Source organism: Pseudoalteromonas carrageenovora IAM 12662 (genome assembly GCF_900239935.1).
In the GTDB taxonomy this organism is placed as follows: Bacteria; Pseudomonadota; Gammaproteobacteria; order Enterobacterales; family Alteromonadaceae; genus Pseudoalteromonas; species Pseudoalteromonas carrageenovora.
Genome location: NZ_LT965930.1, coordinates 57,672 through 115,342 on the forward strand (window position 1 = coordinate 57,672; position 57,671 = coordinate 115,342).

Genomic DNA, 57,671 nt, shown 5'->3' on the forward strand with positions numbered 1-57,671 from the left:
GTAGGTATTTCCCTTTTGTTTGCAGCTCCGTAATCGTGTCTTCTAATTCATAATGTGAAACTTGATTCCAATGTGCTCTCACACTTGTCGGTGAAGCATAATCAATGGTTGTGTCTAAATTAACGGTATCAGTGTTTCTAAAATCAAAATTTAAACTGTCGTTTCGCTCTGGTGAAATATAATTAGGAACTAATAAGTCGCTACGCGGCGTTGATTTTGATATTGAATGGCTTATATCAAACTCAAGCGTTAATACATCAAATTCTTTTACAGAATTAAATCCAAATGCCTGTGTTTTTGATTTTGATTCAAGCTCTTGGAACAAACCATCAATTCTAAAATCAACATTTTTACCGGTTCCACTCAGTGTTTTACCCGAAAACTTAGTGCCTGATAAAATAGTACCGTTGTCTGATACAACCACATTTCGCCAATTAGGATACTGTAAACCGGCTTGCAAACCTTGAGTTTGCGTTTCTACCGAGAGGTCGGTATACATGTAATCAAATGTATTGGTAAAACTTGAATCTGGCGCCCATTGTAAGCTGGTATTAATGCCTATGCGTTCACGGCTTTCTTGCCCTAATGCGTATTCAATTCGCCCGGCATGGCGCAGCATAGTTGGCGTAACCACATTGCCATCTAAATTATGAATGTCGCCTTCAATAACACCCGGCTCATTATTGAGTAATAACCAACGGGTAGTGCCCATTGAATCGTATCGGTTGTCACTTTTTTGTTGTGAAAGGGCAATATTAAAACCAAATGTTTCATCTGCAAACGTATTGCTAAATAACGCAGAGTATTCAGGACTTGTTTCGCCAGAAAGTTCACTGTATTTGGCATTTATAGAGCCCAATACATGCAATCCGGGGTTATCTAATGGGCGTGCTGTTTTAACGTTGACATACGCGCCAATACTTCCTTCTGGTGTTTTAGCTGTAGGAGACTTTACGACGTCTGCCCCCGATATGAGCTCTGCTGCTAATACCTGAAAATCAAAAGAGCGGCCAATTTCAGACGTTGCCAGTGTGCGTCCGTTTAAAGTAACAACGTTAAATTCGGGACCAAAACCGCGTACTGTTATTTTTGAGCCTTCACCATTAACGCGATTAATTGATACGCCAGGTATACGCTGTAGGGATTCGGCAACATTTTGGTCAGGAAATTTACCAATATCTTCAGCAACAATACTGTCTTGAACACTATCACTGTAGCGCTTTAGTGATGATGCAGCCTCTAGGCTGGAGCGCACGCCAGTCACTACAATTATTTCTGTATCATCATTGTCCTTAGCGGTAGCAGAAACATCGGAAGCCTGCGCGTACGAATAGCTTGATAGTGAAGTTAATATAGCAAGTACTAGTTTCTTTTTAGTGTGCATTGTAACTCTCCTTATTGTTATAGATAGAAGTCAGTGTGTTAATAGTAAAACCGCAGTTATACATTGCACAAATCTAAACATCATATGTTTGTGAGTCAAGGAAAGAATTTACTTTGCTTTTTACTTATCTGCAGCCTCTAGACGGCGAGATACATATTTCAAAATTAACTTTAACACTTTGGTTACAAATTATTGCTAGCCTATTTGTTGTATTTATATAAACATACTACGTATCTATTTTGGGTATAAGGCGAAAGAGTGTGATAGACAATTTGTTAACGTGGAGTATATTTTTGCGTTGCGTTGTGCCGATGTTAGTCGCGACTGTTTTTTTTACTGCGTTTGTGTACTTTTCTTTAGAGCGACACCGTTTTGGTTCATCGTATTACTATTTTGTAGTGTTTTTTGTGACTTTTATTTTTTATCTATGCGGCCCTGCTTTTAATATTCTTCCTATTGAGTATGCCAAACCATACATTCAATTAGGACGAACAATTTTATTTTTTTGGCTGGGTTTACCTTCTTTGTTAATAGCACTTTTTAGATTTTCAAATGTTACATTACCTAAGTCAGTCATGTACTTTAGTTATAGTTTTGGATTAGCATTTTCAGTGTGCTTTTTAGTTTTAACAGAGTTGGCGCATCCTAAAATTAACGTACTTAAAGGGTTTGGGCTAATAATCGCCCCTATTGATTGGCTCAAACTCACTCACATATACTCCTTTCAGATTGTCACCTTTGTAGTTTTACTAATTATTCCCTGTTTCTATTTATTGCAGCATATACCTAAAGCACAAAATAAAGGTTATATATACAGCGCTATTAGTTTAGGTTTTATTGCTGTTTTGGGGAGTATGGCAGAGCATTGGATTACGTATTATTCAGGTACTAGTCTATGTGGGTTAATTTGGTTAGGGGCCATGTTTAAGGATATACAGACAGTATATGATAAAGCTAAAACTAAAAATGATCATATCATTCCTTTGCAAATTAAAAATTCTCAAGATAGTCAAATAATTAGTTTTTTTAAAGCTGACAAAGGGAGTGTGAGCAGGCAAGTACACCCACCTTGGCCTGTGCCTTGTAAAAGTAAACTGCAAGAGCAAGATAGTAGTGAGTCTAAAGAGAGTAAGGCAGAGCAAGTTAAAATTAACAACTGCGTTGTACAGAACGCAATGCTGTACATAGAAAACAATTATTTCAACGATATAAATATAGACACGGTTGCTTTTTCTGTTGGCGTAAGTCGCTCTTATCTCGTTAAACAATTTAAGTTAGCAACGAATAAAACGATTAATAATAGAATCATAGAAGTAAGAATAGAGCAGGCTAAAAAAGTATTACTAAAAAAATCTGTTACAGAAACAGCTTATGAAGTTGGTTTTAATAACTCAAACTACTTCGCGACAGTTTTTAAAAAAAGAACAAACTACACGCCCAAGCAATTTAAACGTACTTTTTCCAGCTAAAACTACAACTAAATAACGATTAAAAGCCATTTTTAGAGAACAGTAAAACCATTTTTTGAGGTTTGGTGTTGTATATAAATATTAAATATCCCCACTCGCTCAGCTTTTTTTGTGCGAGTTGTGAGAATTAGCTTAACAGGTAAGGTTTACGTATCTGTATATCTAAACTCTTCGAATATAACACTGTATCTGTTGCTGAGCTGTGGCTCAGTTCACACTAACAAAGGATGGATAAATAAATGAAACCTATAAGTATTGTGGCATTCCCTATACCAGCTATAAGTATGCTTCTTTTAAGTGCAGTATCACAAGCAGCATCTATGCAACCTCCCATCGCAAAACCTGGTGAAACATGGATTTTACAAGCCAAACGCTCTGACGAATTTAACGTAAAAGATGCGACAAAGTGGAACTTTCAAACAGAAAACTATGGGGTATGGTCTTGGAAAAATGAAAATGCGACAGTATCTAATGGCAAACTAAAATTAACCACTAAGCGAGAATCTCATCAACGTACATTCTGGGATGGCTGTAATCAGCAGCAAGTTGCAAATTACCCACTTTATTATACATCGGGTGTCGCTAAATCCAGAGCTACAGGTAATTATGGCTATTACGAAGCTCGAATCAAAGGAGCGAGTACATTTCCTGGCGTATCGCCTGCTTTTTGGATGTATAGCACCATTGACCGTTCATTAACGAAAGAAGGGGATGTCCAATATAGCGAAATAGACGTAGTGGAACTTACTCAAAAAAGTGCAGTGAGAGAGTCTGATCATGACTTACACAATATTGTAGTAAAAAATGGAAAACCAACATGGATGCGTCCAGGGTCTTTTCCGCAGACAAATCATAACGGATACCATCTACCTTTCGATCCTCGAAATGACTTTCACACCTATGGTGTCAATGTAACTAAAGACAAGATCACTTGGTACGTAGATGGTGAAATTGTGGGCGAAAAGGATAACTTATACTGGCATCGTCAAATGAATCTCACATTATCACAAGGCTTACGCGCGCCGCATACACAATGGAAATGTAATCAATTTTACCCATCAGCGAATAAATCAGCAGAAGGCTTCCCAACATCAATGGAAGTTGATTATGTAAGAACGTGGGTAAAGGTGGGCAATAACAACTCTGCTCCAGGCGAGGGGCAGTCATGTCCTAACACGTTTGTAGCTGTCAATAGTGTTCAACTAAGCGCAGCAAAACAAACACTTCGAAAGGGCCAATCTACAACGCTAGAAAGCACAGTTCTTCCAAACTGTGCAACCAACAAGAAAGTCATTTATTCATCAAGCAATAAAAATGTGGCAACTGTGAACAGTGCTGGCGTTGTAAAAGCTAAAAATAAAGGCACTGCGACGATTACGGTTAAAACTAAAAACAAAGGGAAAATAGATAAATTAACCATTGCGGTGAATTAAGCTAACTCAAACTAGCCTCGAAGGATTGAGGCACTTTATTTATAGGTCTCAGGCTTCGACTTTTTGGAGGGGGTATGAAAAAGGTAAATTTATCCAGCAAGTGGATAATTAGCATTAGTTTACTAATCATTTGTGATTATGTTTATTTAATACGAACAAACGTTAACGAGCAAGCTAACGCAGAAGCTACTGCACATATGCATTACAAAATAAATAATACGAAACACTCAAAAGGAAAGCTTGATCCTAAAGCCTCATATTCAAGAGGTGTTGAAACAGAAAAGCCAACCTATACGGCCATACTTGATAAGGCATTATTAATAAAAGATAAAGAGTTACGTATAAAAACCTTAAGCAACTATTTACTTAATTGGGCAAAAGAAGCGCCATATGAATGTGTCCATTGGCTGGATGAGCAGTATAAAACGCCAGAACAAGCTTTATATATGAGCAAAGTAATACACTTTTTAATTACAGATAACTTACCCGTAGCTGGGAGAATTATTTTAAATTTTGAAAGACTTCATTCAGATCAAAGTATTGTAGATGACTATTTAAGTAGCCAAGTAGCAGTATCCCCCTATGATGCAATCGAATGGCTGAAAAATTTAGATAATGAAAAAATGAAGCAAGAGGTAAAATTAAGACTTTTACAAAACTGGGCTAAATTAGAACCCGCACAACTATTAAATTACCTCGAGGTACACACTGAGATAACAGCTAACAACCGATATCTAATTCAGCAACAACTAGCACAAGTATTGATTAAAAAAAGTTCGCAGCAAATACAGGATGAGTTCTATAGTTACCCTTCATCATTTCAACCTAACCTGGCTTATTCTGTTATTAGCCAATGGCCAGAACATGAACTAAGTGATGCACGGGAGTGGATATTTACCTTGGAAGGCGAACAATCGAAGTATTTCGCTATCAAAAGCTATATTGACTATACAGGCACATCTACCGCAAATATGAATGAATTAATTGAGCAAATCCATAGCCCTAAATTGCGCGCGCATTTACTTGAAAGATTACAATAAACATCAATATATGATAAATGTAAAGGTAGTATGTTTTTTAGTGTGTTCAATGTATTATTAATTTTTCATCACAACACAAGTAGTGTATTACCCGAAGGCAACAAAATGGAAAATTCAGAAAAATTTGAACATATAGCAGCACACTTATTAAGTAAGAGAGAGTACGGTAGTGGCGCCTCAGATCTTCCTAAAGGTTTCACGCTTGGCTCGATTGAAGACGTTTTAGCAATTCAAAAATTGATGATAAAGCATAATGGTGAGACCGTTTACGGTTGGAAATGTATGCTTCCGTCAAACAATGGCATAATTACTCTAGCTCCGCTGCTTCATAAGCCAATTTATGCCACTAAGGCTTGCTTGTTAAAGACAAAAAATAACAAAGCTCTGATAGAGCCTGAGATTGCTTTTATATTAAACAAAGACTTAAGTGCGTTGAAGGTATATACAAATGAACAAATAGATAATGCTGTAGGCAGTGCACATCTAGCATTAGAGCTTATTGAAAACAGGTTTAGCAAGCAATACGAAGCTACACAGTTTGAAAAACTTGCCGACGGTTTATCTAATCAAGGTGTGTATATCGGCCCAGAAATAAGCCAGAAAAAAGCATATGAGAGTAATAATATAACGCTTATAGTGGAGCAGGAAGGCGACAATAGCTTTAATGTTGCAGGGCAGCATCCAGGCAAGTTACCTCAACTTCCACTTTATTGGGCCATCAATTTTTTATCTGCAAATGGCTTTAAGTTAGAAAAAAACCAAGTGTTTATAACCGGCTCATATAATGGCCTTATGGAGATGGAGATAAATAAACAGATACAAATAACGTATGATGGGCTTGGTAAAATACACGTTAAATTTGAAACTTAAATTCTATCCCATAATAGTTATTCGTTAAGTTTAATATGTTTGTTAGTCTAAAGAGAGCTAGTTTAATTAAGCTGGCTCAGTTTACTCTGTTTTAGCTTTAGAGCCTTCAATAGCATGAGCTGTCAGTTTACCCGCCAAATCTCCAGCATTATAAGCGTCCAAATTCTCCTCTGGATAAAAAATATCCTAAATGTAACTAATATAATTTTATTTACTGATAACAATTGTAAAAATTAGCAAATTACAAATTATGTAAAGTAAAAGTTACAAGTGGTATCGTTCTCCCTATTGTGTATATTTATTTTAGAGTGATTATCCTAATTTTAATTATCTTCCTACATGCCAGTAAACAAGGCAGGTTCAAAGATGAATATAATAGTATATGTATTATAAATAGAGGTTTCCTTATGATTTTAGGTTTAATGTACTCAGTAAACCAATGAAAAAGGATTGTTTATGCTGTTTTTTTCCTGAAAATAATAATTGCAGCTAATTTTTGACGTCTTATTTTTAAAAAGCATAAACTCAATATTTAGGAAATAGGTACAATCTAATTCCTCAACACGTTATAAATAACTTAATGTAAGGAATGTTATGAAAATAAAAATTCTATCTGCAATGGTAGCTAGCTCGTTATTAATTGGCTGCGTTATCCCTACCGTTAAAGCTTCTCAATCGGCTATTAAAAGTATTGAAACAAACCGAACAATTACTAAAGTTAGAACAGGAATGTTGAGTGGAGGCTCATCAATCATAACTACAAGCTATGAAGGGACTGTAGCTGCATATAAGTTTAATGGAGAAAAACTGTGGGAAAATGAACTCTCGGGTTTTATGAATCATGATATTTGGGTTCAAGATATTAATGGTGATGGACTTGTAGAGATATTTGCTGCGAATGCCGATGGCAATGTTTACTGTATTAATAGTGATGGTTCTTTAAAGTGGACGTTTGGTCTAAATGAAGTCCCTATGAACTCTGTAACTGTAATCTCTGATGCAGATAAAAAGTATGTTGTGGCAGGTGGTTACGATAAAAACTTGTATTACATATCGACTAATGGTGAACTTTTAAAAACAATTGAATCAGGTACTTACTCAGAAGAAGGGGTGTTTGGGGATGGCGTCAAGCCTGAAGCTCGAACTCATACTGTAAATTTCGTCCGTCCAGTAAAATCTAGTGACGGCACTGAAAAACTAGTAGTTCTAGGGACTAATAATAGCCTTCAGAGTTCTGGTCGGTTCTATATTTTTGAACCATTTGCTGATTTACCCAGTGAAAAGAGTCGAATATCTATTAAAAAGGGGATAGGAGACCTTCGCACTGTAGATTTTGATAATGATGGTAATGACGAACTTACGCTAGGTAATAGTGCACAGATAGGTGATGCTGCAATTTCTGTTATGAATTTGGATGATCTGTCACAGAAGAAAAGCCAAATTAATGACATTGCACGTAGAATAGATCGCTTTGGGTATAGGGTTGCTCAAACAGAAGTTGTTATGAATGAAGGCACTCCTACATACCTGACACTTTTTGGCTCTAGGATACTTCTAACACCAGAGTCATTTGACGTGAACGATTCTGAAATACTTGCAAATAAATACTCTTATTATGACATGTGGAAAGATAAAAGTTCAAATAAGTTGGTTTTAGCTAGTGCACAAAGTGGTGGCAGCCAAGTGCATATTATTGATACTTCTAACCCAAGTTGGAAGTCTGCTTACGAGGAATTAGAGCCTCAAGGTAAATTAGCTGCAATACAAGAAAATACTAGAGCAATTGAAAGGCAACTATCTAACTTTCAAAAGCCTACGCGAGAGCGTGCTCCTTTGCCCGTGTATTTTATTTCAGAAAGTAGAAATGAAATTCCAACAACAATCGAGCGAAGTGAGTTTTTGTATGACTCACCAGTATTTTTAAATTACTCAACTCTACCAAATGTAGAGAACTGGGATAGAAGTGAAGTTCTTGCTGATAATCCTAAATACAGAGATAAGAGAGACCGTCGTAAAAACTATACACTATCATCTGAAGAAATGTTTAATAAGCTTTCGGCTGGATATGATAATAGCGATGGGATATCACAATGGGCAGGGCATGGAAATGATCCGTATATGATTAGTTTAGCTACTATGAAAAGAATTATTAGTAGTGGCGATGGGAAAAAAACGGTCAATATATATCCAGAGATAGAAGGACATGGAGATGCATTTAATAAAGTACTAAGTGATCATTTCTACCCTTTGGCTGAGTTTAGTAGTGAGAATAATGCTAATTTGTTTATGCGCAATAAACATACATTTTGGCAATCAACTATATATGCTCCAGAGTGGTCGGAGTTACGTTCTGGACGTTTAGCTGATGCGTTTGTACCTGCAATGGAAGAAACAACAGATAAATCAATGGAAATGAGTGTGGCCGGGAGAATGGGGTTATGGGCTGCAGGCTCTGTAGATAATTGGGGTGAAAGATACGCAAGAGACAATCCTAGTTTTGACCGTTTACGCCAACACTCTCATCAAATGGTCCCCAACCATGCACTAAGGCAAATAATATATAAGATAGCGTCTGGTGCCAGATATATAAATAACTTCGGCTTCAATCAGGAGTATATGAGCCTTGCTTGGGAGTTAATTGGTAAAGGCGCTCTTTATGTACCAAAGCGTGAAGAATTATTAAGCTTGTCACCAGTTCACATAAGTATGAAAGAACCAGATCCAATCTACAGAGAAACATCAAATAATGTGAAGTGGACTACGTTCTATGATGAAGAAAAAGACTCTATTCCATATGTGTTTAGTCGCTTAAATGGTACTTGGCCAGGTGCAAAAACTTTGCCTTGGGATTACTCTAATTATGCTGCCGATACTAAAGAAAGGAGATTAGATTTTATACCAAAATTTCCTAAAGGATTAGTTTTAATTACGCCTGTTCAGCAAGGTAAATTTAAAGATGAAGGCACCGTTAGAGGCACATTAGCTGATAACATGCACCCTATCTATAAAGATATAATGAAAGAGTATATTACTGACGGTAAAAACTACTATAACCCTAATGGTGAGCAAGTAATGGCTGCTGATAGTGTTAGATACAGACAAATTAAAAATAAGATTGAAGAAAAATCGAATCTTTTACCAATGACTGTATCAGGAGAAGCCGCTTGGGTTGTTGCTCAATCTGCTGAAAAGCATTTGCGACTGACGCTGGTTGATAGTGGTTATTTAAATCCGAGTAACAAAGTTGCTAAGGTTAAATTTAACTCTGTAACACCTGTAGCGATAGTAGATGTATTGTCAGGTGAGACATTTTCGCCAGATTCAAATGGGGTTGTAGAAATACCGGTCTTAGCTGGTGCTTTTAGGTTCATTGATGTGAAAATTACTGAAGACCTTAGAAACATGCAAAGTTCAACATTGTAATTACGGCGTTTAATTTATAGTGCGGGATTGAAGTTTATTAGTCCTGCACTATTTAGTCTAAAGTAAGTTGCTCACAAAAAGCAGAAATTGCAAGGCGGCTACGAGCGAGAAGCAGACGGTCGAGTAAACTCGTTTTTGGACAAAAGCTCGTCAGAGTAAATAACCTAGAACCCCGCTTTCAGATAACTTCTCGTATCTCAAAACGTCAAAGACCACCGTTGTCAGCGGTGGTCGGTTTGCGCGGAACTGGACAGTTTCGAGCATGGTCGATTTTGGGAGTGAATTATTTTTTGCTGCAATACTGTATATTAATCCACGAAACACCATCACGAAACGATTTGTGTCACTTTCTTCCTGAGCAGTTCCCGAAAAGCAATAACAGCGGGGCTAACCTGCTCTCTGCTTGGACAGATTAGATTTAACTCAACAGGTGGTGATTCAAAGCCTGGTAAAAGCCGTACAAGTTGCCCACTCCGAAGTTCTGAATGGACATCTATCTGGGAGCGATACGCTATCCCTTTACCACTAACAGCCCATTTACGAACAATGTCAGTATCATTGCTGACTCGATTGCTATCCACTTTGACTTTGTATGAACCAGAATGACCAGCGTATTCCCAACTGTTCAATAAACGACCAGCTCGACGGTGCAATAAGCAATTATGCTCCTTTAAGCTGTTAGGATGCGTTAGCTCACCATGTTTAGATATATAGGATGGAGAGGCGCAGGTGATCCTGCTCATGGTGGCGATATGAAATGAAACCATCGATGAGTCTTCTAGCTTCCCATAACGAAGTGCCATATCAACTTGGTCGAGAAAAAAATCTGAAATTGAATCGCCAACCGTAAGGTCAATCGACAATAAAGGGTGTTCATCCAGTAACTCTTCTACCCAGTGTAAAAGAGTATTGCGCCCTAAGTCAGATGAAACGGACAACCTTAACTTACCACTCACCTTACCTTGTGTCTGATGTGCAGCTATACGACCTTGCTCCAAACTGGCTAATGCCTGGCGACAATGAAACAGAAATTGTTCGCCTTGAGGTGTGATCCTTAATTGCCTTGTGGTTCTAATAAGTAGCTGTATATCCAACTTTTTTTCCAGTCTTTTAAGCGCAGAGCTGACTGCCGCAGGAGTGACACTCAGTTGTTTTGCGGTTTCCGTTATGCTGCCTGTTTCCACTATTCGTATGAATAGATTGAGATCTGATGTATTCATTATTAAATAATATTTAAAAGTGTTTGAACTATTGCTATCTTTTTAGTTTAGTAAAAATCGGGGACAATGTCTCTACCGTTATTAATTAACACCGTACATAAGTATTGGTGCCCCGAGAGGTAGATATGACCCAGCCATTACACACCGCGAACTTACTTGATCCTCCTTTAGAGCTCCCTTGTGGCGCAGTCATCAAAAACCGTCTAATAAAGTCAGCAATGTCTGACTCACTCGCTGACGGTGAAGGGAACCCTACTGAAGCTCAGTCTCGACTCTATGAACGATGGGCAGAGGGTGTTATTGGGTTATCCGTCATTGGTGAAGTGCAGGTAGATCCCAGGTTCCCTGAGAAACCAGGAAACCTGGTATTAACTAATCAATCCAACCTAAAAGATTTACAAATGTTAACCTCCCGTGCATCGATTAATGATGCCCACATATGGCCTCAGTTAGGTCATGCAGGAGGACTGGCTTACAAACTACTTAGCCAGCCCAAAGGTCCATCACCTCTTAAGATAAGTGAATTTGAATGTGCAGGTATGTCAGAGAAAGAAGTATCTTTATTGCCAGATGTGTATGCCAGAGCTGCGAAGATTGCTAAAAAAACAGGGTTCACAGGTGTTCAGATACATGCAGGTCATGGTTTTCTGCTTAGCCAATTTCTGTCTCCGCTATTCAATCACCGCAAAGACCAATATGGCGGTTCAATACAAGCACGTAGCAGAATCGTTATAGAGATAATAGAGAAAGTCCGAGATGCGGTGGGGGGGACTTTTCCTATTGGCATCAAGATGAACTCTTCTGATCAACTAGAAGGAGGATTATCTCAAGACGACGCTCTAGAAGTTATTCGCATCCTTAATAAAACGTCTATCGACTTGATTGAGATAAGCGGCGGTTCTTATTTTCCTGGAGCAAAATCCAGCTCTGACAGTGCTTCAAGCGGCCCGTACTTCATTGACTTTGCAATAAAGGCTAAAAGCTTAACAAGTATTCCTTTAGTAGTGACTGGCGGTTTTAAAAAACGGGAGCAGGTAATAGATGCCTTATCTATAAATGCAGCGGACTCCATTGGTCTTGGACGAGCATTGATACTCAGACCCGATTTGCCAAATGAATGGATAGATGGAGAAGGTGTTACTCCTCGCTTTCCAAAGTTTAAGTCACCACCTCAGGGGGGAATTACAGCCTGGTACACAATGCTTCTCACGGCGATAGCTAATGACAACGAAAGAGAGTTCAACTTAGAACTATTACCAGCGATTCAGGCCTATGAAAATCGTGACAAAGCGCGTGTTATGAGATGGCAGGCTAAGTATCAATTATAACCCAACACCTACACACCAAAAAACGCATCGTTATGCGTTTTTTGGGATCGCAATATCTGAAGTGCAATTTGCGTATCTATGGGAGATTCCGAGCACAGCCCCTCAATCGCCACCCATGAGGAAAAGTACTTCGATGTCAGTGGCTCGATCTGCCACCGAGTAATCAAACTAACGCAGAAAGGGGCAAGAATGAGTTACATCTTAATGTTCGCAATTGGCACTTTGGTAAGGTTTGTCTTTGCGCTCTATACGTCTACGTAAAGTTATAAATTATCTATTAGAAGCTGTAAATCCGTAAAATTAACCTACGTTATCGTGTGCTAAAACAAGTCTTATCAAAATTAGCGTCAGTACTATCGCTGGTATTATCCAAATGTAATCAGTCATATTGTTCTGCCTCAAGATTAGGAGTTCTTTTCAACCTTAATGATTTTTATTATTTTTGCAAATTTAGCCAACAAAATGCAATTCTTCATTTTTACCCATCGCATGGCCTAGTTAATTTCAGGACAATTAACGAGGACAAATCATGAAAAACACTAAATCTCAATTTATTCGCCAATACGTTCGAGCAAGTAAATCCCCTTGGGATGACAGCTCTACAATTTTATTGCTAGCAGATGTAGTTAACAAACGAGCGATGGAGTTAAATTTCAATAATTACATCTATTTACATAGGGATAGCGTTGGAAAAATACTTGGGATTAGCATTTCAAATAGTATGTTAGAAAAAAATACGAGTTTTGAGAATAGATATTTAGAAGGGCACGACATGACGCTTTTTTTACTTATCTACATAGAGCAAATAACACAGTTTTGTGAGCTCTTCTCTGAAGAGTTTCAGCAAATATTTATGCAAACGCCAACTACATTTTTTGCAGCAGCAGAGAGTGATTGGGTCGATATTATCGACAATGCATAACCCCCTAAGCAGACTTCGGTCTGCTTTTTTTATATTTTTTTCGTAAACCGATTTAAATTCCCATGCATGATTATTACCTAATAATGAGTTATCGACTTTGATAACAAATCATACAAGGAAAGTTAAGCATGGAAAGCACATACGTATCAACATTGGATTTTTTAAATTTATTACAGACATTTAGTCGAGTAATCACCGCGAATGACCACCAGATAAACCTATTAGAATTACGCAGTGATAATTTTAATTTACATGAGCTCTGGGAGGTCATTGGCCCTGAAATTACAGCGAATAAAGAGCTAAATCAGTACGCTATGCGAAAACTCACCTACGAGCTTATGCATGCTCTGATTAGCGCCCCTGTAGAGCGTGTGGAGCTGCCGTGCGACTTTGAAGGTGATGTTATTTCTTGGGGGTGAATTGAAAAAATTAGCGACTGAAACTGAGGTCACAATGGTTATTTTCAAAATCAAAATGACAAGCCTAATCATATCTCCCAAAATATGCCTGAATCATTATTTGCTGATTCGCTGCCCTAACTGCAATAGCGTTTAATAGGGCATTTTACTCAGTTACTGAGTATCAAACCTGGGAGGGGGTCCTGCGCAAATACAGGATTTCGTTACGGTGGCTCAAAAGCGCAGTCATTGTAATAATGTTTGGCAAGGCGCATAGGTCAAACGCAAAAGGGAGGTAGATACGTCTACCTCCCTTTTGCATATTTCAGTAAGTCAGTTCACTCAGTAGTTTCATTACAAATGATAGTGGCGGGAAAAAAAATAAAAAATAAAAAATAATTAATTTATTTTTCAACCGTCAGAAATAAATTAATAAAAAATAAAAAGTGGCAACTTTGCATCTATTTTTATTTTTTCTATTTTAATACTTTTAGAGGGTCTTATCTTATTGAAATTAAATAAAATATTTACTGTTTTGGTGGGCAATTTATATGTTTGTTGTGGCACTTTATACGAAATGAGTAGGCAATTTATACGGTTTAGGGGGGCACTTTACCGTGAATAAATAAAAATTTTATTAACCAAAAAACTTACCGAAATTTCTTTTATTGGTTGAGCCGCGGTTAGCATAACACCATCAACCAGAAATGAGGTAGAGAGATGAGCAGTAAAAATTCTTCAAAAATTGTTTTCGCCAATAAGCTATTACATGCGGGATATTCGCTAGAGATTAATGAGCAGCGATTAATAAATCTCGCGTTGTCTAAAATCAATTCCAAAAAGTCTAACCCAGGACAAATTGTTATTTATCCAACGGAATATGCCCAGTGTTTTGGCCTCAGTAAGCGCAGCGTTTATGAGCAGCTGAGTTCTGCCGCAAAGTCACTCCAAGATAAATCCGTCACTATTTTAGACGATAGCGGTGAAGCGGTATCAATCCCGTGGGTGAGCAATGCTACATACGAAAAGGTGAAAAATCAGGGCTCGTTTATCACACTGGAGTTTTCAGAAGCTATCGAGCCGTATATTTTTAATATAGAGGGTAATTTCACAGAGTTATTTTTTCATAACACAGTAAAATTAAACAGTCTGGCATCACTTCGATTGTATGGACTCCTAAACGAGGTGCGAAATTACCACAATTACAAACGGCAGGGCGCGGTAGTTGTGAATTTTCAATTACCAGAGATGAAACAGAAATTATTTTTATCCGAATCATACGGCGCATGGCGGGATTTTAAGTCGCGTGTATTGTTACCTGCTATTGAAAAAATCAATGCCCACACAGATATATGCGTAAAGTTTAAGCCAAAAAAAATGGGCAATTGTATTACTGCGATTGAGTTTGCGTACAGCACTCAATGCCCTAGTAAAAGTGAACATATAGCTAGGCCGAGGTTAGCTCGTCGGCCGAAGGTAAAAAAGGGCTCGCATGAAGAAGGGGTATGGGCTCGGGTTAACCTCAATCGATTAGGAGGCTATGAGCTATCAAACCAAAACGAAAACCCCGCTTTTAGATTGGCAAAAGCCGATATAAGGCGCTGTATAACGTATGCAAAAATCATTGGTGACGATAAAGCTAAGTCGTATTACTCTAAACAGTTGAATAAAAAACAACCATAACGCCTTAATGTTTATACTACTGCATTACGAGTAAAACATTTTATTAATTTCTTCACACAATTTAGTTCGGTATATTATTGAGTCACGCAGCAGCTCGGCATTGCTCTCACTGAGGAGTGGTGCTCGTGTCTTCTTGTCAAAACGTTGCGGCATTTCCTCAAATAACTGTTCGTGGAGTCGTTTTATATCATCAAAAATTTTGACCGACTGAGAGAATAAAAAAATCTTACTGTAATCGCGATTTCTCAACGAGGCCAAATATTTTAGTAAAATGACCTGTCGTGCAGTTTTATTTTTAAATGAATGCTCAATTTCAATTGCTGCAATAGAGCCATCTAAGAGTCGCACAGCACCATCCACCGTTCGTGTATCAGATAGGTTATTAATACGTTTAAATTCAGGCTCGGTAATGAATCCACTCCACATTGGGGCGTACGTTTCATCACTGTGATAATTATGTACACCGCGCAGCATGACAAATGCGTTAATCAGATTATGCATTATATTATTTTGATTGAACTGCAAAGCGGGGTTTCTATTCGCTCTAAAATGTATGTCGATGCCCATTAACTCCTCGGCAAATTTGGCAGCAGTATAGGTAGGCACATAGACGCGCCCATCAGGGCTGCGATGTGTTTTTACTACACGCAGTAAACCATCTTTTTCTAGCCGGTTTAAATGCTCTAATGCTAACCGATGATTGATGCCATATAACCAACGAATAATCCCTGGTGTAACAATAGAAAACCGAATTGCAATAAGAACCGATAGCTTGGTCCTGTTAACCCCTTTTTGATGGTTATTTGCGCCTGCACAATACCGCATATCAATATCAAAATAGCGGGGGTAGTGAGTATGAAGAGTGTTTTTCGTTTCTAAATTTTTTGATGGTTGCTGAGTCAATTCACAAAATCCTTTTGGTGAGTTAATTATTAAAATTAACTAGTACCGCAACACAAAAATTATCATCATTTTATAATTATATTGCCGTTTTTCATTCCGAGATGCTTTGACAGCATGCACGGAATCATTGTCGCGATAATTATCGCAACAAAGCCGCTTTCAGCGGATGGCCTCGTCGCTGCGCTACTCAACCATAGGGCCTAAAACGCCCGCCAGCTCTGGTGTTGCTCCGCAACGAGCTGGCTCAACGCGCTATCGCGCTAGCGTTGTAGACCCTGCGCGAATGTACCGTGCTCCGCCCTGTACCAACCGCCATACTGCCGCTACAGACAATGCGATGGGTGCCCCATTATCCGCATTTTTCTTCGCTTTTATTTTCTACGAAAATAGATGGTTCGATATCAATTTGTGCCAAATTTTAATCGAATTTCGCTGATGCGAAACACTATCGCGGTTGGTACAGGCCAGCCTGTACATTCGCGCAACTCCATGTGTCTGCGGCTTCGCCTACAACACATTACGCGCTTGTTGGTCTCATTCTGAGACACTTTTATTTGCAGTTTTTCGTGCCGAAAAATGCCGTTTTAAAACCTGTCTTGCAGACAAAAACCGCCTTTAAAATAAACTAATTAATGTGTTTTTTAGAAAAGAATAAAGGGTTCTTACTTAATAAAATTAGGTGGAATAAGGGAAAGGTTAATTACTTAATTCAAACCGTTTGTTGCTGAGCTGCGCAGTCAAACATGTTTGATTTTTATCACGAAATCATTAAATTTGAAAGCAGAAATTAATGATTAAGAGGGTTTAAAAAATGAAAAATAATGACGCTAATGATATTGCTATTAATCCAACAACAGGATTACCTATCACAAATGCGAGCGCTAATATCGTAGATGTTGGTGGCAATGTGATAGGCCAGCCAGACAGAGTAATGACCGTTTATGAAATTGAAGAGTCGATAGGAGATTCTATAGAGCACGATTATTTTGATGCATTTGATGACGGTTTTTAATGTCCAAAATTTTTAAAGCTTTTAGCCAATACCGAATAGAAGCTGCCTATTCGATTATCGCATTGAGTGGCTCAGGGGTACTGTTTTTACAGTACCAATCGACTCAAAACTTTGCCTGGTTTATCGCTCTAAGTTTGTTTTGCACTAAAATGTCTATTGGTATAATTAACTATGAGCAATATCGCCAAAGTAATAAGCATAGTATGAAAGCTATGCTGCTATATTTGTTATTTAAATTTGTATAAACCTGTTTATTTGTCCTTAAAGTAAAGCGCTCCGAGTTAATCAGGGCGCTTTTTTGTTGAAAGCATTAATTAGACTGTCACCATATAAAAAAGATAAAGGTTTATATAAAAATGAGTTTTTAAAACTATTAAATACTCCTGAATAGGAGAGGATAACTTAGAGGGGAGTTGGTTCAATGAGTTGATAGACATGCAAAAATACATACCTACCAACCACAAGGAATATACAAATTAGTTTTCATATACCTCTGCTTACGCAAAGGGTAAAAATTAGTAGTTACAATTGCAAACTAAATTTTCTTTACTACAGTGTTTTGTCGCTCACCCCCGCTAAAGCGGGGAAACCAATTTAGCAGCACGACAGTCTAACTAAACTTTTTTTACTACAGTGTTTTGTCGCTCACCCCCGCTAAAGCGGGGAAACCAATTTAGCAGCACGACAGTCTAACTAAACTTTTTTTACTACAGTGTTTTGTCGCTCACCCCCGCTAAAGCGGGGAAACCAATTTAGCAGCACGACAGTCTAACTAAACTTTTTTTACTACAGTGTTTTGTCGCTCACCCCCGCCAAAGCGGGGAAACCAATTTAGTAGCACGACTGTCTAACTAAATTTTTTTTACTACAGTGTATTGTCGCTCACCCCCGCCAAAGCGGGGAAACCAATTTAGCAGCACGACTGTCTAACTAAATTTTTTACTACGGCATTTGCCGTTCACCCCCGCCAAAGCGGGGAACCCAACTTAGTAGCACAACAGGCTAACTAATTTTTATGAACTAATTGTATTTTTTATTCTTCTCCATTTACCACGGAGACTGCAGAGGAATAACATTGCTAACCTCTTATGTTTCGAACTTTAAATGCTCCTGTTTTATAATGCAAGCCTTTTATTGTTTTTAATTTAAAAATAACTCGAACGGCAATATTTGTAGGTTTTTAATGGTTTTTCGAAGAAGATAGGTGTTTTTTGTTGCAAGATGATAATTTGAGTTAAGACGTTTTATTAACCTAAAAGCAAAATTACACTGTGTTTTTTTAATTGTTTTTAAATAAAGATATGCGAGGAATGCTTGTTAAGTATTTAAAGTTATATGTTAAATGTTGCTTTAAATATTGAGACGAACGTTTTTATATAAAGGGAGCATTTCGCTCCCTGATATCAGTAATACGATTCATGAAACAATAGAGCAAGTAAAGCCTGCAAATTTACGATAGCTACATTTCTAATTCCCAGCTTATCAGGGTAGAGCGAACCATATCTATTACGATATATAGTGAACGTTGTGACTTAATATGTATGAAGTCTGGATCTGCGGTAATTTCGCGCTCACAGTCACTAGATTCATATATTGGACAATTTGATTCGTACCACATTTCATAAGAAGTTTCACCAATTTCGTCTTCATAGATTGTATCTATTAGGTCATACTCAAAAATACGTAAGCTAAACTTATTAAGCATATCGCAGAAGAGGTCTGCATTGCTTTCGGTTGCAGCCAATGGTGACGGCCATAGCTTAGTACCATTTCCATTATCCTGAATGAAAACTTCGTTTGCAGGATAAATAAATGTATCTGCCTGTCCACTATTCTTGTCTACCATTTCCTCAAACTCAATTAGCTGCGAGTTATATATTGTATTAGTGAAATTTACCTCCCCCTTTTCTTCATCTTCATCTAATGACTCATCTTGTTCATCTGACTGTTCACAACTTTCTTCGGTCATTGCTTCAGACGATGCTTGTTCTGCACCTAATGCTGCTTCTGGTAACGCTAGAACGTCCTCGTTTAAGGATGCATTTTGTCCATAATCGTTAGACGACAAAGCCTTTAATGCTTGCTCCCAAGTTAAATTCATTTCACTTTGAGCAATTTCATCGAGTGCTTGATTTAAAGGAATTGCCTTTGCTTTTTTTAGTTTTTTTGCGTCTTTTTTGGCGCGAGAAATAGACAGGCCAGAAGGAAAGTATTGTTCTAACTGATTCATAGAGTAAACCTTAAATATGCTTACGTCCGCCCACTAACATTACGCATGTTAAATGTTTAACTATTTTTATTCGTGAGTATGATTATCCGACAGGACTACGCTTAAAGTGGGCGAAACGAACTCATCAAGGAAGCTCAGGAGGATTATTCAATAAATTAAGTAAGATCGCAACATGTTTTAATTAAATAAAGCCAATTTCGCTGAACTTTGTAATTTTCGAAAAGTTACATACGTTGAGTTAACGATCCATTTTGCAACATTTAAAGCTAGTAAAGGTGCTTCATCAGACTAAAATAACTGAGTCTTTTAAATAAGTTATGACGGGTTTTTATCACTAAAAGCCGAAGTTTTCCCTGATTCTTACATTTACAAAGCATCCCTACTTTTAATACCATGTATTGCTAATTAACACTCAAAAATCCACGACCTTTGCGGTATGATAAACCAATAATTTATATTGATATTTTTGCCTGGGAGAGGTTCCTTGGACTCAGCACCTAAAAAGCACACTACTCAAATAAACAGCCCTAGCACTTCCAATAGTGCATTACTAAGCGATATCAAGTCGGTAATCGTAGAAGCGCGCGCCCTTGTTAGGCAAACAGTCAATAACACAATGGTACATGCGTATTGGCAAATTGGACGTTTAATTGTAGAAGATGAGCAGCTAGGTAATACTCGTGCCCAATACGGTAAAAAAATACTTAAAAGCCTTTCCACTCAATTAACAGCAGAGCTTGGTAAAGGGTTTGATGTAACTAACTTGCGTAATATGAGGCGCTTTTATCTCGCGTTTGAAAAACAAGAGACACTGTCTCTCGAATTAAGTTGGTCGCATTATAATGTGCTTGCACGTATAGAAAATCCAGCTGCACGCTTATGGTATATGGAGGAGTCAGCAGAACAGCATTGGAGTGTCAGGGCACTAGAACGTCAGATTGGTACGCTTTATTACGAGCGATTACTTTCGAGTAAAAATAAACAACCTGTAGAGCAAGAGGCACAAGAAAAAACACAAGTATTGGTTGAGTCAGCAAAAGACTATCTGCGCGATCCTTACATTTTGGACTTTTTAAATCTACAAGATAAAAGCTATCAAGAAAATGAACTAGAGCAGGGCATAATAAATAACTTGCAACAATTTCTACTGGAACTAGGTAAAGGCTTTGCGTTTGTTGAGCGGCAAAAGCGCCTGCGCTTTGACGATGAAGACTTTTATATAGACCTCGTTTTTTACAATTTTAAGCTTAAGTGTTTTTTATTACTCGATCTAAAAATTGGCAAGCTTAAACATCAAGATGTAGGACAAATGGATACATACATTCGTTTGTACGATGAGCGTTACACCAGCGAAGGTGATAACCCTACTATCGGCCTTGTTTTATGCAGTGAAAAAAGTGAAGCAGTAGTAAAATACTCGGTACTGAGTGATCGAAAACAACTTTTTGCAGCAAAATATTTAGCTCACCTTCCCACCGAAGAAGAGCTTCGCATAGAGCTTCAAAAAGAGCGAGAGCGCGTTCAGGCACAGCTACGTAAGCAGCAAGAATAAAACTAAATATAATAATGTAGTAATTCTGATAATTAATGTTTTTAGAGTCCAGGCTAATTTATTAGAGCAGTCCGATAAGTAAAATCATAATTTCCACATTGTGGAAAAACTAAAGTCACAACGCGTAAAGACGATTGATCATATATTCGAGTTTGTTAAGTTTAGTATTTTTTTCGATGAAGTGTTTTAACTTTTTAATTTTTACTAGATGGTCACTAGCGACTATAAAAGGTAGATGCGCGTGGCGTAAAATACTGGGACTGTTATCTATGAACGAAATATTCGCCATAGGTGCTGGTGTTAGGGGCCTTTTTATTTTAATTAGCTCATTTTTTTTACGTTGTTGTACCAGGTGCAGTTCTTGTCCAACAAAGTAACACCACTCACTTTTTGTCACCCCTTTGGGCGGGTGTTTCATACTATTATTTAGATAATCACACATTTTTTCGTGAGTAAAACATTTAACGCTAAATTTATTACACCAACTAAAGCTAATTCTTCTTGTGTTTACTAGTGGAGGTAATATATGTCTGTAAACCTGTAAAGTAATAGCATTAGGGGCTACAGATTGAATAATTTCTCGTTTTTTTTCCGCTGTGATTTTTGATGAAGAAATAGCGTTTTTTATATTATCTTTATGGATATTACAGCTTTTTATAAGTGAAGAGAGTTTAGCTGAGTACTTTTCTTCTACTATTAATACTCCCGGTAATCTAAAAGGGTACTTTGCATTACTTTTTGCTACTGGATTAAATTGTTTATATGAGCTGATTATTTTGGTTTGTGCGGTAAAGCCGCTAATGTGTGATAGCTCTATTGGTTGATTATCTGCGACGGTTGAAGGCGATGAATATACTTGTGGGATAATAGTACAATTAGCACTGAGGGGTTCAATGCTATGCAACTCCTGATAAAGGTTATCAGTTAAATTTGTAAGAGCTGTAAAGTTTAAATCAACTTGAGTAAATAAATCCATTTTTATACCATCATACTTTTATCAATATAACGCATTTATATCTTTACTTATGATGGCTTATATAGAACCAAAGCTTATCATGCTAAAGATTGTTACGGTTTTCAAATAAGTATGATGGTATAAAAAAGTGCTTTATACAAATAATTTATCTAATACCGTTTTATCTATTTCTCGCTGCTCCGTTTTAATGTAGATCTCGGTTGTTTTTATACTGGAATGCCCCATTAGCTTTGAAATATGCTGAATATTAGCGCCATTACGACTCAACCAAGTTGCATACGAACGCCTAAGAGAGTGAGGAGTTATTCCAGCTGATACCAAACCATATGTTTTGCATAGTAGGTAAATAGATTCTGAAGAAAAGTGCGGGATCTCGTCTATATTGTTTGTGCTTACACTTTTATGAAGTTCGCCAGATTTATAGACTCGTGTAAATACAGCACCTTCTTTATAACCACGTATAACCATCCATTCTTTTAGCGCTTTCATAGTTATGGGATGAATAGCAACAGTACGTTCTTTTCCGCCTTTACCATCAAAGGTTATTTTATTACCGGTTAAATCAATTGCGCTTAACTTTAATTTAGCTAATTCAAACCGGCGTAAACCGCAACCGATGAGTAAATGGAATATAGCCTGATCTCTGATTTTTTTTGTATTAGTAAGTGCGAGCGCCTCTATTGTATTTAGCAAATGTGCAAAATCACTTTGCGATAAGGTAGCGTGTAGCTTTTTTTTCCGAGCATAGGTGGCTTAACTGATTTAACTCGCTCCCAATGTAGTGAATTTATTTGACCCAGCAGAAAAGCTTCTCTCAAAACACTTTTTGTAATAGATAGGTAAAGACCTATTGTTTCATAAGATAAACCTTTATCTTTTAACAGAGCGACCAGACTATTTAGTGTATTCCTATCAAAGCGAGCCCAGTTAATACTGTAGTAATTACTCTGGCCTAACTTTTGTGCAATTGAATGAAGTACACGTAATGCAGTACTTTTTGATGAAACAGCCCTTAGAGAATTTATATATGCATATACAGGGCATTCGTCATTTTTAATTACTAAGGGCATTTTTTGCTTAAAGGGTGCTAATACTTGAGATTTTAATAAATGATCAAAACGTGTTTTGATAAATAGCCTCCTTATTTACGCCTACATATATTGGGATAAGTTAAGTGTAATTCATTTTTGAATAAATAACTAACGTAAATGTTTATTTACGTTAGTTATTATTATGTTAAATTGGCCGCCGTTAATTTTTATGCTGTTAGTTAGTGAAAAAAATCCATTTGCTACATCTTTAGCGATTCACCTATAGAAGTGATTTATTAAAGTATAAAGAGTCTGATTAAGCTAATTGAACTAAAGAGAAGGTTGTTAGGCAGCTATCTTTTATAAGCCTAATGAATATTTAAAATCTGAATGTAACGACCGAAATCATCAGTCGTTACATCTAGCGATATTATATATTTTTCAAATAGTCCATCCGAGCTTTAAACCAGCCATCGACAGTTCGTTTATGGAAACTTTCCATTGAAGTACCACGTGTTTCTGTACTATTTTTCAATAATTTATTTAATTCAATATTAAAAGCAATACCCAATGTGTCATGTAATTGAGTAGCGATATTTAATATAGCCAGAGCAGTTAAAGGATCTTTAGCCTGTTTTACTAAATCTTCTAGTTCTAACTGCGGTGAAACCCCATTATTCAAAGCTAAATACTGAATAGCACGACTTCGGTTAATTAGGTTGATGTCAGACTGTCTAATTTTCTCAATAATAGGCAGGAATTCATTTGCTTTATCGCCAAATGCTAATACAGCATTCATCGCCCAATACCGTTCCCATTGTTCATTTGATAACAATACTGCCTTTAACTTATTTTTTACTTGTTCAAACGGTTGTAGGCTCATATCTATTATATTAATAAAGCGGGCGATATCACTCTTGTGTTTTAAACTAAAGATAATGGGGTCATCTTTTGCAATATCGACTAAATAAGATTCAGGATAAAAGGCTAAATCGGGCATTGATTGCAGCTTTTTTTGTAATCCGGCACGCATTTTAATAACTTTTTCAGTATATTGCGGCAATAGTGCTAAATTTTTAGTTTCAAAAGGGTCTTGTTCAAGGTCGTATAATGCCTCTAATGGCTTACGTTTAAAAAAAGCACTTTGTACAGAGTTTAACTTGTTAGCCTTAAATAAGTGTTTCCACTCTCGGTAAGCCGCTTGTTTATAACGATAACTTGAAAACAATCCATCAGGGTTAAAGGGTAAATAGTTACGAATATATTTATATTTACCTTTTCGAAAGCCCCTTACCATATCGTATTTTTCATCAAATCTATCTGCAAATGAAAAGTTTGTATTACGCTTATTTAAATCATCTAAACTTAAATTTTTTGACAAAAAGCTTTCGCCATCCTGCAACTTAGATTTAGGTAAACCTGCCAATTCAAGCAAGGTAGGAGCAAAATCTATAAAACTAATAACGCCATCTACTCGAGTTGATAGCTTAGCTTGTAAATCTTTATGTAATAAATGTCGAAAATTCTTTGGTACACGAACGACTAAAGGAACATTAAGCCCTCTTTCTGACACAAACCCTTTGCTACCTGGTAAAACACCACCATGATCACCAAAATAAAATATGAACGTATCTTCTAATAATCCTTCCTCTTTAAGCTGATTTATTACCACTCCCATCTCTTTATCCACTTTTTTATGTAAGTCGAGATAACGAGCGTATGTATATCTGAATAGTTCAGTATTGGGGTGGATAGGATCTAATTCTACTGAATTGGGATTATGTATCGTTGGTAAATTTTCTATATCACTTTCAGGAAAGTGTAGCTTTCCTTCATGCGTAGTTTTCCACGTTTGCATATGAAAGAAAGGTTGGCCTGCTTTACGATCATGCCAGCTAGCTCCCTTTTTTGAAGAACTCCAATTGTTTTCTGGCGAGACAAAGTTATAATCTTCTTTGGCATCATTTGACGTGTAATAACCTGCTTTAGTCAGGTAATCACTTATTGTACTTAATTCTCTAGGTAAGTTTATACGCTCAAATGGGCGGTGATATTCCATTGCTAATTTAGCAGGGTAGGCACCCAAGGCGAGCGTCGTTCTTGCTGTTGAGCATACAGGCGAATTAGAAAATGCATTATTAAATACTAAGCCTTGCTTTGCCAAAGACTCTATATTTGGCATTTCAGCGCCTTTAGCGTTATATAATTTTAAATATCTTTTCGAGTTATCTTCAGATACCAACCAAACAAAGTTTGGCCTTTTTTTAATCGTCTTTTTGGAAGTAGGCGAACCATCATTCGATATAGCATAAGACTCACAACCGGATAGCAGAGCAGAAGTAAGGCATATCGTTAGTATATGTCTCATTCCTAATTTTTTTATTGTCATAATATTCCATCACTTATTAAGATACAAAAATAGCGGCACTCAGTACGCTTATTTAGTTAGTTACTAGTAACCAACATCAAAAAATCGGACTGATCCAGCAGGAACAGTAACTTTCATTTTATTATCAGTTATATGAAACTCTTCTTTAGATAAAATATCTTTTACCCATTTCGTTTTTTTATGAAAATGTATAGTTACATCTCTATCTTGAGGGTCAATATAGCCTTGATCGACTAAAATAATACGGCTATGTTTTTCATCTAATTTAATTACAGACCAAGCAGAACCTTCAACACGTATAGGTAAATTTTGTTCTCCGAGCTCAATTGAGTGTTGCATCATTGGATAAAAATCTTCTGCACCTATCTCTTTATCATTACTAAAACCGACTCTTCCATTTGATACAAAATAAGGGGTATTTTGTTTTTTTAATTGCGCTGCAGATTCTATAGGGGCGATTGGGATCATACCATTTGGCATTGGCGGAATGAAATTCAACCATCTATATTGCACACCTAAGGCCGCTCTAGAATAATCATACTCTGGCAAGTTTGTACCCGCCCATTGAATTTGCCCTAAACTCATCAAAGCATTAGAGTCATTTTCACTATAGTGATTCATTTCGTGATGATTAGTTATTGAATGAGCTAACTCTATGTCTACATCTTTTATTAGCATCCAAGAACCGATTGATTGCATTGCATCTTTTTCAACAATTGGTAAAACACCCGACTTCATTAGTGCAAATAGAACATTTAATCCTGGCTGCTCGGTGTAACGGCTATCAAAAATAATACCCATTCTTGAACCATACGCAGCTCTTAACACGGCAGTTCTAAGGTAGGGAGATACACTGCGCTGTCCACCAGGGCTAAGAGGACGCCAACTGGTTGGGTTATCATCAACAAGTCTCATTGCATAATCGTTAACATAGCCACCTAAAAACATGCCAACTCTACCGGTAAAATTTATATCTTGCGTACGTGATGTTGTATCCTCTGCAGAAGGAACTAAAATATCAGCGTACTGCCCAGAAAAAAACATATCTTTCCAAGGTTGCTGTTGAGAAGTCGTAGCCCAAAAAACATCTTTATATCTAAAATATAATTTTGCTTTACCTTGCTTACGCATCGCTTTGGCTAAGCGTGGCATGTACTCCGAGATAAAATAAAGTACTCTTGGATCTTTTGGGTCGTGCATTTCAGCATATAGAAAGCCAAGAGCGGTATTAGGAGCGGCCTCTAATATAGCCTCCATTGTGTCAATACTAACTCCAAATGGGTCTATACCGTGACCAGACCAAACAACAAAACTTTTTCCTTTGGCCTCAAATGCCTTCGCTTTTTTAATTAATTGCTCTCGCGTATCTTTGTATTTACCTCGGCGATCTTGCTTAAGCGCAATTTTGCCTATTTTTTTAACTAATTGGCTGCGATCCCATTTTTCAGTCCATCGCTCTTGGGCTACGCTAAGGAAATCGGCACCATTGAGTTTTGCCACATCACTATTTAGCTCTGCTTTAGTTAGCATTACCCAAGGTTTATTAGATTTTTTTTGGTAACTTGGCATTTCAAAAGCTAACGTTTGTTCATACAAATCATTAATATTTTTTTCAACTTGCGCTAACCGACCAGCTAATTGATGAGGAGTATCTAACCAATCTTTATTATTTAAATCAAAACTATAAATAGTATTACCTCCACCAATTTGGCCTGCCGCAAAAAGTTTTTCGCTAGTGGCTGATAACTCTATATCATTAAAAATAAGGCCGGTGTGCTTTTCGCCAACTTGTTTTATTAACTTTCCTTTTGCATCAATTAAATAAGTAAGCCCCCCAAATTGAAGTACTATTTCGTTATACTTAGGTAATAGTGATGTGCCGTACACATGCGCATAACGCTGTCTTTGTGCAGATGCTATTTTAAAGTCTGCAATGCGTTTAAATTTGCTATTGTAACCAATAAATGATGCAGCAGACTTTTGACCACTTTTATAATCACCGAAAAATAATAAATCGTCTAAACCATCCTGGTCTAAGTCTGCGATGTCGATATCCGTTATCATCATATTTTTAGAAATGTCTTTAACATTTCGATCTGCAGGGCTAATTTCGCTTATTACATTCTTCGATTTAGGGTCAATAAATCCCATAAAATCCCAACGATACTTATCACGCTCTAAAGTAAAAACAAATAAGCTGTCTTTGTCGCTGGATAAAAAACGACCTGATTCTATTTTGCGAACCACGCCCTCTAATTTTGTTTCGCTGAGTAGTTGTCCATTGCTATTTAATTCATACAAAATAAAGTTATTTCCCCCTGCGTAGATCCGTTTCTCGCCGTCAACGAGCGCTACTGCAACTTCACTAAAGCGAACTTTTTTAGATGGAGTAAATTTCCAAAGAGGAGATACCTTATTTCTAGATGTGGTATCCCATGCATAAATACTTCCATCAGCACTTGCTGCTATTAGCTCATCAGATTTATCATTATTTAAATCCGTACTATTTATCTCAAAAAGTACCGCTTTCTCTTGAGTTGCGCTTCGCCACAGCTCTTCACCATTTGAATTATAACTTGCTACAGCACCATCTAATTCAGATGTATAAACAACGGGTCGACCATTGACTGTTCCACTTGTAATTTGACGAAGACCATTACCCTGTGTCGTAAAATAATCTTGTGAAACTTCACTTGCAAAGCTGCTAACACAGAAAAGTAACGTTATTGATGCCGCGCTTAATTTATTAAAAATTTTTTTCATTGATAGACCCTCACCTTTAGGTGAATTGAGAAACTTTAATATAATGTGTGTGTTTTAATGCGATAGTTAGATATTTACCTACTTAATTTATAAACAGGCCCTAAAAAAAGTGTAGAGATGCGCTCCTAAAAGATAAATTTTAGAGTGTCGTGTTTATTTAAGTTACCCATTGTTTATTTAAAGTAGGCGTTATAAAAGCTTATATAAGCAATATAAAACTGACTAAAAGTACTTATTATTAAAATACTCATTTTAGTTTTTAGCTCTTTTATAAGTTGTTGGACTAAGTAGCTGCGACTTACTTTCAGAGAATCCTTGTAAAATATTATTTATAGAAATGGTAATATTGTCGCTGTTGTTTATTAAAAACAATGAGTCATATTTTTTACGTTCAGGATATTCAGTCGTTTTTTCAATGATGTTATTTTCAAAAACTAAATTTGAAACAGAAAATAAGTTTAGAATAGGCGCTTTATCAAACACTTTGAATGTGTTGCCTTTTATTACAATATTTTTGTTATATCGTGATGTTTCTTTAAACTGCTCATCAATTCCAGCGTCTACGGCTATAACCCCCTGCCCCCACTGACTATAAAAACTATTTTCAAAAATATTATTTTTAATCGTTATATTTCGGACGCCACCTTGCTCAAACCAAAAGTTTGCGTCGCCTTCAAATAAAATGGCCGATCCAGATGTATGAAAATAGTTATTTTCAACTAACGTTTTACCTCGGCTATTTAACAACATACCTCTAGCTCGGTTTTTACGAATTGTATTTCCTTTAATAATAACGTGTGCATAATCTCGAACCTCAGCTACAGAATCACCTTTTTGTAACCGGCTATCAAATGGCTTAACGAACTCAATTCGAGTTACTTCATTACTAACTCGAGTACTCTTTGCGACCAAAGCTGACCCATAAGTTATCAAACTAGGCCCATGAACTAGTTCTAGCTCATCTTCTGGTGCTATAAAATCAAAGCCAAATTGCTGTGGGTGTTGTAGCTTAATTTCTACCGTTTTATCATCTATAATTTTATCAATTGCAGCATAAATTCCATGTATGTTAGTAGCATCATCCTTTTGACTTTCGAATAAGTTATCAATCAACTTAATTTTTCCAGTGCAATTAACAAAATGCGTTGCATCTGCTGTAGTGCTTACAATACGCCCTTTGCTAGGAGAGACTTTAGAGTCTTTGATTGTAATATTATGAGATCGTTGAGCAATTACTCCCATCCCCCCTGCATGATGAATAGTAATATTATGAAGTTCGACATTGTTACTGTCTGAAATAACCACACCAGGGTAATCACGATGCTTTGCCTGAAAAACTAATATATTTCCAACTTTTGCTTTCAAATTTGGATGAAAAATTCTTACAACGTCGCCTCCATTTAGCTTTTCAGCACGTAAAGCATTTCCAGTAAATATATCTTGCGCCATATACTCAGGCTCACGCAGTGCAAAGTTAAACTCTAATACACGCTTATATTCATATTTATATTCATCTTGCGAAATTTGTTTACGTTTAAGTCTGTCTTTATTTTTTATTCCTGAGGCTTGAAATAGCTGAGACTGAAATTTTAAAATACCGGCCTCATTAATCTTATAAGGGAATTGGTCTGTAAATTTTAAATCTAAATACCCTTTTCCAGCACCAGCAATTAATGCTTCGGAGTGAAAAGCCCGAGAAAAGTCGATAGAAAAATTACGAAGTACAATATGACTACTTTCATCTAAAATAAATGGCACTAAACCACCATGAAAAATAAAAGTAGAGTTATTTCCATCTATTTCAAGATTATTAAATGATGACAAAGGAAATGTAATACGTTTAATACCTGGGTCATTATTGCTTATATACATTAATCTATCGGCGGCTCGCTCTTCATAAAAGTCGTACCGACCTTTAGGAAAAGTGATTTTTGTTGCACCGATTTTTTTAGCCTCTTGCAAAGCTTTATATAAGCTATGAGTACTGTCGGACCCTGTATCTTTAATCGCGCCAAAGTCGCTTACATCTATCACTTTATCATTTGCAATAGTGCACAAGCTAAATAGAAATAAAGATAAAATCAAAGTGAATTTAACGACAGAAATAAACATAAAAGATCCTTGTCATATAATTTGATTGAAGTTACTTAATAGAGCCGTCGTCTATTAAAGTGCCTTTAGAGCTATCATCAACGATAAGCACTCGTTGTACTTTGCCATTATAAGTATTGTTTTTAAGTTCAATATTTTCACTGTTAACAAACTCAAAAAGTGGGCTATCTGGATGCAATACAGGCTGGTTAATATTACTATTAATCGTATTACCCGACACCGTTAAACCGCCAACTCTATCAGCCCAAACAATACGATTACCAAAGCTATTTATTGTGTTATTTTCAAATCGAATGTTGCGATCGTATATCTCATCTTGATTAAAACTTTTGCTTAGTCTTGGTGTTATGTTTAAAACCGCATGAGGTTTCCCTGCATAAGCTACATAGTCAAAAGTATTGTTTCTTATTAGTACGTCCTCTACTGCACCTGATTCGTACCAAAAGAAAGTTTCTCCACGAAACAAAATTGATGACATCATTGATGAAAAGAAATTCTCTTCAATAACCGTTTTTAATGGTGTTTTTAAAACTACATTACGCGCGCGGTGGTTTTTAATGATGGTTTTAAGCATTGTGAAAGTAGGGTTCCACGTTTTGTTTTCTAGCAAGTCACCTTTGGCGAGCTGTTTTGGCAAACTGTTTTTAAACTTAATTTGCGTATAAGCTTCATTGATCACGTTTACAGATTCAACTGTATTTACACTTTCTCTTTTGGTATTTGGCTGGTGTATGAACCAAATTTCATCACCTTGACCGGTAAACTCAAACCCTGTTTGCTCAAAGTGACCAAATTTGACCATTACGGTGTGACTATCGATTATTTTATCAACTATGGTGTAAGTGCCATGTACGTTTGCGCCGTCATCTAGCATATTTTCAAAACGACTATTTTCTATTAAAATATCGCCCTTACAATTAGCAAAGTGAGTTGCATCAGCCGTTGTAGAAATTAAGCGCTCTGAACCATCACGTAAATAAACGCCTGAGTTTAAAATCTGTATGTCCTCACTTTTTTCAAATAAAAACCCCATTCCTAAAGCGTGGTGTATAACTACATTATCAAACACTATATTTTTAGAATTTTTTACCTGAAAAGCGGGTGCGTACCGATGCGTTTCTCTATCGCCTTTTGAGCTTGTTAACGAACCAACAGGAGGATAATCTTTAAGTCTTTCATGAATTCTTAAAACCCCATTTCCTAAGTCTTCTACGTTATCTGACTTGCTTTTACTGTCTATACCACCATGAACAACTCGCTTTTCATTTTTATCCCAAGCAAGTGTAGAGCCTAAATAGTTATAACTAAATCCATCAACATTCGGGAACCGAATTTTGCCCCCTTTGAGATCCCACTGATGATCGCCTTTAACAGGCCTTACGTCTCGATATCCTAGTTTCTCATTTACTGCCATTACTTCAGCTACAAACGTAAACGGTATATCCCAATCAATAGTAATGTTACTCACTTTAACGCTTTTATTATTATAGAATTCAAACGGCGCTATTTGCCCATGAAAAACAAATTCAGAGCCAGCACCTTCAATTTCAACTGAGTCAAAACCATCTAAAGAAAAAGCTATTTTTTTTAATCCATTACCATGATTGGTAATTCGTCGGTACTCACTTGATGCATATTCAGGTAAAAACTTATAAGTCCCTTTCTTAAATACAATTTTTAAATCTTTATCTTTTACATTTTTCAGAGCGCTGCGAATAATCGGGGTCATATCCTGCGCTACCGGTTCAAAAGTTAAAACCTCTTTAGCGTACAACTGCATAGAAAGCAGCGGTAAAGCACTTAAAATTAAGGGGATTACTTTAGTTTTATAATTCATTCTTACATCTCAATTTTTATGGGTTGTGTTTATGACCTTAATTGAACGCTCAGAATTAATATTTCTGAGCATTCAGCTCCTAAGTTACTGAAATTTCTTTCGGTATATATGCTCTATTTCGCTATAGTATGGTGTTTTTGGCTTTGGCATGTAGGCTGGCCATTGGATTGGTGAATACACTTTATCACCCGGTATATTTACTGAATCAGGATGGTGTAACCGATAGCTTTCACATTGAGTACTTACACAATTTTTACCCCATATATCAAGCACTTCTTTAACTGCTCGCTCAGACTCTGGATATGCACCCTTGTCGTCTGTTTTGGCAATCCAATCGAGTAAAATTTGGCGATGACGTAAGAGCTCTTTTTTATACTTAGGCAATGCAGCTAAATTTTTAATTTGGTCAGGGTCTGATTGCAGATCATATAACTCTTCTACCGGCTTTGTCGGAGAATAGTATGCTGCTTGCACTGGGGTTAGCTTACCTTCTTCATATAAAGCACGAGCCTCTATAGAGTATTGTTTTTTATCGCGGTATTGCGGTTGAGCGCTCGAAAGCTCTGGATGATATTGGCGTATGTAACGGTATTTTTCAGTTCGTACGCTTCTCGCTCTGTCAAATGTATAATCCATTCGATCTTTGGCTGAAATAACGTAATCTCGACCTGAAAACTCTTCAGAAAAAACATTCTTACCGTCATAATAAGAAGGGATGTCAATACCGGCTAAAGCAAGGCTGGTTGCTGGTATATCTAAACCGCTGATCAAATCATTTCTTACAGCACCTTTACTTTTTAATAGCTCTTTACCTGCAGGCCAACTGATAATTAAAGGTACTTTTACGCCATCCTCATAAAGCTCCTGTTTGTGGCGAAGTAATAGCATGCCATGATCTGAAAACCAAAAAATTGCAGTGTTTTCTAATATATTATTGTCATCTAACTCTTTTAAAATTTGACCTAATTCGATATCAGATAAAACTTGAGTTTTATAATGCTTTGCCCATTCAGCGCGTGTTGCTGGGGTATCTGCATAATAAGGTGGAAGCGTCATTTTATCTGGGTCGACTTGAGGAACATCTTTACCCTTAAAGTTATGATGCTTTCCGCCTTGTAGCTGTATCTGACCAAAAAAAGGTTTATTTTTAAGGCTTTTAGCCCAATCAAATTTAGTGCCGTCATGTGCACCTTGAAAACCCGCTTTTCCTTCGTGAGCATTATAAAGTTTGCTACGATCATATTTAAAATTGTAATCATCTTTACCAATATTAAATGTCTGGTATCCAGCATCAACAAACAGCTCTGGAACCGTTTTATATCCTTTTGGTAAAAAAGTGGCATTGTAACTGGCACGACTAGAACGATGATTCTGAAGGCCCAAGGTTGTTTGATATTGCCCTGTAATTAATGCTGAACGTGTTGCAGAACAGACTGGAGCGGGCTGGTGTGTATTTGTAAAACGAACGCCTTGATCTGCAAATTTTTTAATATTTGGTGTTGATACAGTGTAATCCCCCCAAGCATTATTCCACGGATTTTGATCCTCCATATAAATCCACAAAATGTTTGTCGGTTTTTTTTGATTAACTGCTAATTTAGTTTTATCTATATTTTTAATACTTTTTGAGGTATTCACCTCTACATTAGCGTGTGCGCTAACTGTAATTAGCATTGTTATTGGTAAAAAAATTCTAAGTAACATAAAAGGCCTTTTATAAAAAACGATACAAACAATTAAATGTATCGATATATTGAAATACAGAACCGTTTGTTATTTCCATCCAAGAAAACATTCCTCAGCTAACTACTCTAAGGTAATGCTTTTCCCTTCCACTATTAATCAGCCAATCGCAGCTAGGCAAATATTGGCTACCTCTGCAACACGGGCTATCTGCTTACTGGCTAACTAATACAACTGAACTTGAAATTAATTTTTCTGCACTAGCAGTCACTTTTATTTCCCCAGCCATGCCTTTATTACTTTTAACTATTAACATAGCCTTACCGTAAAAGGCATGGCGATAATCAGCTTGAAATGGGGCTGTTGTTGCCGAATCACCATTTCCAACCGCAATAATTTCACCAGCACCTTCTACTTTAAAATTGATTTTATTATCGGCATCAGGAACTAAATTACCGTCAGTGTCTGTAATCTCCACGGTGATATAAGATAGATCATAACCATCTGCGCTCAGCACTTTTCTATCAGGGGATAGCGCTATTTGAGCTGCTTTATTAGCAGTTTTAATGGTTTTAGCAGAAACCACTTTATTGTTTGTATATGCCACAACTTTAATCTCACCAGGTTGATACTCAACGTCCCAACGCAGCCGATAAGGAGAATCAAAGTATTTAACCGACTTGTCGTAACGTAGGCTGACTGGTAAGCGTACTTTATCTTCACCTTTTCGTTTTCTTCCTTGAGATTGACCATTTACAAATAATTCAACCTCTTCAGCATTTGTATATGCAAAAACGGGGATTGTTTCACCAACTTTTTCGGACCAATTCCAATGTGGTAATACGTGTACCATTGGTTTGTCTGTCCACTGGCTTTGGTAAAGGTAGAATCTATCTTTTTTAAATCCAACTAAATCAACAGCCCCAAATGATGAACTTCGTGCTGGCCAATCTTGATTCCAATAAAACTTATTTCCATGATCACGCCCACCGTAAGGCGTAGGCTCGCCAATATAGTCAAAACCTGTCCATATATACTCGCCCATAACACTTGGATTATTTTTTAAATTTTCGAATTCTAGATCAGGGATATAAGCCCAAGGAGGGGTGATCACATCAAAACTTGTGACATATTTAGACTCATGCTTATTATATTTCTCAATCGGGAAATGATACACACCACGTGTACTGACAACAGATGATGTCTCCGTTCCAACAATTATCCAATCGGGGTGTGCCTGCTTAATTTCTTGATATTTATAAGCCTTATAATTTAGACCCACAATATCCATTTCTTGCGCCATGCCTTTATCTATAAAGTCAGGGTACATGCTCAAGCCATTGGTTACTAAGCGAGTAGGGTCTTCGTCATGTGCAATACGCTGTAAATTTTTAGCAACTTTCCAACCGTCATCTTTACGCTGTTCCATAACCTCATTACCAATACTCCACATGATTACTGAAGGGTTATTACGGTATTGTTTGATCATGTCTCGTAAATCACGGTCATGCCACTGTTCAAAATCCTTATTGTATCCATTTACTACAGCAGGTTTTTCAATTTCCCACATATCGAAAGCTTCAACTTGCAATAAAATACCCATTTTATCAGCTAATTCAACTAGTTCTGGTGATGGAGGGTTATGAGAAGTTCTAACAGAGTTAGCACCCATTTCTTTCATTATTTCTAGCTTTCTTTCGATAGCACGCGTATTAACAATAGCACCTAGCGGCCCATTGTCGTGGTGTAAACAAACCCCCTGAATTTGAACCCTTCGGTCATTGAGCCAAAAGCCATCATCTGCTTTAAACTCAATTTTTCGAACACCTAACGGTACAGAATTAACATCAACAGCGTTACCATCTTTTACAACGGTAGTAACTACCGTATATCTATATGGATCTTCAGTGTCCCATAACCTAGGTTGACTAATTTTAAGTTGCTGTTGGATTTTGTGTTCACTATTTGCGGGTAATATAGTGTTTTGAGCCACTTCATCTACCACAACACCCTCAGCTGATTTTATACTTGTTTTTATAACAACAGGTTGAGACGATTTTTCGGTATTAATAACCGTGGTTTTGTAATCGACAATTGCTTTATCTTTTGTAATTGTTGGAGTTGAAACAAATGTTTCCCACTGTTTGATATGCACTTTGTCGTTAATCTCAAGCCAGGTATTACGATAAATACCAGCCCCAGAGTACCAACGAGCTGAATAGTTTTCAGGTGATAACTTTACTGAAATCACATTTTCATCGCCTGGGCTGTTCAGATAAGGCGTGATATCAAATTCAAAAGCAATATACCCAAATGGCCGACTAATAACTTTATTTCCATTAACAAAAACCTCAGTGTTCGACATTGCGCCATCAAAGGTAATAGAAACTGATTTGCCAAGGGTCGATTTTGGTAAAGTAAAATGCTTTCTGTACCAAGCTGTTCCAAATACAGGCAGACCACCATTTCTGGCGCTATACGCCTTATCAAATGGTCCCTCAATAGCCCAATCGTGCGGTAAGTCTAACTTTCTCCATCTTGAATCTTCAAATTCACTCTTAGCCGCATCAATATGATCACCTTTAGAGAATAACCATCCACTATTAAAGCTTACTCTATCATCATTGGCCCAAGAGCTTGCACTGATAATACTCAGTAGCATAATTAATACTCTCAACGGCCTAAATTTATTTATTTTAAAGTTCAAAATATCATTCCTACATCGACTCAAAGGGATAACGTTATCCCTAAAAGTTAATCTTAATAGTGATGAATGTCAACATTACATTAACCAATTAAAAACCTATAAACTATAAGTTATTGATTTATATTGCTTAGAACCTAAATAGAGAATAAATATTTACAAAACATTACATTGGTGAATACACACGATAGAGGGGTATCGAAACCCCTCAATAGGAAGGTAAATAAACTGGGTAGAGAATAATTAATTTAAAATTAGTTTAAGAGCGCTAAATATTAATTTCTTTAACTGATTGACGTTCAACCAATGTAGGCATGAACAAATGTGTTCTTTGAACAATGTTTTCTTTTTCTAATGTCATTTGTAACGATAGACTTGTCGCGTATTCAGACATCTCAATAATAGGATAGCGAATAGTAGTCAGGGCAGGACGGCATTTGTGTGCTATATCAAGATCATCAAACCCGATAACTGACACATCCTCAGGCACTCTTTTACCAAAATTAAATAAAGCGTTCATAAGACAAACGGCCATTTCATCGTTATATGCAACTATAGCTGTAAACTTTGCATCTCTCTTATACAGCTCTTTAACGGCATAGATACAATACTCTTCGATGTTTGTAAAAATCTCTTTAGCTGAATCGCGTTCAATAATATTACTTTGAGGTATTGGGATACCTTTTGATTGAAAAAACTGGCTTACACCTTGAATTCGCTCTTCTTGATCATCATTTAGCCTTAAGCTAACTATAGCGATATCTCTGTGACCTTTACTGTATAGATAATCTGCAGTCATACGGCCCCCAGATACATTATCAAGCCAAACACATCTAGATGCTAATTCAGGTATAAATCGGTTTATAAATACCAACCCAGGGATTTTTTCTGCTAGCTCTTTCAAAGATTCAACGGAGCCGGATTTACTATGTAAAATAACATTTTCACAACCATGCTCTCGAAATGAGTTGATAGCATCAATTTCGTGCTCAGGATCGTTATGCGAATTTCGCATCATCACTTGAAATGACTTTTTCCTAGCAGCTTTTTCAGCCCCAAAAGCTATAGAACCAAAAAACGGCTTGTGAAGTGCTGGAGTTACAATACCAACTAATTCAGACCTCCTGCTGACTAATGCTCTAGCGTTAGTATTAGGTCTATAACCCATTTCATCGATTACTTTTTGTACTTTAGCTCTGCATTTCTTACCTACCTTCCCCTCCCCACGCACTACTCGAGAAACAGTTGAAGGTGAAACATCAGCTACGCGCGCAACATCCTTTATTGTTACCATTTAGTTCAAATTCTCCGAGAATAGTTAAGGTAAATAAATTATGCTAACGTTATCCCATAATTTATCCCTTTTCAAATAAAAAATTAATATACCATCTGTCTTAAATTAAAGTACAAGCTGGTGAAGTATTAGAGAGATACTATGTTTCAATCAAAAAATGAAGATGCGCTACTTAAACATAAAATATTGTTAGGGATTGGTTTTTTAGGCATTTTCTTTTCTCACCAAGGTATTGGAATCTTAGCCATACCATATTATCAAATGACATTAGGTGTAGATCCTTTTTTCTTAGCTCTGGCGATAAAAGCTCCTGTACTAGTAGCTAGTTTTATTTCCCCATTAGTTGGTTATTGGTCAGATAAATTACAAACGCCTTACGGTAGAAGAAGACCTTTTTTATTCGTATTTCCTTGGTTATCTTGTATCGCATTTGGTTTAATTTGGATGGTGCCTGTGCAATGGAATGAACCATTACAACTATATTATTTTTCATTGATGGCTCTTTTGTTTTATGTATTTAATACATTTTGGACTTTACCAATGAAATGCTTAGCGTATGAGGCTTCTGACAGCTACCACGAACGGACTAAGGTGATGGCTTTTGTAACTTATTTTTTGAAATTAGGCGGGATTACATACCATTGGATTTTTCCTTTAGCAAAACTTAGTATCTTTGGAGGGGTAATTTTAGGTATGCAATATGTTGGCTGGGGTGTTGCCATAATTTGCTTAGGTTGCTTTGGGATGCTCCCAGCCCTCTTCCTTAAAGAGCGTGATTATAAAAAAACAGAAATAAATAAAAAGCTACCTTTATTGTCAAGTATGAAAGCAATTATTAAAAATAAAAATATGAAAATATTACTTATTTTGATTGCAGTGCAGTTGACAGTTGGTAGCTTTGCCGCAAGTATGGATTATTATGTATTAGTATATTATATGAACGATGGTAACGTTTTAGCAGGCGCGACCTCAAAAGGAATACTGTCTAGTTCATATGCAATTGCAGGTCTAGTCGCAATATATATATTGACTAAACTTTCAACACGTATTGGAAAAGTAAATACCATAAAATGGTCTTACAGAATTACAATTATTGGTGGAATCGCCAAGTGGTTTATCTATCAACCTGGTAATGATTGGTGGTTAATTCTAGATGCCATATTATGTTGCTCAATTTGGCCTTGTATCGGTGTAATTATTTCTTCTATGATTGCTGATCAGATGGATGTAGATGAGCTTGAAAATAACGCCCGCAGAGAGGGGCTATTCGCTTCTTTACAGTATTGGATCATCGCAATTGCAAGCACAATAGCTACAATTGGTTCTGGACTAGCTCTCAATTTAATCGGCTTCGAAGCATTATTAGGGGTAAACCAGTCAACTACCTCAATTTTATTTATGAGAGTTATTTTGGTTGTTGGTACAGTAGGCTCTGCAATCGTAGGTTATTTTTTTATTAAAAAATATAATCTAGATGAAGAAAAATTTGAAAAAATAAAACAACAACTGAAAGATAAGCGTGAATCGATAATTTAAAAATTAGGGCAATAACACTCAAAACACATTTTATCAGGATGATAACTTGTACTAGCTCATATCTGTTCTGGTAGTTTGGTCACATCCCCCTGACAGACTGCAATGAGCGTGAAGCCAACGGTCGGATAAACTCGTTTTTGGACAAAATGAGTTAGAGCCGAAGGACGGCTCTGTGCCAGCGGACACTCAAGCGTAACTCGTTTCTGCCCCTTTATGAGTTAACGCAAATACTCTATAGGTCGGCTTTGAGCGAAGCAGTCAATCAAAAGTTTTGATGTCTGAAGTCAAGATTTGATCCTCGTTGGCTTTTTCAAAACGAATGGGCACGAGCTTTTGTAATAGTGGCAACACAAGCGAAGGCTCAGAGCGATTATCAACCCAAACAACGGCATTTGCACTACTCAGCGCTCTCACCAATGCGTTAACAGGGGTTATATCGTCGAAATACGCATCAGGCGAAAAACAATATAACTCAAGCGGCTTAACTACCGCGTTATTGTTGTTTGATAGTTTTTCCCTAACACGATGAGTGGATGAGCTTTTTATCCAATCCGAGCTTAAGCAAAAGCGCATTTATTAAATCCATGTACTTCACTGAGTACCAAATTAAAATAGCGTCATATTTTTATCGTGCATTATTAGGTACATTAAAACAATAGGTATTTGGATGAATTACCAGCGATTGCGCTATGCAGTATGAGTAAGTAATTTAATCCATTCATCTGCGTTTGACACAATGAATTGATATTTATTGCCATCTTTTAATACGAGTTCAATTGCATCATGTGTATAAGGCAAAATACCCGCAACTTTACCAGTGCACTTACTCACTTTTATAATTTCACGCCGTGAAAACGTATAAGGCCCTAACCCAAATTGTGCATTAAACGGTGCAAAATGAATATCAGTGTTGGTTAGCCAAAATTTGCCGTCGGCTTTAATCGCCCCTTGTTGAATCGTGGCGGTTGTCGATTTGATTGTTATTGCTTGCATAATAATATTCCTTTATGTAGCTATTAATGTGTCAGTTTTGTCACTTTTAAGTCATTACCAAGTGACGACATTTAAGCTGACTGTATTACCTTTTCTTGGTTCGCCTACCGTTAAGTAATGCGCCCAACCACTTATTTTTAACTAATAATAAATAACTTATTTGACCTATAAGTAATGTAACCACCACGCTAACTATAAACTTTACTAAAACTGGCAAATTAGTATTAATCAATGGAATCTGAATATAAATCAATACCGGCACATGTATCAAGTAAACCCAATATGACGCATTTGAAATGCTGCGGCTGAGCTTACTTTGGTGATTTAAAAAACGATGGCCAAGTAAAAACGTTATGGCGGTTAACAAAATAACACTCAGTCCTTGTGATAAAACATGCAATACATGTAGCTCTCCCGCTGCGGCAAAATAACCTGTTGTTGCGGCGGCAATCACTTCATCTAAGCTTGGTGCGGCTGGTAATAAAGAAAAGTAACCAGTCAGTGATATTGCAACACCCAAAATAAGAGGCCATAAGTACTTATGATATGACCAAATGAGCAGCTGTTTTTTATAAAGTCCCACTCCTAACCAATAAAAACTGCCGTAAAAACCATACGACCATAACTGTGGCGTGAGTTTATCAGGAGCAGGAAATGGAATAGATTGCCCCATTAATGAAAACGTTAACGCGATGGGAAGTACAACCCACATAAATAAAGGGTGGACGCTAAGCGCATCGAATTTATTGCCTAATAAGTCAGTTGTTTTCAACAACCAGTGAATTAAGCAAAACTGGAATAAGTTCCACAAAAACCATAAGTGCATAGTGCTAACAACAGGCTCTTTAATAACTTTAAACACAGCAAAAATCGGCGGTATTGGATTAGCTATACCAGCTCCAAAACTCAAGGCATGGTAGTAAACGGCAAAGCTTAACGGTAAAAATACAATAAAAGGCAGTAGAATATGTTTACTGCGATGATGTAAAAAGCGCGCGTTGCTCGATTTATCTATTAAAAGTGCACTGCAAAATCCTGCAATAATAAAAAATAACGGCATCCGAAATAAGTGCAGCGTATGCGTAATATAATCAAATAGACCATATGTGCTTGGGTCTGCCGTAAACCAAATATTGCTAAAGAACGGACTGTAGGCTAAAGCGGCATGAAATACGATGCCAAGCAATAGCGCGAGGCTGCGTAAATTATCAATGTAATGTAATCGACTGTCTTTATTCATTAATGTGCCCAACTAATTTTTATTAATAAAGCATAAATGAATGAGGCATAATGGCACTAGTCACAAAGCTCATAGCCCGAGCTATGACAGATGTCACTGTTTTTACAACGCGAGTTCTGCAATAATTGCTAAAAAATATGGCCACAGTAATGGAATCAACTATACGACATACAACCGATTGGCATTTCTCAACATTGGCATCGTGGCTTGGGGTGACATCCGCGTGTGCCTATTATACCAACTCAGAATTAGCGCTATATTTGCAAATCATAGTAAGTGGTTCCATTTTAGCTATTTTGCTGTATGTGTTAAAACAGCCTAACAAATTTGTTCACGGCGTAGCACTTGGCTATTTCCTGCTTATTTTGGCAATGATACAACTGAGTTCAACGTCCTTAGTTTTTATCCACCTAGTGATGTTCACAGCGGTTTTTAGTCCTCATTTTTCGCTCCCTAAAATATTCGCTTGTGTTGTGGCCGCCATGCTGGTTTATGGTTTAACGCATTATTCGCGCTGGGAAAATGGCATTCCTTGGATCACGTTTACAATTTGGTTTTTCTTTTGCTTGATGAATTGGTTTGTCAGTCGCCGGATTGTCGAAAGTTTAAATACACATTACCAATCCCGCCAAAACTACAAAGAGTTAAAAGCCACCCAACACATGATGGGGGTGATGCATGCAGTGCAAGAGCGACAAAATATATCACGCGAGCTCCATGACTCACTCGGCCATAAGCTTACCGCGCTCAGCATTAATTTAGATTTTGCTAAAAGAGCAGCAAATGAAGCCACCGTTGAAACCCTCTCTCTTTGCCACCAACTTAGCCAAGAAGTATTGGCTGAGGTGCGCGAAATCGTTTCCACTCAACGCAATGACAAAACGATACTTAAGCAAGCTCTTGAGGCCATTTGCGAACTAACACCTAATTTACACTGTGATCTCCAACTAAGTAAGGAGACAGAGCAGCTCCCTCAAGACTACGCCCTTTGTGTATTGCGGTTTTCCCAAGAGATGATCAGCAACACCCTTAAACATACCCAAGCAAACCATTTTACTTTGCATGTAAATGTCACCCACGTTGGCGAACAGCTGCTGTTAGTTGCAAAAGCGTATCACAATCAACCAGAGACCCATTTACCAAAACAAGGGAACGGATTAGCAGGATTAAATGAGCGAATGGCACAATTTGGCGGTGAATTTTCACAACACCTTGAGCAAGAAACACTGATCAATACCATGACACTACCACTAAATTTAGAAGAAAAAAGCCATGATAAAGTGCCTACTAGTTGAAGATCAGACATTAGTTCGTTTAGGCCTCGCTAATTTACTTAACCTTGATAGCGCCATTAATATCGAAGCCCAAGCTGAAGATGGCTTGCAAGCGCTTACACTATTAGCTGAGCATAGTTTTGACATTGCTTTACTCGATATGAGAATGCCGAATTTAGATGGGCTCGGCGTGCTGCAAAAAATGCGTGAAAAGGGTGATAAAACCCCTGTGCTGATCATCACCACATTTGAAGATTGTGATGTATTAGTCAAAGCCCTTAATCTAGGTGCTCGTGGGTATGTGCTTAAAAACATTGAACTTGAAGAACTCATTAGCGCTATCAAGCAGGTCGTTGCAGGTGAGCGAGTATTGCAAAGTGCGGTGACTGATTTTTTACTCAAAAAGCAACTAAGCCCTCAGCTCAGCTTAACGGACAAAGAACAAACCGTATTGCAGTGTTTGTCTTTAGGTATGCCAAACAAAGTGATTGCCAAAAAATTAAATAACTCTGAGGGGACTATTCGTAACCATGTGTCACAAATTCTTGCCAAATTAGACGTAAAAGACCGCACTCAGGCCGTTATAAAAGCCATTAATCAAAACCTAATTTAACACGCGAACAAGACCAAATTACTATTTTTGATTAGGCTTAAGTGGTGCAATCAACATAAATAAGAGTAAATAAAACTAACTAATAAACAAACAGGCGACTATCCATGCGAGCTTTTCTTGGCGTTCCACTTTTTGTGACCTAGCAATGAGTATGATTGGCATCACCCAAATCTTGATTTCAGACATTAAAGATCTTCAGTCTGCTCATGGCAGCGAACCGCCCGTCGACTCTAACTCATAACTGCCTAAACCCTAATCAGTAATACATTCGCTATCCTCATAGTAACTTTTAAATAGGAGGTCACTATGAAACCAGAACTAAATCACAATGCTACTGGTGTGAAACGTCCTTTCAAGCTTGAAGAGATTTGGCGTATTCGCACTCGAATCGAAATTCAAAACAACTTGATGCAATTAGCGTTACTCAATTTGGCTATAGATAGTAAATTAAGATCATGTGATTTACTGTCTTTAAAAGTTCGAGATGTCGCTACCCAAGATCAAGTTTTTGAGAGGGTGCAATGGACACAAAAGAAAACAGGGATCGAAGTTCAATTTGAGATAACGCCGAGAACACAACAAAGTATTAGCCGTTGGGTTCAAGAAGTTAAATTGCAACCTAAAGATTATTTGTTCCGGAGTTTACGCCGCTCTAATCAACCAATAAGCTATTCATATTACAGGTCTATTATCAGGAGTTGGGCTGAGCAATTAGGACTTGATTCTGACCTTTATGGAACTCACTCAATGCGAAGAACCAAAGCGACATTGATTTACGCTCGAACCAAAAATATAAGGGCCGTTCAGTTACTGCTTGGCCATACAAAAATTGATAACACCATCAGATATCTCGGAATTGAAATTGAAGATGCAATTAAGATATCCAGAGAAACGGATTGTTAATTTAATATAGGCAGCAATCCCAAGCTGCCTTTGCCCCTTAACGAGTTAGTGCTGGCCTTTAACGATTAAAATTCACTCTAAAATGATGAGTCTTGAGGAAGAAACTATGATTCATTTTCAATCTACGATGATTGGTAATACCCGCCGAGCCTATGAAAACTAAACATACTAACGTAAAGCTTCTAGTAAGTTTCTTAATTTTTGACATTATAGCTACTAAGAACAGGGGGCAATTTAGACCGAGTCTGTGACAAGTGTAGGAACTTACGATTAGAAGCTTGTTAAGTAAATATTGTTCCTATATTGACAATTAACAAATGTTAATATAGCTTTATTTTTGTTCAATGGTGAACATATTGTCAATTTATTAAGGACTCTAATATGACAAATTTTTATAAGCTAGCTTCTGTAATTCTTTTTGTTGGTACTTTTAGTGTTAATGCGAAAACAACAATTGAACCCAATAACCCAGTATCACAAATAAAAAGTAATATAGTTAATAACAGTAAAACTTTGGGGTTATCTGAAAAAGCCTATAAATACGCTACAGATCAATTCATGAGATTAAACTCAGGTTCATCTACTCCTGATATGCAACTAATTTATGAGGTTCCTGAATTTATTTCGCCGGAGAATTATTCAGAAAAAGAATTGAATAAAGCTATGAATGAGCAAAAAACAAAATTTGCGAACTATTTTGGTATACCAGTATCAAAGTTAGACCCATTTATTGCTCATATGGCTGTCGTTTTTGATTCAGATCTTTTCAGTGGAGGTATTACTACTTTCGATACAGATGAAGATATGGAAACAATAACAATTTTCTGTGAAGAAGCATGTAGTGGTGGAACAACTTCGGGAGGAGGTATTGCATTGAGTCTTAGTGTTTATCAAGGTGCAGTTAATGCAGGCATAAGTCAGTACACAGATTTCCAAGTTGAGTTTGTCAAGAAGTCAACAAATGATAAAGTTTCTACCGAAGTGTGGAGATACAATAACTTTTCGGGCGCTTGGAGAGAGAGTGTTATTTCTAAGCCTTGCCCTACCTGTTCTTATAATTAGAGCAGCTAAATTCAAGTTTGAAAGCTAACATTTATGTTAGCTTTTTTATTACTAAACCTTTTAATTTACTAAATTAGCAAAGCGAAATAATACAGTAGAAGAAAAGGTGTATGGCTCACGAATAGCTCCATATTGGGAATTATTATTTTAATACTCTAGCATGTTCTTGTCCAATAATGAGTTTGCTCGACCGTCTGCTACTCGTTCACATAATACCCCGATATGCAGCTCATATAGCAATCTAGTTTAACGCTTTCAAAAAACAGAAGTATATTTCCGATAACTAACTACGAAGCCCTAAAAACGGAAGTTTGCTTCCGAAATATAGCAATATAATCTTATAAACCGGAAGTTTACTTCCGTTTTGTACCTTAAGATTATGAGCTAGCCGGTATCTAGTGAACTTCTCATAGCTTGTTAGACACTGATGTTATACTGTTTCTATTTCATGAAAGTACAACCCTTTTATCCCGTGTTCTTGAACGATGCTATATAAGCTACTTGTAGCATCTGTAGTAAAGTATCGAAGTCCAGCTTCTCGTACTCTAAATAATTCAGGATTTTCAATCGCACTCTTGTCGAATACCATCTTTTTGAACTTTCTAATTCTACTTGGTTTACCATTTTTGATATTTCGAATGGAGTGTTCTTCACTAAGGGCTTTCTCAAAGCCTACAACATTAAATGCAAACCACTTTTCACCTTCTAAATTGCATTCAAGCAGCTCAACGTTTTTGCTAAAACCGTTTAAAAATAAAGGTGAATATTTAGGGGATACTACAATTGTTGAGGCACCCAAACCGGCTATATCAGGTTTTTTTAAGTTTTGGTGGGCAATACTAGGCTCTACCAACCAATCAACGCCCAACTCTCTCCAATTGTCTCTCATGCTCATACCGTCGAACATTAACAACTGGCCCTCGGTCAATTGAATTGTTTGTTCGAACCCCGTTTCATTAAGTAAGAGAAACTCATCAGGCTCGACACTCACACTGTATACTTTATTAAATTTGTCTGTCATCAAGCATTACCTTGTGTCAATAATGTAGTAATTGGAAATGTACCATCCGCAAGTTCTTCACCTATCTCTTTCAACGTTTCGATAATACCTTGTCGACCTAGGCCCTCAGCTATCGTTTCATTAAGTAAGAACTCAATATTAAAGTAATATTTTCCTGTGTGAATTTTCGAATGAGGATAAGCATCTGGGAGGATGTCCATTGGAACATGCTTTTGAAACCGAGGTAAATAGACACCATTTGCTTCATGGTCAATATCAATACCGAACGCTGCTAATCTAAGCCTTGAACGGGCTGCGCGCATATCATTCCAAGACACTATATGATGAGCTGCTGTATTCTTTGGTTTATTTCCGCGCCCAGCCTTCGCCATATTTGCGGCTAGCTTTTGAGCATGCTTTTTCATATGCTCCCAACGTACATGGCGTGAATAGATTAAGTCGTCAGCTGAAATAAAGCCCCGCTTATACTTAACCGAGTCTATAATCTCTCCACGATAATGTATGGAAAACGCATGGGCTTGGGCTTTAGCTAAACCACGGTCGCCCGTTACGAGAAATAAATCGTTTTCAATATCTTGAATAGTTACTTCATGTATTTCTTGACGCATAAAAACTCCTTTTAAATATTGTTTCTAATATAGATATTTATACAGATATGTACAAGCTTGAAAGTTTTATTTGAATATACAGTACTTCAAAACAATATAGTTAGAGACCCATACTCTCACAGCGGCTTTTAACTACATCATTTTGATTCTTTTGTAGCTTTGAAATCTTCTAAGCTCTGGTGCACTCCCAAGCATCAACAGGATGCATTTTATCCCAAGCATTCATTAGCTGGCGTTGTGCTTTACTCATGCTGTATCGTTTATAGGCGTTTTCGATATACAAATAAGTACGTGCAATTTTCCCTCTAGCTATTTCAGGTGGCTCAGCTTTTCTCTCGTCGATTTTCATCGCACAAAGTCCGAAGTCGCTTTGAGCTGCTGGAAGCATAGTAAAGTTATGATTGCTTCTGAGAGCATTCACAGCGCCTATGGCCGGATAAAGATTAAACATATCAGCTTGCATAAAACGATATTCTGTATTTACTTTTTCAGCACATCGACGCCCTTTAAATGACTTCCCCTTACTATTTACACACTGCTTGTGCCCATCTCGCCATTCACTAAAAGTCCGACCAAAGTTTTCTGCTGGAACAACGTGCTCCCATTCAATTTTTTTAGCTCGTTTGACGTACTTTATTGTAGAAAAACCCTCAGGTGCGGTTACTTTTTTACTAGCATCAAATGTCGCACCACAATAAAGGGTAATGCGGTGATTGTTATAAACCTGCTTTTCTAGAAGTCGTTTAGCTTTGCTGAAAGAGTCGATTTCTTGATTTGCTGAAGAGGCAGCAGAGAAAATAAGTATTGATAACAGTGTAATTGTGGATGCCTTCATTATGATTCTTGATACCTATTTTGGTTTAAATATGTCACATATAATAAATGAGTTAATAAGCTAGCTCTCATTTGTGGTGACTAACAATTTTAGTTGTAGAGCTCAGATATTATACTCTTTAAATTAAATGGAAAAGTTACTTACCAGTCCAAGTATTGTCAGTTTTGTACTGCCCAGAGCAAGCGGTGTTATATGCAAATTGGCCGGTAGACTTATCTCGACAACGCCAAACTAAGTTGTAGTTACCATCATAAAACTGGTCCCACGCATAACCAGAAGAATAGTTATTTGACCCGCCAGCTTCTGCCGCAGCAACAGCTAAAACGACGACACCTACCGCAACAACTGCTGCAACAACGCCTTGAGCGATTTTTTTTCTGTCTTGCGCGGCTAAAATCTCACATTTGTATTCGGTGAGTGCTCTATATTTAACTTCTTTGTTGAGCGCGTAAATATAGTTCGCTTCATCAGTATCCTCAGCGACATAACCTTTAGTGAGGATATCTTTATCATTAAGGTAGTTTCGACACACTTGAGCATCTGTTAATTCAGAGTCACCGGCAATGATGGCGTGTCTAGAGGCTGAACAGCCAGTAATAAAGCTAAGTATCAGAAAAGATACAATAGTGTTTTTAACTAAAGTCATTAGTAAATTATTCCATAATTAAAATAAGCTTTGAGTAAGCTCATAATTCCTTCGCTAAATTTTAACAAACGGAAGCAAGTTTTACTAATTGTTATTAAAAGGGTTTTTAATATTAAAGCATGTAATCTGCTTACATCAGCTCTGATAAAGCTATCATCTTCACAAAAAGAATCTTGGCTTAATCACAACCTTAAATTACACTGTATATATAAACAGTGTTTGAGGTATGTATGTTCGTTATTCCAATTTTTATTGAGGCAGGGATTTCGGGGTTTGAATCCCCAGCAGCAGAATACACAGAGCTAGGCATTTCTATCGATGAGCTAATTATCAAGCATCCTAACGCCACATTCATAGGGCTGGCCTCAGGTCAATCGATGCAAGATGTAGGGATATTCGATGGAGACTTGCTCGTTGTTGATAGAGCTGAAGATGTAAGTTCAGGCGATGTAGTCGTTGCGAGTTATAATGGGTCGTTTGTTTGTAAAATAATAGATAAAACAAACCGACTGCTAATCTCAGCATCCAAAAGCTACAAATCCGTTTATGTTTCACCTGAAGACGACTTTAAGCTCGAAGGTGTAGTCACGACCAGTATCCGCTTACACAAAAACAAAATAGAGCTCAGTCGATGTTTGCCCTCGTAGATGCTGTCGCTTTTTACGCGAGCGCGGAGAAGGTATTTGACCCTTCGATTCGCTCAAAACCGGTTGTAGTACTTACAAATAACGATGGATGTATTTGCGCCATTTGCCCTATTGCAAGAAAGCTTAATATCCCTAAATTTCAGCCTTTCTTCAAGATTAAAAACTATTTAGAACAGCACCATGTCGTGGTTCGCTCTTCTAATTATGAGCTTTACGCTGATTTAAGTGAAAAAATGATGACTGTTATAAACAGATTTTGTGATGACCATTATGTTTATAGTATTGATGAATCGTTTTTACGATTTACGGGGTTCTCTAAAATCATCAATGACTGGGCTGACTATGGACATACAATACGCCGAGCTGTGTGGCGAGAAACAGGTTTACCTGTTGGGGCTGGCTTTGGCACAACACCTACCCTAGCAAAAGCGGCCAACCATGCAGCAAAAAAACTATCTGGGTACAACGGTGTGGCCGTTATTAACGATGAAAAATCTCGTAAAGAAATACTTATGCGCATGGATGTGACTGATGTCTGGGGTATCGGCTCTCGTTTAGGAAAAAAGCTTAAGTTAATGCAAATTAATACTGCCTGGGACTTGGCTTGCCAAAACCCTAAAGCAATGAGGCGTATGTTCAGTGTTGTCGTAGAGAGAACGGTCAGCGAATTAAATGGTATTGCCTGCTTAAGTTGGGATGAAGTAAAACAAGATAAAAAAGAAATATACTCGACTAGAAGTTTTGGTGAAAGAGTCACTGATTTAACAACGTTAAAATCAGCCTTAGTAACACATGCCGCCATTGTTGGACGAAAACTCAGAAGACAAAAGTCATTAACAAAGCGTATAGTTATTTTTGCGGCCAGCTCGCCACATGAAGATGAGCACTATAAAAAATCACTTCTATATGAGTTTCCCATACCAACATCAGACACCAGCGTTATAGCTAAAGCTGTTTCAGCGGTCATTGATGAAATTTATAAACCGAATACGCGCTTTTATCGCTGCGGTATAGGCGCGGTAGAATTAGAAAGTGAATCATTTCAACAAGCCGATATGTTCTCTGTGAGTGAGGATAAACCTAAGATGATGGCATGCTTAGATACTATAAATAAACGTTATGGTGTAGGAACTTTATCAATAGGCAGTGAAAAGCTAACACAGACTTGGAATATGAAGCGGGCTTTCTTATCGCCACATTATACGACTCGTTGGACAGATATCCCTATAATTAAATGTGATTAAATTAATTAGGTTAAACCAAATATTGAATATAATAACAGCGTAATTGTTCTATACAATCAAAGAGAACCTTTGTTGGTAATTTATTTATTAAAAATCTATTTTTACTTTATGCATTAACTTAATCACGGCGATTAGTGAACACTGATAAAAAGTCAAACTTAGCTTTGTTTTAATAAGTAGGATTCTAATTCTGCTCCGTAACATTACTTATCACCTTTTTATGAAAAATAACTGGACTTAAAGTGTAGTGATGGCAGCTTTAAAACCGAAAGTTCAGGGGCTATAAATTACTGATTAATTGTAATGAAAACAGTTGAAATTATAGATTTATTAAGTTTTACTAAACCTGATAAAAGGAATAAACAGGACATATTATGGAAAAAGTATTTGCAGTTTTAGTTGATGGTGAGAATTTTAAATCAGAAGCCTTTCCACGGGTGCTAGCCGAAGTTGAAAAGCACGGTTCAGTAGCGCTGAAGTGGGTATACGCTGACTGGACGAACGGTTGCAGTAAATCATGGGAGAATGTTCTGGAGATAACCGCCTCTCGGCCCAAACAACAGTTTCACTATACTAAAAAAGATGATGCTGACCATGCCTTGATTATGGACGCAATAGAGTTAATTAATAATAACAAGCGTATAAACTCTGTGTGTTTGGTTACCAGTGATGGCGGTTTCGCTAGTTTAGCTCAACGTATAAGAGAATACGGTATTTACAGTATGGTTATAGGTGAGAAAAAATCACCCAAGAGATTAATTAGGGCTTGTGAAAACTTTGTCGATATAAATAACATAGATTTTGACGATATAATTGAAACTGACAAAGATCTTGATTTAGAGGCTTTATTAATTAAAGCATATAACCGTGCCGAAATTGATGGAGAAGCTTACCTAGGGAATTTTGGAACTGCAATCAAACGAATTGACCCCTCTTTCGACTATCGTAATTATCAAGTTGCTAGTCTCAAGAAACTTATAAAAAGCTGTGATGATATTTTCCATATTACCCAAGAGACTAATGATCGCTTTTATTTCACTCTTAAGATGAAATTAGAAGGTGTCGAAGGCAAGCTTACCAAATGTTTTAAAGGTCAAGGGTATGGTTTTGCTAATTATAATAAAAGTAAGTTTTTTGTTCATAAAAGTGAATTCATTAACCCTGAAGATTGGAAGAATGTAAATCCAGGCTCAATAATCAAGTTCCAATTTGACGAGAAAAATTCGAAAAATGGGAATGAGATCCGTGCTTTAAATATATCCATCGCTAGTTAACTAAACAGCCATAACAATGCTTTTCGACTATATTTTTGGCTTATGTCATCTATAGTCGTAAGCCCAACTACTTTTTTATAGTAAAAAACAAGCCGTAGTATTTATAACAATAAATATCTTTAGGCTACCCATTTCACATAGTTGAGGTTAGAGCGAGTAGCGGACGGTCGGGTAAACTCGTTTTTGGACATTTCTGAGTTAGATCATCAGCTCTATTTTTTGGCTTCAAATAACCTCTGATATTGCAAATAACCAGTACTCGTTGCTGAGGCTGACAGTTTTTCGCTCGTTATTGGACAAAAAGAGCTTAAGGTTATTATATTAATCAATGGTAATACTCATTAGATTTTGTAGGGGAAACGAGGGAACTTAGCTGATTACCTCGCCCTGATTAACATTAGCTAGTACTGGTCAAGACTAAAATTATATTCATCAATATTGAAATCATCATAGTGATTTTCTCGAGTTAAAACTGATACAGAACAGAGATAAATATCTGGCTTATCTTGTAACTCTCTTTCTAACCATGCATTATTATTGTGATCGAATATGGTACACGTGCCATAAAGTGATTTGATTTTTTTGGGGTGAGATAAAGAATGTACTGAAGGCCAAAATATAGATTCTGCAATCTGTTTCTCACCCAAAAAAAGTGATGTTTGAAAAGCATTATGCTTAGCGCTGATTTTTTCATCAGTAAGCGGTATATACAGCCCTCTCGATTCAAGATCAATTTGCCAATACCCTATCCTTGTAAGAGGATGAATAGTACCAAATAATGGGTGGCAGTTATCATACTTACTGTAAGAGCTAAGTTTGATCTTAAATTGTAAATCAGTCCTTAGTTTATCTCCAAAACTAAATCCAATATCACCACGTGATATATTAAAATCCACATCATATTGATTTGTTTTTTTCGCTAAAAGAATCGTTATATCGATCCACTTGTTTGAATCAATCTTGAGAGGAAACGACAACGCTCCAAGATCCAAAACCTCACTATAATTAGTTATACAATTACCTAAATATTTACGTATATTACTTTCAGATACATCTTGACCAAACTCCCATTCAGGTAGCCAAACTGGCTTATTCTGAATAGATGTTACATATACAGGCTCTACAGGAAAAGCAAGAGTAGAAACAGATTCTGAATAATCACGAGGCATGCCAAATACGTTTTCCGCTATATTTAGAACATTGAGAAATGCTGACCGACCTCGATGACTATTACGAGTAAAAAAATTACCAGTACTTTTACGATCACTACTCAGGAAATAATCAATATTATCCCAACGAGGTTTTATTCGCTCACAACTGCTTATCCATTCTGAGTGATATAAAATCAAGAAAGGAATTCCAGTTTTTTCTTCTAGATTTTCTAATTCAGAATGGAAAGCTAGTGGTACTTCGGTTCCTTGCGCTTTCTGAAAGCCAAAATCATTTGCATAATCATTAAAATCAGGTACGAGTTCTTTTGCATATTCACCATAGCCATCAATTTTCGACAGTATTACATCTAAAATCATATCTGAGAGTCTAGAGCGAGCTTTTATATAAAAAGCTATATTTTCTTTTGCTTCATAGCCTTTCTGCTTTGCCAACCAGAATACCACTAGTATTTCAACAACTTCTGATTCTAATAATTTTCTTGCTAATTCAGCAAGCAATAGCCTCTCGATGTTAACTGTATGAGTTTTGTCACAGAGTAAACCAGCTATTTGGCTAGCAACTTGGAGTTTAATTTTAGGTACAGGCCAGGCAAGTCGACTAATCAATATATTTGCATTTTTTAAATCTTCGGATTCCCCAACCACCCATGACCAATTAGGTTGTACTAAAGGTAAATTAGCAGTTTCTTTTTCAATTTCACAAATCATTGATAAAGCTAATGAATTAGCTTCATCTACTCTATTAGCTTCGGCTAAGAGGAATGCTAATGTTTTATTAGGGATGATTAAATTACCTACCTCTTTGCTCCAAGGATCAATCTGAGTGGTAGTTTTAGACAAGAATTCATTAACTCTGCTTGGATAATGTTTAGCCACCTTTTTAAGTCTATCAAATGAAGCTTCTGAAGTCTCATACCAAGAAGACCAACCTCGCATTTCGACTTGAGCTTTCACAAGTACGTTAAACGCTTTCCGAGGTCCATATATTTGTCTACAACTAACAAATAAAGGGTCTAGAAGATATTTAGAATTCCCTAGATCTAGCTCTTTTTCCAATAAAATAGAATATAGATGATTTACTAACTCTGACTCTTCTCCTCTAGTAAGCCAGAAGTTATACCACATTAAATAAAATTCTTTCGAAGGTCGGCAAGTTAACAGAATATCAAATTGGCTAGGAAGATAATCAGCAGGATTTAACTTACTTTCATCCTTCGCTACATCTTCTTCTTTATTTTCGTCTATGGAAATTTCAATACCAGAGCGGTTTAACTCGTCAATTATATTTTGAGCAGATAAATCCCCATCACCTGCTCGACTCGATATGATTTTCAACTGGTCATTCGTTAACCCAGTGAAAGAAAGTGCTTTCGCGAAAATTGATGAAAGATCTGTGTACTTCAAAAAGTATTCAAGAGAAGTATCTGCGTGATACCACTCTCCGTCATTGACTTCTTGATTGTATTTTGAAGCTATTGCAGAAATATTGTATTTAGCGCTAATCCTAGCAATATCAGATAAAGCAAACCGAGTATGGTCACCATCAGTAAACTCGCACACATTAAAGGCTAAAGGAGCTACCCGCTCTAATAAATTGACAGCCTTGTCAAGATCTCTATCCGCAATGTATTCTATAGCTTCTATAGTATCATTAATCGTCATGTCTTTATGGTGTACATAGCCTAATACGTAATCCCATGACAGCTTAGTGTGCCATTTCATCGAATCATAATTAGCATGACGTAAAGCAATTGAAGCTAGTTCCACATTTCTATTTGTTCTTGCATTCGTATCCTCTAATGTATGAGCTTGGTGAGTAATATCTTTTTCAATTAATAGATTTACAGCTTCATCAGTAAGTAAGTTGTCTCCACTCTCATAGTACCAAAGCCTAAACCATTCAATGTCTAATACATCAATTTCGAATGCATTTTTTAATATGGTATAATCAATCTTACTTCGACTGAACACTACTGCACAATTTGCTGCGATACGTATCCAATCTCGCTTAAATTTAATATCTTCTCGCCTTATGTTCCAATTTGTTGAGGTGCTTTCTTCTATAGCAGTGCTCATGAAACATAAGTCATCAAAAGTTACTTCTCCGTGTTCTATAAAAATCTCAGAGAACATATCAGCAAAAATACAAAGCTGTTTGTAATATTTAGACAGATCGATTCGTTCACGTTCTACGTTTACAGAAAGCCAGCAGAAGTCACCACTGGCATTTAAGCGAACAAGTAAACTTTCATAAAACCACTCATCGTAAGAAACTTTAGGCGTTATATTACCCCCCCCGACACTGTAGATTGTAGAGATTGGTAGTTGTTTAACTTTACCTACTTCCTTATATAAGATTGATAGATGACTATGTTTAAAATTATTAAATTCTTTCCAAGCTGTTAAATCTACCTCTTCCACAATACTTAACATGATCGTCGCAGTTTCGATTAAATATTTAGTGTTTTCATTGGTAACCTTACTATGCAACTTGATTAATAATCTTAAGTCACCCTTAATTTTTAAAGCAGTAATAAACTCATTTATATATTCGGTAGGCCATTTAAGTATGTGTTCATTATTGCTTAACCATGCTCCATCAAAACACTCTGTTATCACAGATGCTCGAATAAGAAGTAAATCGTCAGAACGGCTATTACTTTGCATTCTCGAGCTATATATATCTAATTCACTGCGGTGACGACTAAGGGCTAGTTCAGTAATTTTTTTAGCATTATATTCATCCTCTCTATACCAAAGAGTAATTGCTAAGATAGACAGCATCTTAGGTGAATACTCAGCTTTCATTGCTATTAGTTCATTTATCAAACACGAAGGAGCAGAAACTAAACTGCTTATCTTCAATTTTGATAAGTCCTCGAGCTGAAAATTTGGACCATTAATCAACCGCGCTTTTAAAGAACGATGGCTATAAGCTTCATCGAACTTAAACTCCATAAACGCATAATGCTCCGCGCATTCAAGTAATCTTAAAATACTACTGTCATCATAACCTTCAGATAATCGTTCAAGTACCCACGTTCTAGTTATGCCTTCTCTAAGAGGTATTTCGTCACCTAAACGTCCTTTACATAGCCAAAGCCAGCATGCATTAATATGTTCTGGAGCACTATTTTCAAGCCAATGACATACTTTGGGTAAGAGCTTATCAACTCTAGCTTCATGTTCAGCAACGGTTTTAACAAATACAATTAAACTTTCATGAAAAGGTCTCAAGCCAGATAATGAATCATGAAGTAAATGTACAACGCTATCAACACTAGGAGTGTTAAGAGGGTTCTCTTCCAACAGGTCAGAAAATGAATTCTGTGGCCAAAGAAAATTAAAGTCACAGCATAAGTGTAAAATATCTTTTTGAGGACCATTCAATGTACGCCAAATCGATTTGTAATAAGTTTCAATTTTACCGTCTTCACATGGAGGAAGCTGTTCTATTGCATATTTAGAAAGCCCATTTCCTGACGAGATTAAATATTCACAGGAATATATAACATGCAGTGGGTAACCATTTGTAATTGATGTGAGAGCTTCGGCAGACTCGTTTAAAACTTCACCTTTGATTTCCTCATGGAACGTTTGCTTAAGACGATTTGATTTTAATTGATACTCCAAATAGCATTTTATTGCATTACCTGTCATTGCAGGTAACTCATCCCATTCACTTTTTGGGCATTCTCTAATCAATGAATCTGGCAGCATGGCTTCATTTACAGGTTGCGTGCCTATAACTAAAACAACATTATCATGGGTGGGAATTAACTGATTGAATAACTCATCAAGTGGTTTTTTGTTTTTATTATTATCCCGCCACACATGATCTAAACCATCGATAATAACCACAAAAGGAGTTTTGTTTTTTTTGTTAAAATCGCCACATTCTTTTAACGCTAAATTTAAATTTTCCGATTCATATTTATTTAAATCTACAACATCATATTTACTCGTAATTTGAGTCATCAAATCTTCAGAAACTATCCTTGGACTTAAACGGTCATTGGTTCGATCGTCTAACGAAAGAAAATAGTGGTGTCTCACATATGGGATTTTATGCTCTTTTAATTCCTCACAGAAATAACTTAAATAAGTGCTTTTCCCCTTACCAGGGGAGCCTGTAAGTACATGTATATTCGATTCAAGTTGGATGATTTTTTGTAGAAAATATTGGTGAAAATCTTCATCCGGTAACACATAGTGCTCTGGAATAATAAAACTTTGAGGTATTGGTTCTGGACGTTTCGTAGATATCACGCCCCTTATATCTTCGAGCGTAATCCAACCACCTTCAGTCGGCTGATTTTTAAATTTAGACCAGTCCCTAGATTTATTAATTAGGCGGTGTACGCCAGCCTCATCGGTTAACTTTCTTAATGATTCTTCTATATCGATACTTAATGTTTTATAACTTAGGTCACTGTGATGAACGTCTAGAACAGAAAATAAGAGTCTAGCTTTTTCTTCACTACCAAGTTGCACTACTATTTCATCTTGTGTTTCTATTGGTATTAGATCGTAAATAATTTTATTATCATTTAACGCACATTCAACGTCTCTTTCTGGTATTTTGTTCGTGAGTAAAATAACGTTTTCTGTGTTTTCAATTGAAATATCATCAATTGCATCTGAAAATTTTTGAAGTAAAGTACGTGACCTTTCCGTTTTTCCACTTTTTTTCAGTAACCACTCCCAAGAAAGCAGATTATTATCAGTATTTGGGGTGAATTTCACTTGTATATAATCACGCTTTAAATTTTGTCGCTCACAAACGATGTCATCAATACCTTGGGGAATACAGTCTTCAGAGTCATCGACCTCGAAACCAATGCGCTTGTATCTAGTTGGAGAATTTAACCAACTAGCTAACAATTTAACACCATGTAGTGTTTGATATTCATATCCTGTATAAGTTATTGCGCTTGATTTGACCTC

At 36.8% G+C, this 57,671-nt stretch carries 41 protein-coding genes and 1 pseudogene (2 of these 42 cut by a window edge); 20 read left to right on the plus strand and 22 right to left on the minus strand.

What is annotated here, in order from left to right; genetic code table 11:
- A protein-coding gene (locus tag ALFOR1_RS20095; protein WP_104644222.1) for a TonB-dependent receptor crosses the window boundary here: on the minus strand, window positions 1-1,384 show its start. It extends 1,457 nt beyond the left edge of the window; the window shows 1,384 of its 2,841 coding nt (coding positions 1-1,384); it begins with the start codon at window positions 1,382-1,384; its stop codon lies beyond the left edge, outside the window.
- Window positions 1,385-1,644: 260 nt separating this feature from the next.
- Between ALFOR1_RS20095 and ALFOR1_RS20100 the strand changes: the two genes are divergently transcribed.
- The 5 genes from ALFOR1_RS20100 to ALFOR1_RS20120 all read left to right on the plus strand — a co-directional run bounded on the left by ALFOR1_RS20100 (window position 1,645) and on the right by ALFOR1_RS20120 (window position 9,619).
- The gene (locus ALFOR1_RS20100) at window positions 1,645-2,853 is read left to right on the plus strand and encodes a helix-turn-helix transcriptional regulator (RefSeq protein ID WP_104644223.1); all 1,209 of its coding nucleotides are present in this window, start codon (window positions 1,645-1,647) and stop codon (window positions 2,851-2,853) included.
- Between the two features lie 239 nt (window positions 2,854-3,092).
- Window positions 3,093-4,286 carry a family 16 glycosylhydrolase gene (locus ALFOR1_RS20105; protein ID WP_104644224.1) on the plus strand — a complete coding sequence of 398 codons (1,194 nt, stop codon included), beginning with the start codon at window positions 3,093-3,095 and terminating at the stop codon, window positions 4,284-4,286.
- Window positions 4,287-4,360: 74 nt separating this feature from the next.
- Window positions 4,361-5,326: a hypothetical protein gene (locus ALFOR1_RS20110; RefSeq protein WP_104644225.1), complete on the plus strand. Its 966-nt coding sequence runs from the start codon at window positions 4,361-4,363 to the stop codon at window positions 5,324-5,326.
- Between the two features lie 105 nt (window positions 5,327-5,431).
- Window positions 5,432-6,196, plus strand: coding sequence for a 2-keto-4-pentenoate hydratase (locus tag ALFOR1_RS20115; RefSeq protein ID WP_104644285.1), 765 nt, complete (start codon window positions 5,432-5,434; stop codon window positions 6,194-6,196).
- A gap of 594 nt (window positions 6,197-6,790) precedes the next feature.
- Entirely contained in the window at window positions 6,791-9,619 is a 2,829-nt protein-coding gene (locus tag ALFOR1_RS20120; protein WP_104644226.1) for an outer membrane protein assembly factor BamB family protein, read from the plus strand.
- 326 nt (window positions 9,620-9,945) lie between these two features.
- Here the strand turns inward: ALFOR1_RS20120 and ALFOR1_RS20125 are convergent, their stop codons facing one another.
- Entirely contained in the window at window positions 9,946-10,839 is an 894-nt protein-coding gene (locus ALFOR1_RS20125) for a LysR family transcriptional regulator (RefSeq protein WP_104644227.1), read from the minus strand.
- A 125-nt stretch (window positions 10,840-10,964) separates the two neighbouring features.
- Here ALFOR1_RS20125 and ALFOR1_RS20130 point away from each other — a divergent pair, with 125 nt between their 5' ends.
- From ALFOR1_RS20130 to ALFOR1_RS20145, 4 genes are all read left to right on the plus strand, one after another.
- Window positions 10,965-12,167, plus strand: coding sequence for an NADH:flavin oxidoreductase/NADH oxidase family protein (locus ALFOR1_RS20130; protein ID WP_104644228.1), 1,203 nt, complete (start codon window positions 10,965-10,967; stop codon window positions 12,165-12,167).
- Window positions 12,168-12,696: 529 nt separating this feature from the next.
- Window positions 12,697-13,089 (plus strand): hypothetical protein, encoded by a 393-nt coding sequence (locus tag ALFOR1_RS20135; protein ID WP_104644229.1) that lies wholly within the window; start codon window positions 12,697-12,699, stop codon window positions 13,087-13,089.
- 128 nt (window positions 13,090-13,217) lie between these two features.
- A complete protein-coding gene (locus ALFOR1_RS20140; protein ID WP_104644230.1) occupies window positions 13,218-13,508 on the plus strand; it encodes a hypothetical protein in 291 nt (96 codons plus the stop codon).
- 699 nt (window positions 13,509-14,207) lie between these two features.
- Entirely contained in the window at window positions 14,208-15,170 is a 963-nt protein-coding gene (locus ALFOR1_RS20145; protein ID WP_104644231.1) for a replication initiation protein, read from the plus strand.
- Between the two features lie 24 nt (window positions 15,171-15,194).
- Here the strand turns inward: ALFOR1_RS20145 and ALFOR1_RS20150 are convergent, their stop codons facing one another.
- On the minus strand, window positions 15,195-16,073 hold the full coding sequence (locus ALFOR1_RS20150) for a hypothetical protein (protein WP_104644232.1): 879 nt from the start codon (window positions 16,071-16,073) through the stop codon (window positions 15,195-15,197).
- Window positions 16,074-16,884: 811 nt separating this feature from the next.
- Between ALFOR1_RS20150 and ALFOR1_RS20155 the strand changes: the two genes are divergently transcribed.
- Both ALFOR1_RS20155 and ALFOR1_RS20160 read left to right on the plus strand, forming a co-directional pair.
- Window positions 16,885-17,085: a hypothetical protein gene (locus tag ALFOR1_RS20155; RefSeq protein WP_104644234.1), complete on the plus strand. Its 201-nt coding sequence runs from the start codon at window positions 16,885-16,887 to the stop codon at window positions 17,083-17,085.
- The gene (locus ALFOR1_RS20160) at window positions 17,085-17,330 is read left to right on the plus strand and encodes a hypothetical protein (protein ID WP_104644235.1); all 246 of its coding nucleotides are present in this window, start codon (window positions 17,085-17,087) and stop codon (window positions 17,328-17,330) included. The genes ALFOR1_RS20155 and ALFOR1_RS20160 overlap by 1 nt, the downstream gene beginning before the upstream one ends.
- A gap of 1,214 nt (window positions 17,331-18,544) precedes the next feature.
- On the opposite strand, the gene ALFOR1_RS20165 is transcribed toward ALFOR1_RS20160, so the two are convergent.
- On the minus strand, window positions 18,545-19,315 hold the full coding sequence (locus ALFOR1_RS20165; RefSeq protein ID WP_104644236.1) for a hypothetical protein: 771 nt from the start codon (window positions 19,313-19,315) through the stop codon (window positions 18,545-18,547).
- Window positions 19,316-19,799: 484 nt separating this feature from the next.
- Here ALFOR1_RS20165 and ALFOR1_RS20170 point away from each other — a divergent pair, with 484 nt between their 5' ends.
- The gene (locus ALFOR1_RS20170; protein ID WP_227006905.1) at window positions 19,800-20,867 is read left to right on the plus strand and encodes a PDDEXK nuclease domain-containing protein; all 1,068 of its coding nucleotides are present in this window, start codon (window positions 19,800-19,802) and stop codon (window positions 20,865-20,867) included.
- A 115-nt stretch (window positions 20,868-20,982) separates the two neighbouring features.
- Here ALFOR1_RS20170 and ALFOR1_RS20175 read toward each other — a convergent pair whose 3' ends face one another.
- The 10 genes from ALFOR1_RS20175 to ALFOR1_RS20220 all read right to left on the minus strand — a co-directional run bounded on the left by ALFOR1_RS20175 (window position 20,983) and on the right by ALFOR1_RS20220 (window position 37,656).
- A complete protein-coding gene (locus ALFOR1_RS20175) occupies window positions 20,983-21,843 on the minus strand; it encodes a DNA replication terminus site-binding protein (RefSeq protein WP_104644237.1) in 861 nt (286 codons plus the stop codon).
- Window positions 21,844-21,975: 132 nt separating this feature from the next.
- Window positions 21,976-22,536 carry a tyrosine-type recombinase/integrase gene (locus ALFOR1_RS20180; protein WP_104644238.1) on the minus strand — a complete coding sequence of 187 codons (561 nt, stop codon included), beginning with the start codon at window positions 22,534-22,536 and terminating at the stop codon, window positions 21,976-21,978.
- On the minus strand, window positions 22,530-22,913 hold the full coding sequence (locus tag ALFOR1_RS20185; protein ID WP_104644239.1) for a hypothetical protein: 384 nt from the start codon (window positions 22,911-22,913) through the stop codon (window positions 22,530-22,532). Before ALFOR1_RS20185 ends, ALFOR1_RS20180 begins: the two co-directional genes overlap by 7 nt.
- 391 nt (window positions 22,914-23,304) lie before the next feature.
- A complete protein-coding gene (locus ALFOR1_RS20190) occupies window positions 23,305-25,263 on the minus strand; it encodes a sulfatase family protein (RefSeq protein ID WP_104644240.1) in 1,959 nt (652 codons plus the stop codon).
- A 63-nt stretch (window positions 25,264-25,326) separates the two neighbouring features.
- Window positions 25,327-28,026, minus strand: coding sequence for a PQQ-binding-like beta-propeller repeat protein (locus ALFOR1_RS20195; protein ID WP_104644241.1), 2,700 nt, complete (start codon window positions 28,024-28,026; stop codon window positions 25,327-25,329).
- 252 nt (window positions 28,027-28,278) lie between these two features.
- Window positions 28,279-30,138: a right-handed parallel beta-helix repeat-containing protein gene (locus ALFOR1_RS20200; RefSeq protein WP_104644242.1), complete on the minus strand. Its 1,860-nt coding sequence runs from the start codon at window positions 30,136-30,138 to the stop codon at window positions 28,279-28,281.
- A 31-nt stretch (window positions 30,139-30,169) separates the two neighbouring features.
- Entirely contained in the window at window positions 30,170-31,975 is a 1,806-nt protein-coding gene (locus ALFOR1_RS20205) for an alpha-1,3-galactosidase-related protein (protein WP_104644243.1), read from the minus strand.
- A gap of 84 nt (window positions 31,976-32,059) precedes the next feature.
- Complete coding sequence (locus ALFOR1_RS20210) at window positions 32,060-33,679, minus strand: sulfatase family protein (RefSeq protein WP_104644244.1); 1,620 nt, start codon at window positions 33,677-33,679, stop codon at window positions 32,060-32,062.
- Window positions 33,680-33,872: 193 nt separating this feature from the next.
- The gene (locus tag ALFOR1_RS20215) at window positions 33,873-36,320 is read right to left on the minus strand and encodes a glycoside hydrolase family 2 TIM barrel-domain containing protein (RefSeq protein ID WP_104644245.1); all 2,448 of its coding nucleotides are present in this window, start codon (window positions 36,318-36,320) and stop codon (window positions 33,873-33,875) included.
- 310 nt (window positions 36,321-36,630) lie between these two features.
- Window positions 36,631-37,656 (minus strand): LacI family DNA-binding transcriptional regulator, encoded by a 1,026-nt coding sequence (locus ALFOR1_RS20220; RefSeq protein ID WP_104644246.1) that lies wholly within the window; start codon window positions 37,654-37,656, stop codon window positions 36,631-36,633.
- Between the two features lie 141 nt (window positions 37,657-37,797).
- Between ALFOR1_RS20220 and ALFOR1_RS20225 the strand changes: the two genes are divergently transcribed.
- A complete protein-coding gene (locus ALFOR1_RS20225) occupies window positions 37,798-39,192 on the plus strand; it encodes an MFS transporter (RefSeq protein WP_104644247.1) in 1,395 nt (464 codons plus the stop codon).
- A 258-nt stretch (window positions 39,193-39,450) separates the two neighbouring features.
- On the opposite strand, the gene ALFOR1_RS20230 is transcribed toward ALFOR1_RS20225, so the two are convergent.
- The 3 genes from ALFOR1_RS20230 to ALFOR1_RS20240 all read right to left on the minus strand — a co-directional run bounded on the left by ALFOR1_RS20230 (window position 39,451) and on the right by ALFOR1_RS20240 (window position 41,425).
- A complete protein-coding gene (locus ALFOR1_RS20230) occupies window positions 39,451-39,765 on the minus strand; it encodes a hypothetical protein (protein WP_104644248.1) in 315 nt (104 codons plus the stop codon).
- Window positions 39,766-39,879: 114 nt separating this feature from the next.
- A complete protein-coding gene (locus tag ALFOR1_RS20235; RefSeq protein ID WP_104644249.1) occupies window positions 39,880-40,185 on the minus strand; it encodes a hypothetical protein in 306 nt (101 codons plus the stop codon).
- An 85-nt stretch (window positions 40,186-40,270) separates the two neighbouring features.
- Window positions 40,271-41,425, minus strand: a complete 1,155-nt coding sequence (locus tag ALFOR1_RS20240) for an acyltransferase family protein (RefSeq protein WP_104644250.1) — start codon at window positions 41,423-41,425, stop codon at window positions 40,271-40,273.
- Window positions 41,426-41,574: 149 nt separating this feature from the next.
- Here ALFOR1_RS20240 and ALFOR1_RS20245 point away from each other — a divergent pair, with 149 nt between their 5' ends.
- From ALFOR1_RS20245 to ALFOR1_RS20260, 4 genes are all read left to right on the plus strand, one after another.
- Window positions 41,575-42,720 carry a sensor histidine kinase gene (locus ALFOR1_RS20245; RefSeq protein ID WP_104644251.1) on the plus strand — a complete coding sequence of 382 codons (1,146 nt, stop codon included), beginning with the start codon at window positions 41,575-41,577 and terminating at the stop codon, window positions 42,718-42,720.
- Window positions 42,698-43,312 (plus strand): response regulator, encoded by a 615-nt coding sequence (locus tag ALFOR1_RS20250; RefSeq protein ID WP_104644252.1) that lies wholly within the window; start codon window positions 42,698-42,700, stop codon window positions 43,310-43,312. The genes ALFOR1_RS20245 and ALFOR1_RS20250 overlap by 23 nt, the downstream gene beginning before the upstream one ends.
- A gap of 306 nt (window positions 43,313-43,618) precedes the next feature.
- Window positions 43,619-44,215 (plus strand): tyrosine-type recombinase/integrase, encoded by a 597-nt coding sequence (locus ALFOR1_RS20255; protein ID WP_104644253.1) that lies wholly within the window; start codon window positions 43,619-43,621, stop codon window positions 44,213-44,215.
- Between the two features lie 381 nt (window positions 44,216-44,596).
- Window positions 44,597-45,277: a hypothetical protein gene (locus ALFOR1_RS20260; protein WP_104644254.1), complete on the plus strand. Its 681-nt coding sequence runs from the start codon at window positions 44,597-44,599 to the stop codon at window positions 45,275-45,277.
- 430 nt (window positions 45,278-45,707) lie between these two features.
- Here ALFOR1_RS20260 and ALFOR1_RS20265 read toward each other — a convergent pair whose 3' ends face one another.
- From ALFOR1_RS20265 to ALFOR1_RS20280, 4 genes and pseudogenes are all read right to left on the minus strand, one after another.
- Window positions 45,708-46,298 (minus strand): hypothetical protein, encoded by a 591-nt coding sequence (locus ALFOR1_RS20265; protein WP_104644255.1) that lies wholly within the window; start codon window positions 46,296-46,298, stop codon window positions 45,708-45,710.
- Window positions 46,298-46,906, minus strand: a complete 609-nt coding sequence (locus tag ALFOR1_RS20270; RefSeq protein ID WP_104644256.1) for an AHH domain-containing protein — start codon at window positions 46,904-46,906, stop codon at window positions 46,298-46,300. Before ALFOR1_RS20270 ends, ALFOR1_RS20265 begins: the two co-directional genes overlap by 1 nt.
- Before the next feature lie 100 nt (window positions 46,907-47,006).
- Window positions 47,007-47,741, minus strand: a pseudogene (locus ALFOR1_RS20275) (endonuclease).
- Between the two features lie 136 nt (window positions 47,742-47,877).
- Window positions 47,878-48,387 (minus strand): hypothetical protein, encoded by a 510-nt coding sequence (locus ALFOR1_RS20280; protein WP_104644258.1) that lies wholly within the window; start codon window positions 48,385-48,387, stop codon window positions 47,878-47,880.
- Window positions 48,388-48,617: 230 nt separating this feature from the next.
- On the opposite strand from ALFOR1_RS20280, the gene ALFOR1_RS20285 reads away from it, so the two are divergent.
- The 3 genes from ALFOR1_RS20285 (at window position 48,618) to ALFOR1_RS20295 (ending at window position 51,552) form a co-directional block, all read left to right on the plus strand.
- A complete protein-coding gene (locus ALFOR1_RS20285) occupies window positions 48,618-49,034 on the plus strand; it encodes a LexA family protein (RefSeq protein WP_104644259.1) in 417 nt (138 codons plus the stop codon).
- On the plus strand, window positions 49,019-50,278 hold the full coding sequence (locus ALFOR1_RS20290; RefSeq protein WP_104644260.1) for a Y-family DNA polymerase: 1,260 nt from the start codon (window positions 49,019-49,021) through the stop codon (window positions 50,276-50,278). The genes ALFOR1_RS20285 and ALFOR1_RS20290 overlap by 16 nt, the downstream gene beginning before the upstream one ends.
- Before the next feature lie 374 nt (window positions 50,279-50,652).
- Window positions 50,653-51,552, plus strand: coding sequence for an NYN domain-containing protein (locus ALFOR1_RS20295; RefSeq protein WP_104644261.1), 900 nt, complete (start codon window positions 50,653-50,655; stop codon window positions 51,550-51,552).
- A gap of 401 nt (window positions 51,553-51,953) precedes the next feature.
- Here the strand turns inward: ALFOR1_RS20295 and ALFOR1_RS20300 are convergent, their stop codons facing one another.
- Window positions 51,954-57,671, minus strand: partial view of an ATP-binding protein gene (locus tag ALFOR1_RS20300; protein WP_158657451.1) — the 3' portion only. It continues 6 nt past the right edge of the window; only the last 5,718 of its 5,724 coding nucleotides appear in the window; its start codon lies off the right edge, out of view; its stop codon occupies window positions 51,954-51,956.

Coding starts and splice junctions, on each gene's coding strand:
- ALFOR1_RS20260 (WP_104644254.1), top strand. CDS start 44,597: ATGACAAATTTTTATAAGCTAGCTTCTGTAATTCTTTTTGTTGGTACT.
- ALFOR1_RS20215 (WP_104644245.1), bottom strand. CDS start 36,320: ATGCTACTGAGTATTATCAGTGCAAGCTCTTGGGCCAATGATGATAGA.
- ALFOR1_RS20255 (WP_104644253.1), top strand. CDS start 43,619: ATGAAACCAGAACTAAATCACAATGCTACTGGTGTGAAACGTCCTTTC.
- ALFOR1_RS20145 (WP_104644231.1), top strand. CDS start 14,208: ATGAGCAGTAAAAATTCTTCAAAAATTGTTTTCGCCAATAAGCTATTA.
- ALFOR1_RS20105 (WP_104644224.1), top strand. CDS start 3,093: ATGAAACCTATAAGTATTGTGGCATTCCCTATACCAGCTATAAGTATG.
- ALFOR1_RS20235 (WP_104644249.1), bottom strand. CDS start 40,185: ATGCAAGCAATAACAATCAAATCGACAACCGCCACGATTCAACAAGGG.
- ALFOR1_RS20115 (WP_104644285.1), top strand. CDS start 5,432: ATGGAAAATTCAGAAAAATTTGAACATATAGCAGCACACTTATTAAGT.
- ALFOR1_RS20125 (WP_104644227.1), bottom strand. CDS start 10,839: ATGAATACATCAGATCTCAATCTATTCATACGAATAGTGGAAACAGGC.
- ALFOR1_RS20225 (WP_104644247.1), top strand. CDS start 37,798: ATGTTTCAATCAAAAAATGAAGATGCGCTACTTAAACATAAAATATTG.
- ALFOR1_RS20175 (WP_104644237.1), bottom strand. CDS start 21,843: ATGGATTTATTTACTCAAGTTGATTTAAACTTTACAGCTCTTACAAAT.
- ALFOR1_RS20160 (WP_104644235.1), top strand. CDS start 17,085: ATGTCCAAAATTTTTAAAGCTTTTAGCCAATACCGAATAGAAGCTGCC.
- ALFOR1_RS20290 (WP_104644260.1), top strand. CDS start 49,019: ATGTTTGCCCTCGTAGATGCTGTCGCTTTTTACGCGAGCGCGGAGAAG.
- ALFOR1_RS20230 (WP_104644248.1), bottom strand. CDS start 39,765: ATGCGCTTTTGCTTAAGCTCGGATTGGATAAAAAGCTCATCCACTCAT.
- ALFOR1_RS20130 (WP_104644228.1), top strand. CDS start 10,965: ATGACCCAGCCATTACACACCGCGAACTTACTTGATCCTCCTTTAGAG.
- ALFOR1_RS20205 (WP_104644243.1), bottom strand. CDS start 31,975: ATGAATTATAAAACTAAAGTAATCCCCTTAATTTTAAGTGCTTTACCG.
- ALFOR1_RS20295 (WP_104644261.1), top strand. CDS start 50,653: ATGGAAAAAGTATTTGCAGTTTTAGTTGATGGTGAGAATTTTAAATCA.
- ALFOR1_RS20210 (WP_104644244.1), bottom strand. CDS start 33,679: ATGTTACTTAGAATTTTTTTACCAATAACAATGCTAATTACAGTTAGC.
- ALFOR1_RS20195 (WP_104644241.1), bottom strand. CDS start 28,026: ATGAAAAAAATTTTTAATAAATTAAGCGCGGCATCAATAACGTTACTT.
- ALFOR1_RS20220 (WP_104644246.1), bottom strand. CDS start 37,656: ATGGTAACAATAAAGGATGTTGCGCGCGTAGCTGATGTTTCACCTTCA.
- ALFOR1_RS20190 (WP_104644240.1), bottom strand. CDS start 25,263: ATGACAATAAAAAAATTAGGAATGAGACATATACTAACGATATGCCTT.
- ALFOR1_RS20110 (WP_104644225.1), top strand. CDS start 4,361: ATGAAAAAGGTAAATTTATCCAGCAAGTGGATAATTAGCATTAGTTTA.
- ALFOR1_RS20120 (WP_104644226.1), top strand. CDS start 6,791: ATGAAAATAAAAATTCTATCTGCAATGGTAGCTAGCTCGTTATTAATT.
- ALFOR1_RS20280 (WP_104644258.1), bottom strand. CDS start 48,387: ATGACTTTAGTTAAAAACACTATTGTATCTTTTCTGATACTTAGCTTT.
- ALFOR1_RS20270 (WP_104644256.1), bottom strand. CDS start 46,906: ATGCGTCAAGAAATACATGAAGTAACTATTCAAGATATTGAAAACGAT.
- ALFOR1_RS20265 (WP_104644255.1), bottom strand. CDS start 46,298: ATGACAGACAAATTTAATAAAGTATACAGTGTGAGTGTCGAGCCTGAT.
- ALFOR1_RS20135 (WP_104644229.1), top strand. CDS start 12,697: ATGAAAAACACTAAATCTCAATTTATTCGCCAATACGTTCGAGCAAGT.
- ALFOR1_RS20250 (WP_104644252.1), top strand. CDS start 42,698: ATGATAAAGTGCCTACTAGTTGAAGATCAGACATTAGTTCGTTTAGGC.
- ALFOR1_RS20245 (WP_104644251.1), top strand. CDS start 41,575: ATGGAATCAACTATACGACATACAACCGATTGGCATTTCTCAACATTG.
- ALFOR1_RS20165 (WP_104644236.1), bottom strand. CDS start 19,315: ATGAATCAGTTAGAACAATACTTTCCTTCTGGCCTGTCTATTTCTCGC.
- ALFOR1_RS20200 (WP_104644242.1), bottom strand. CDS start 30,138: ATGTTTATTTCTGTCGTTAAATTCACTTTGATTTTATCTTTATTTCTA.
- ALFOR1_RS20140 (WP_104644230.1), top strand. CDS start 13,218: ATGGAAAGCACATACGTATCAACATTGGATTTTTTAAATTTATTACAG.
- ALFOR1_RS20285 (WP_104644259.1), top strand. CDS start 48,618: ATGTTCGTTATTCCAATTTTTATTGAGGCAGGGATTTCGGGGTTTGAA.
- ALFOR1_RS20185 (WP_104644239.1), bottom strand. CDS start 22,913: ATGCCCTTAGTAATTAAAAATGACGAATGCCCTGTATATGCATATATA.
- ALFOR1_RS20155 (WP_104644234.1), top strand. CDS start 16,885: ATGAAAAATAATGACGCTAATGATATTGCTATTAATCCAACAACAGGA.
- ALFOR1_RS20240 (WP_104644250.1), bottom strand. CDS start 41,425: ATGAATAAAGACAGTCGATTACATTACATTGATAATTTACGCAGCCTC.